We start from the raw sequence: 45813 nt of genomic DNA on the forward strand, positions 1-45813 counted from the left end.
CCTCCCCCCCCTCTCCCCCCCCCCCCCCTCCCCCCCCCCCCCCCCCCCCCCCCCCCCCCCCCCCCCCCCCCCCCCCCCCCCCCCCCCCCCCGCCCCTCTACCTGCTGTGCTGCGTGGTTACGCGCCGATGGCGTGCAGACCGCCGTCGACGTGGATGATCTCGCCCGTGGTCTTCGGGAACCAGTCCGAGAGCAGCGCGACGATGCCGCGGCCGGCCGGCTCCGGGTCCGCGAGGTCCCAGGCCAGCGGGGAGCGGGTGTCCCACACGGCGGCGAGGTCGCCGAAGCCCGGGATGGACTTCGCGGCCATGGAGCCGAGCGGACCCGCCGAGATCAGGTTGCAGCGGATGTCCTGCTTGCCGAGGTCGCGCGCCATGTAGCGGCTGGTGGCCTCAAGGGCGGCCTTGGCCGGGCCCATCCAGTCGTACTGCGGCCAGGCGAACTGCGCGTCGAAGGTGAGGCCGACGACGGAACCGCCCTCGGACATCAGCGGCAGCAGCGCCATCGTCAGCGACTTCAGGGAGAAGGCGGAGACGTGCATGGCGGTGGCCACGGACTCGAACGGCGTGTTCAGGAAGTTGCCGCCGAGCGCGTCCTGCGGCGCGAAGCCGATGGAGTGCACGATGCCGTCGAGGCGGTCGCCCAGGTGCTCGCGGACCTGGCCCTCCAGGCGGGCGAGGTGCTCGTCGTTCGAGACGTCGAGCTCCAGGACCTTGACCTTCTCCGGGTGGGGCAGCTTCTTGGCGATGCGCTCGGTCAGCGTCGGCCGCGGCCAGGCGGTGAGGATGATCTCCGCACCCTGCTCCTGGGCCAGCTTGGCGGCGTGGAAGGCGATGGAGGACTCCATCAGCACACCGGTGATGAGGATGCGCTTGCCCTCGAGAATTCCGCTCATGGTGATCAGTGACCCATGCCCAATCCGCCGTCAACCGGGATGACGGCTCCAGTGATGTACGACGCGTCGTCCGAGGCGAGGAACTTCACCGCGGCGGCGATCTCCTCCGGCTGCGCGTAGCGGCCGAGCGGCACCTGGGACACGATGCCCGCGCGCTGCTCGTCGGTGAGCACCGCGGTCATGTCGGTGTCGACGAAGCCGGGAGCGACGACGTTGAAGGTGATGTTGCGCGAGCCGAGCTCACGCGCGAGGGAGCGGGCGAAGCCGACGAGGCCGGCCTTGGAGGCGGCGTAGTTGGCCTGGCCCGCGGAGCCCAGCAGACCGACGACCGAGGAGATCAGGACGACGCGGCCCTTCTTGGCGCGCAGCATCCCGCGGTTGGCGCGCTTGACGACCCGGAAGGTGCCGGTGAGGTTGGTGTCGAGGACGGACGTGAAGTCCTCCTCCGTCATGCGCATGAGGAGCTGGTCCTTCGTCACGCCGGCGTTGGCCACGAGGACCTCGACCGGGCCGTGCTTCTCCTCGATCTCCTTGTAGGCCGTCTCCACCTGCTCCGCGTCGGTGATGTCGCACTTGACGGGGAGGCAGCCGAGCTCGACCAGGGCGGCCGGGGGCTCGCCGGAGCGGTACGTGATCGCGACCTTGTCGCCGGCCTCGGCGAACGCGCGGGCGATGGCGAGGCCGATGCCCCGGTTTCCTCCGGTGACGAGAACCGAGCGGCTCAACGGATCACCCTTTCGATAGCGGTCTGGTAGCCGAAAACCTATCGGTATCGCCTTCCACATGAGGAATCGACCTCCCACAGTGGCGTACGGGTGTCACTGTCGGATCCCTACAGCTCGGGGGCGGTACGAGCCGGGGTCGCACGCCAATGCGCGGACTCGGCGGCCCGTCCCGTGATTGACTTCCGGCAGTTTCAGACCGTTGTCTTCCGATCGCCGAGAGCGAGGCCGCTCGTGGTCCATCAGATCGACCCTTCGTTCGTCGCGCTGCCGTTGCGGGCGCTCGCCGACGCGGCGCTCGCCCGAGCGCGCGCGCTCGGTGCCGAGCACGCGGACTTCCGCCTGGAGCGGGTGCGCAGCGCCTCGTGGCGGCTGCGCGACGCCAAACCGTCCGGGTCCTCGGACACCACGGACCTCGGCTATGCGGTACGGGTGGTGCACGGCGGGGCCTGGGGCTTCGCGTCGGGCGTCGACCTGACGATGGACGGGGCCGCGCGGGTCGCCTCGCAGGCGGTCGCCATGGCCAAGCTGTCGGCGAAGGTGATCGCGGCGGCCGGCTCCGAGGAGCGCGTGGAGCTGGCGGACGAGCCGGTGCACTCCGAGCGCACCTGGGTCTCCTCGTACGAGATCGACCCCTTCTCCGTCCCCGCCGAGGAGAAGAGCGCCCTGCTCGCCGACTGGAGCGCGCGGCTGCTCGGGGCGGAGGGCGTGGCGCACGTGGACGCCTCGCTGCTCACCGTCCACGAGAACAAGTTCTACGCGGACACGGCCGGCACCGTGACCACCCAGCAGCGCGTCCGGCTGCACCCGCAGCTCACGGCGGTCGCCGTGGACGAGACGACCGGTGAGTTCGACTCGATGCGGACGATCGCGCCGCCGGTCGGGCGGGGCTGGGAGTACCTGACGGGGACCGGCTGGGACTGGGACAAGGAGCTCGACGAGATCCCGGGGCTGCTCGCCGAGAAGATGCGGGCGCCGAGCGTGGAGGCGGGCCGGTACGACCTGGTCGTGGACCCGTCGAACCTGTGGCTGACGATCCACGAGTCCATCGGGCACGCCACCGAGCTGGACCGGGCGCTCGGCTACGAGGCGGCCTACGCGGGCACCTCGTTCGCCACCTTCGACCAGCTGGGCAAGCTGGCGTACGGCTCCTCGATCATGAACGTGACGGGTGACCGGACCGCCGAGCACGGTCTCGCGACGGTCGGCTTCGACGACGAGGGCGTCGAGGCGCAGAGCTGGGACCTGGTGAAGGACGGCACGCTCGTCGGCTACCAGCTGGACCGGCGGATCGCGAAGCTCACGGGCCTCGGCCGGTCGAACGGCTGCGCCTTCGCCGACTCCCCCGCGCACGTCCCGGTGCAGCGGATGGCGAACGTGTCGCTCCAGCCGGACCCGGGCGGTCTGTCCACGGAGGACCTGATCGGGGGCGTGGAGCGCGGCATCTACGTGGTCGGCGACCGGTCCTGGTCGATCGACATGCAGCGCTACAACTTCCAGTTCACGGGCCAGCGCTTCTTCCGCATCGAGAACGGGCGCCTCGCCGGGCAGCTGCGGGACGTGGCGTACCAGGCGACGACCACGGACTTCTGGGGCTCGATGGAGCAGGTCGGCGGCCCGCAGACGTACGTCCTGGGTGGCGCCTTCAACTGCGGCAAGGCCCAGCCGGGCCAGGTCGCCGCCGTCTCCCACGGCTGCCCGTCCGCCCTCTTCCGGGGCGTCAACATCCTGAACACGACGCAGGAGGCCGGTCGGTGAACGCCCGCCACGACCTTTGCCGGGGGTCCGGGGGTCGCCCCCCGGGTAAGCACAGTCTCAACACCACGCAGGAGGCCGGTCGATGAGCCGCGTCAGCAAGCCGTACGAGATCGTCGAGCGGGCCCTTGAGCTGTCCCGTGCCGACGGGTGTGTCGTCATCGCCGACGAGGAGTCCTCGGCCAATCTGCGCTGGGCCGGGAACGCGCTCACCACGAACGGCGTGACCCGGGGCCGGACGCTCACCGTGATCGCGACCGTCGACGGCGCCCAGGGCACCGCCTCCGGTGTCGTCTCGCGGTCCGCCGTGACCGTCGAGGACCTGGAGCCCCTGGTCCGGGCCGCCGAGGCCGCCGCCCGGGCCGCCGGGCCCGCCGAGGACGCCCAGCCGCTGGTGGAGGGCGTGCCCGCCTCGCCCGACTTCACGGACGCCCCGGCGGAGACCTCCTCCGCGGTCTTCACCGACTTCGCCCCGGCGCTCGGCGAGGCCTTCGCACGCGCGCGTGCCGGCGACCGTGAGCTGTACGGCTTCGCCCACCACGAGCTGACCTCCACCTACGTGGGCACGTCGACGGGGCTGCGGCTGCGCCACGACCAGCCGAACGGGACCCTGGAGCTCAACGCCAAGTCCCCCGACCGCGCGCGCTCCGCCTGGGCCGGGCGCGCGACCCGGGACTTCAAGGACGTCGACCCGGCCGCGCTCGACGCCGAGCTCGCGACCCGGCTCGGCTGGGCGGAGCGGCGGATCGAGCTGCCCGCCGGGCGGTACGAGACGCTGCTGCCGCCGACCGCCGTGGCCGACCTGATGATCTACCAGCTGTGGTCCTCGGCGGCCCGGGACGCGGTGGAGGGCCGTACGGTCTTCTCCAAGCCCGGCGGCGGCACCCGGCTCGGCGAGACGCTCTCCCCGCTGCCGCTCACGCTGCGCAGCGACCCGAACGAGCCGGGCCTCGAGTCCTCGCCGTTCGTGATCGCGCACTCCTCCGGCGACGACTCCTCCGTCTTCGACAACGGTCTGCCGGTCGGGCCGGTCGACTGGGTGAAGGCCGGCAGCCTGGCGCATCTGATCACCACCCGGCACACGGCGGGGCTTACTCACTTGCCCGTGGCGCCGGGAGCGGGGAACCTGATCCTGGACGGCGGCGGCGAGCGTTCCCTGGAGGAGATGGTCGCCTCGACGGACCGCGGTCTGCTGCTGACCTGCCTCTGGTACATCCGCGAGGTCGACCCGGCGACGCTGCTGCTGACCGGGCTGACCCGGGACGGCGTCTACCTCGTCGAGAACGGCGAGGTGGTCGGCGAGGTGAACAACTTCCGGTTCAACGAGTCGCCGGTGGACCTGCTGTCGCGGGCCACGGAGGCGGGCCGTACGGAGAAGACGCTGCCGCGCGAGTGGAGCGACTGGTTCACCCGGGCGGCGATGCCGGCCCTGCGGGTGCCGGACTTCAACATGAGCTCGGTCAGCAAGGGGGTCTGACCCCCATAGACTGATCGCGACAACTTGTTCCCCTGAGCATCACGAGGAGACGGACGACGTGACGGACATCGTCGACGAGCTGAAGTGGCGCGGGCTGTTCGCCCAGTCCACCGATGAGGACGCACTGCGCAAGGCTCTCGCGGACGGTCCCGTCACGTTCTATTGCGGTTTCGACCCGACCGCGGCCAGTCTCCACGTCGGTCACCTGGTCCAGGTGCTCACCGTCCGCCGGCTCCAGCAGGCCGGTCACCGGCCGCTGGCGCTGGTCGGCGGGGCCACCGGGCAGATCGGTGACCCGCGGCCGACGGCCGAGCGCACCCTGAACGACCCCGAGACGGTCGCGAACTGGGTGAACCGGCTGCGCACGCAGATCGAGCCCTTCCTCTCCTTCGAGGGGGAGAACGCGGCGGTCATGGTGAACAACCTGGACTGGACCGCCGGGATGTCGGCGATCGAGTTCCTGCGCGACATCGGCAAGCACTTCCGGGTCAACAAGATGCTGACCAAGGACTCCGTCGCCCGGCGCCTGGAGTCCGAGCAGGGCATCAGTTACACCGAGTTCAGCTACCAGCTGCTCCAGGGCATGGACTTCCTGGAGCTGTACCGCCGCTACGGCTGCACGCTCCAGCAGGGCGGATCGGACCAGTGGGGCAACCTGGTGGCCGGCCTCGACCTGATCCACCGCCTGGAGCCGGGTGCGGAGGCGCACGCGCTCGCGACGCCGCTGATGGTCAAGGCGGACGGCACCAAGTTCGGCAAGACCGAGGGCGGGGCCGTCTGGCTGGACCCGGAGATGACGACGCCGTACGCGTTCTACCAGTTCTGGCTGAACGTGGACGACCGGGACATCTCGACGTACATGCGGATCCTGTCCTTCAAGTCCCGTGCGGAGCTGGAGGAGCTGGAGGAGCAGACCGCCGAGCGGCCGCAGGCGCGTGCCGCGCAGCGGGCGCTCGCGGAGGAGCTCACGACGCTGGTGCACGGCGCCGGGCAGTGCGCGGCCGTCATCAACGCCTCCAAGGCGCTGTTCGGGCAGGGCGACCTGGCCGAGCTGGACGGGCCGACGCTCGCCGCCGCGCTGTCGGAGCTGCCGCACGCGCGCGTGTCCGAGCTCGGCCAGGTCGTGGACCTGTTCGCCGAGGTCGGTCTCGTGGCGAGCAAGTCGGCGGCGCGGCGCACGGTGAAGGAGGGCGGTGCCTACGTGAACAACGTGAAGGTGGCCGCCGAGGACGCCGAGGTGTCGGCGGACGACCTGCTGCACGGCCGCTGGCTGGTGCTGCGGCGCGGCAAGAAGAACCTGGCGGCGATCGAGTTCGCCGCCCAGTAGGACAACGGCAAGAGGCCCGGTACGCGCGCGGTGCGCCGTACCGGGCCTCTTGCCGTGCTTCAGGTGCGCTGTCTGGTGCCCTTGACCGAGGTCCACAGCATGTCGCCGACGCCGACGACGGCGACGGCGCCGATCAGCTGGAGCAGGTGCCGGGTCCAGTCGATGCCCCTGGTGTCGTTGACTCCGATCCAGGTCGCGACCGCGTTGCCGAGCACGCTGCCGAGAATGCCGAACACGGTCGTCAGCCACAGCGGGATCTGCTGCTTCCCCGGCAGGATCGCCTTCGCGATCAGGCCGAGGACGAATCCCACGATGATCGCCCACAACCAACTCATCGTCGCCTCCTAGTGCGCATGTGCGCCCAGTCTCGGCCCATCGGCCATACGGCGCATGTCGGACAGCGCCGTACGTGCCCCGGTCTCGTCGGCCCGGGACGGCGGGCGTACGGTGGAGCGAGGTCCGGACCGGGGAGGGTCCGGCACGACCGGTGGGTGGTGAGCGGCGATGCCGAAGCATGGCGGGACCGAGGTCTTCCGGATCACGGGGGCCCGGCAGGGGCTCGCCGACGACGTCCGGGGACGACAGCGGCGCTATGTCATCTCGATGACGGTGCGGACGCTCTCCGTGATCGCCGCGGCGGTGCTGTGGAACGTCGAGCGGCACGTGGCCTTCGTGGCGCTGGGTCTGGGCATCCTGCTCCCCTACATCGCCGTGGTGGTCGCCAACGCGGGACGCGAGACGGCTCCGTCCCTTCCCTCCACCTTCGTCCCGCCCCCGGTGCGGCCGGCGCTCGACGCACCGAACCTCAAGAGAAGCTCAGATCAATCATGACGATCCGGTGCACCGCACCCCATGTGCCGTGACATACTGCGTACGCGCTCCGCATCCCCCGTCGGAGCGACGGACCGATGCCGGGCAGCTCCCCCCGTGGCTGCCCGGCATCGCTGTTGCTGGACAATGATCGGATGATCAATGGTCCAGTGAGTGAAGAGAAGCCGACCTGTTCCGCCAAGGGGTGCCGCGCCGACGCCGTCTGGGTCCTCGCGTGGAACAACCCCAAGCTGCACACGCCGGAGCGGCGCAAGACCTGGCTCGCGTGCGAGGAGCACCGCGAGCACCTCTCCCAGTTCCTGGGCGTACGGGGCTTCCTGAAGGACGTCGTCCCCCTCGCCGAGTGGGACTCAGCCGCCGATAGCTGACATCGGGCGGTCGGGCTGGAGGAAGCTCGGGTCGTCGAGGCCCGAGCCGGCCTTCTTGCCCCACATGGCCTTCTTCCAGATCTCCGCGACCGTCTCGTCCGGGGCGTCCGAGCGGAGCGCGGCCCGCAGGTCGGTCTCCTCGGTGGCGAAGAGGCAGGTGCGCACCTGGCCGTCGGCGGTGAGCCGGGTGCGGTCGCAGGCCCGGCAGAACGGGCGGGTGACCGAGGCGATGACGCCGACCGTGTGGGGTCCGCCGTCGACCTTCCAGCGCTCGGCGGGGGCGGAGCCGCGCTCCTCGGAGCCTTCCGGCGTCAGGGTGAAGCGGGTGCGCAGGGACTCCAGGATGTCCCCGGCGGTGATCATGCCGTCGCGCTTCCAGCCGTGCTGGGCGTCCAGGGGCATCTGCTCGATGAAGCGGAGCTCGTACCCCTCCTGGACCGCCCAGGCGAGCAGGTCGGGGGCCTCGTCGGCGTTGAGCCCGGGCATCAGGACGGCGTTGACCTTGACCGGGGTGAGGCCGGCCTCGCGGGCGGCGGCCATGCCGTCGAGGACGTCCTGGTGGCGGTCGCGGCGGGTGAGGGTCTTGAAGACGTCGGGCCGCAGGGTGTCGAGGGAGACGTTGACCCGGTCGAGGCCGGCCGCCTTGAGGGCGGCGGCGGTGCGCTTGAGTCCGATGCCGTTGGTGGTGAGGGACATCCGGGGGCGGGGCTCCAGGGCGGCGCAGCGCTCGACGATCCCGACGAGGCCGGGGCGGAGCAGCGGTTCGCCGCCGGTGAAGCGGACCTCGGTGACGCCGAGGTCGGTGACGGCGATGCGGATCAGCCGGACGATCTCGTCGTCGGTGAGGAGGTCCGGCTTGGCGAGCCACTGGAGGCCCTCTTCCGGCATGCAGTACGTGCAGCGCAGATTGCATCGGTCCGTGAGCGAGACGCGCAGGTCAGTGGCCACACGGCCGTAGGTGTCGATGAGCACTGTGGGCCCCCTCCCCGGATTCCGGATGCGTGATGGTGTCGAGCCTACGTGAGTGCTCGGACATCGAGCAGGGCCGATTGTCACGAGGACGGACGCGGCCGCGTCGTAGAACTCTACGACGCGGCCGTCCGGTGGTCACCAGCCGTATGCGGATCAGTGCGCTCCGACGCCGGTGAGGGACTTGACCTCCAGTTCGGCGTACTTGCCCTTGTCCGGCTCCTCCTTGGAGAGGATCGAGCCGAGCCAGCCGAGCAGGAAGCCGAGCGGGATGGAGACGAGGCCGGGGTTCTCCAGCGGGAACCAGTAGAAGTCGACCGTCTTGAACATCGACGTGGGCTTGCCGGAGACGACCGGCGAGAAGAGCACGAGGACGACGGCGGAGATCAGGCCGCCGTAGATCGACCACAGGGCGCCCCGGGTGGTGAAGCGCTTCCAGAAGAGCGAGTAGAGGATCGTCGGCAGGTTGGCCGAGGCGGCGACCGCGAAGGCGAGGGCGACCAGCCCGGCGACGTTGAGGTCGCGGGCGAGGGCGCCGAGGGCGATCGAGACGATGCCGATGAAGACGGTCGCCCAGCGGGCGGCCTTCACCTCCTCCTGCTCGGTGGCCTTCCCGCGCCGGATGACGTTGGCGTAGATGTCGTGCGCGAAGGACGAGGAGGAGGCCAGGGTCAGGCCGGCGACGACGGCGAGGATGGTCGCGAAGGCGACGGCGGAGATGACGGCGAGGAGGATCGAGCCGCCGGTGGAGTCCGCTCCGCCGCCGATCTCCAGGGCCGCGAGCGGGGCGGCGGTGTTGCCGGCCTTGTTGGAGGCGATGATGTCGCTGTTCTTGAGGAGGGCGGCGGCGCCGAAGCCGAGGACGATCGTCATCAGGTAGAAGGCGCCGATGATGCCGATGGCCCAGTTGACGGACTTACGGGCGGCCTTGGCGGTCGGCACCGTGTAGAAGCGGATCAGGATGTGCGGCAGGCCGGCCGTGCCGAGGACGAGCGCGATGCCGAGCGACAGGAAGTCCAGCTTGGAGGTGGCGGTGGCGCCGTACTTGAGGCCGGGCTCAAGGAAGGCGTCGCCCTTGCCGCTGTTGGTGGCGGCGGCGCCGAGCAGCTCCGAGATGTTGAAGTGGAACTTGAGGAGGATGAGGAAGGTGATCAGGAGGGTGCCCGCGATGAGCAGGACCGCCTTGACCATCTGCACCCAGGTGGTGCCCTTCATGCCGCCGATCGTCACGTACACGATCATCAGGAGACCGACCAGGGCGACGATCGCGATCTTGCCGCCGTCGCTGGTGATGCCGAGCAACAGCGAGACGAGGACGCCCGCGCCCGCCATCTGGGCGAGCAGGTAGAAGATCGAGACGACGATCGTCGAGGTGCCGGCGGCGGTGCGGACGGGCCGCTGGCGCATCCGGTAGGCGAGGACGTCGCCCATGGTGAACCGGCCGGAGTTGCGCAGGGGTTCGGCGACCAGGAGCAGGGCGACGAGCCAGGCGACGAGGAAGCCGATCGAGTACAGGAAGCCGTCGTAGCCGAAGAGGGCGATGGCTCCGGCGATGCCGAGGAAGGACGCGGCGGACATGTAGTCGCCGGAGATCGCGAGGCCGTTCTGGAAGCCGGTGAACTGGCGTCCGCCGGCGTAGAAGTCGGCGGCGCTGCGGGTCTGGCGGCCGGCCCAGACGGTGATGACGAGGGTGGCGACGACGAAGGCGCCGAACAGGGCGATGATCAGGGGCCGGTGCTCGGTGGTGGCGTTGCCCGCCGCGAGCAGGACGGGGGTGCTCATGCGTCGCCCTCCATACGGGTTCTGATGGCCTCGGCCTTGGGGTCGAGCCGGTTCGCCGCGTGCCGCGAGTAGAGCCAGGCGATGAGGAACGTGGTGAGGAACTGGCCGAGGCCGAGGACGAGGGCCACGTTGATGTTGCCGAAGAGCTTGGTCCCCATGAAGCCGCCCGCGTAGTTGGTGAGCAGCACGTACAGCAGGTACCAGGCGATGAAGGCCAGGGTGAGGGGGAAGGCGAAGGAGCGGTGCGTGCGGCGCAGTTCGCCGAACTCCGCGCCCTCCTGCACCTCGATGAACTGCTCCGTGGTGGGCGACGCGGGACCGTGGTCGGTCTCCGTGCCGTTCGTGGGTGGCGGCGGTGCTTCGGTAGCCACGGACTCTCCTCGTGACGCGGGGGCGGACGGCTGGGTCAAGGGGGCCTCACCAGGGGTGCGGGAAGCGGGGCTCCGAGTGGAGCTCCTCCCCTGCCCAACGGCACGGAGCCGGAAGCGAAGCGGTTCACGCGGCGATATTTCTTGAACAGATCTTCATGAAGTCTTCTCAACTCATTGAAGGTTCGGGAAGATCAGCGATAGCTTCACTCGTCATGCACCTGTCCACGCGCAAACCCGCGCGCGGACAGTACATACGGATGATGTGGAGAACCCATGGCTCATCTGGGATCGAGGCGCGGCCGAGCTCTCGCTCTGCCGGTCGGTCTCGCGCTCACGGCCTCGCTCGGCTTCCTTGCCCCCGGCGCCGCCTCCGCCGCGGAACTGAGCGACGCTCCGGCCACCGTGGCCGCTTTCAGCGGCCCGAAGCTCTCGTACGTCGTCAACGTCGAGGGTGGCCGCTGGACCGCCGGCTCGGTGCGGAAGGCGATCGCCGCCGCCGGTGGCGAGGTGGTCATCTCGTACGACCAGATAGGCGTGATAGTCGTCCACTCGCAGAACCCCGAGTTCGCGAAGACGATCCGTCAGGCGGACGGCGTGGTGTCGGCCGGCTCGACCCGCACCGCCCCGCTCTCCGCCCAGTCCGACGACTCCGTCGACGAGGGCGCGCAGACGCTGTCCCCGGCCGAGGCGAAGGCCGCCGCGGCCGCCGCCACGGACGGTCAGGACCCGCTGGAGCCCCTGCAGTGGGACATGCCGGCGATCAAGGCCGACAAGGCCCACGCGAAGACGCTCGGCAGCAGCAAGGTCACCGTCGGCATCATCGACACGGGTGTCGACGACACCCACCCGGACCTGGCGCCGAACTTCGACGCCGCCGCCTCCGCCAACTGCGTGTCCGGCAAGCCGGACACCACCCCTGGCTCGTGGCGCCCGAAGAAGGGCGAGAGCGACCACGGCACGCACGTCGCGGGCACCATCGGCGCCGCCAAGAACGGCATCGGCATCACCGGTGTCGCGCCGGGCGTGAAGCTCGCCGGCATCAAGGTGTCGACCCCCGACGGCTTCTTCTACACCGAGGCCGTGGTCTGCGGCTTCGTGTGGGCGGCCGAGCACGGCGTCGACGTCACGAACAACAGCTACTACACCGACCCGTGGATGTTCGCCTGCAAGAACGACGAGGACCAGAAGGCCCTCATCGAGGCGGTCACCCGGGCCACCCGCTACGCGGAGAAGAAGGGCACGGTCAACGTCGCCGCCGCCGGCAACTCCAAGTTCGACCTGGCGGCCGACACGATCACGGACACGACCAGCCCGAACGACACCACGGCGGTCACCCGTGACATCGACCCGACGGAGTGCTTCGACTACCCGTCGATGCTGCCGGGCGTCGTGACGGTCTCCGCGACCGGCGCCAAGAACCTCAAGGCGTCCTACTCCAACTACGGTCTCGGCGTGATCGACGTCGCCGCCCCCGGCGGTGACCGCACCGAGTACCAGACCCCGGACGCCCCGGCGGTCAACGGCCGCATCCTGTCGACCACGGTCGACGGCGGCTACAACTACAAGGCCGGTACGTCGATGGCGTCCCCGCACACCGCCGGTGTGCTCGCGCTGCTGAAGTCGACGCACCCGAACGCCAGCCCGGCGGCGCTGAAGGCGCTGCTGTACGCGCAGGCCGACGACCTCGCCTGCACCAACCCGTACGACATCGAGGGCGACGGCAAGATCGACGCCGTCTGCGAGGGCGGCAAGAACAAGAACGGCTTCTACGGAGCCGGTCTGATCGACGCGCTGGCCGCCGTGAAGTAAGCGGTACCCGTGCGTGAGGCCCTGGTGTGGTGCGCCACACCAGGGCCTTCGCCATGCCCATGGGGTGGCACTCAGTGCCACACTGCCGTCATGGACAACACAGTGCGTACAGGTACGGAGTTGCTGTGGTCGGCACTCGGCGGCGATCCCGCCCTCGTCGACCGCGTGGCGTACGGCGGGGTCTCCGGGCTGCTGCCCGCGCGGCTGCCCGTGATGGACCTGGCGCGTGCGACGGTCGCGGTCTGCTCGCTCGCCGCGGTGGAGCACGCGGGGCTGCCGGGGCCGGTGCGGGTGGACGACGGGGCCGTCGCCACCGCCTTCGTGAGCGAGCGTCATCTGCGGGTCGACGGGCGGGCCCCGGTGAACTTCGCGCCGCTGTCGCGGTTCTGGCGGGCGGCCGACGGGTGGGTCCGTACGCACGCCAACTATCCGCACCACAGGGCTGCGCTGCTCGCCGCGCTCGATGTCTCCGATTCCGTCGAGGCCGTCGCCGCGGCGATCGCCGAGCGGAAGGCCGTCGAGGTCGAGACGGCGGTGTACGCGGCCGGGGGCCTGGCCGTCGCCCTGCGCACGCCCGAGGAGTGGGCGGCCTGCGAGCAGGGCCGGGAGGTGGCGGCGCGGCCGCTGCTGACCCGGGAGCGGCTGGACGGGGCCGCGCCCCGGGCCGTGGGCGGGCGGCCGCTGCGGGTCCTCGACCTGACCCGGGTGATCGCCGGGCCCGTCGCGACGCGGACGCTCGCGCTGCTCGGCGCGGACGTCCTGCGGATCGACCCGCCCGGCAACCCCGAACTGCCCGACCAGCACGCGGACACGGGCGTCGGCAAGCGGACGGCCGCGCTCGACCTGGACCGGGCGTCGGACCGGCGCACCTTCGACGAACTCCTGGATTCCGCCGATGTGCTGGTCACCGGATTCCGGCCGGGGGCGCTCGACCGGTTCGACCTGGAGCGGCCCGGTCTGGTGACCGCCCGCCTCTCCGCCTGGGGCGACTACGGGCCCTGGGGCGAGCGGCGGGGCTTCGACTCCCTGGTGCAGGTGGCGACGGGGATCGCCGCGGTGGAGGGATCGGCGGAGGAGCCGGGCGCGCTGCCGGCGCAGGCCCTGGACCACGGCACGGGGTACCTGCTGGCGGCGGCGGTGCTGCGGTCGCTGACGGAGCAGCGGGCGGAGGGCGGCAGCCGTCTCGTACGGCTCGCGCTGGCGCAGACGGGGCACTGGCTGAGCGGCTCGCTGCCGCGGTACGCGCCGGAGCGGTACCTCGCGGAGTCGGAGGGGCCGTTGGGGCGCCTGCGGCACGCGTTGTCGCCGGTCGCGCACGGGGGCGGCCCGACGGACTGGTCGCGCCCGCCGGGCGTCGCCGGGGCGGACGCGCCGGAGTGGCTCGGGGCCTGACCGGGGTCGTACGGGACGGGCACCCGGCAAGGGTGCCCGTCCCGGTGCCGTTACGGCTTGACCAGGACCTTCAGGGCCGTGCGGTCGTCCATCGCCCGGTAGCCCGCCGGGACGCCGTTCAGGTCCACCGTCAGGTCGAAGACCGGGGACGGGTCGATCGCGCCGGACAGGACGTCCGGGAGGAGCTCCGGGATGTAGGCGCGGACCGGGGCGACGCCGCCGCGCAGCGCGATGTTGCGGTCGAACATGACGGAGAGGTCGAGGCCGGTGCCGCTGCCGTGCGGGACGCCGACGTAGCCGATGGAGCCGCCGTCGCGGGTGATGCCGACGGCCGTGCGCATCGACTGCTCGGTGCCGACCGCCTCGATCACGGCGTGCGCGCCCTGACCGCCGGTCAGCTCGCGCACGGCGGCCTCGGCGGCCTCGCCGCGCTCGGCGACGACGTCGGTGGCGCCGAAGGCGCGGGCGATGTCGGTACGGGCGGTGTGCCGGCCGAGCGCGATGATCCGCTCGGCGCCGAGCCGCTTGGCGGCGAGGACGCCGCAGAGGCCGACGGCCCCGTCGCCGACGACGGCGACCGTGGAGCCCTTCGTGACGCCCGCGCCGAGGGCCGCGTGGTGTCCGGTGCCCAGGACGTCGGAGAGGGCGAGCAGCGCGGTCAGGAGCCGGTCGTCGGAGGCGGCGTCCGCGGGGAGCTTGACGAGGGTGCCGTCGGCGAAGGGGACGCGGACGGCCTCGCCCTGGCCGCCGTCGGAGCCGACCGAGCCCCAGAAGCCGCCGCGCGGGCAGGAGGTCTGGAGGCCCTCGGCGCAGTACTCGCAGCTGCCGTCGGACCAGACGAAGGGGGCGACGACGAGGTCGCCGGCGGCGAAGCCGGTGACGTCGGAGCCGGCCGCCTCGACGATGCCGAGGAACTCGTGGCCGATGCGCTGGCCGGGCTGCCGGGCGGACTCGCCGCGGTAGGCCCACAGGTCGCTGCCGCAGATGCAGGCGCGCAGGACCCGCAGGACGACGTCGGTCGGCTCCTGGATCACCGGGTCGGGCACGTCCTCCACGCGCATGTCGAACGGGGCATGGATGGTGGTGGCGCGCATGGGGAGCGGTCCTTGCTGTCAGACGGTTGTACGACGTTCACCGTACATCGCGCGGAGCGCTCCCGCCGTCAGGAGGTACTGCGCCGCGACATAGGTCAGCATGACCCAGAAGTCGGGCGCCGGCAGCTGGGGCCACGCGGCGACGCCGGTGGCGATGAGGGTGTCGGACAGCAGGAACAGGGCGCCGCCGAGGCCGGCCAGGAGCCCGAGGGCGCTGGAGCGGTACGCCATCGCGGTCAGCAGCAGCGAGTAGCAGGCGACGGGGATCCGCAGGCCGGCGGGGAGGTCGGGCCACAGGAGCGTGACGGTGCCGGCGAGCGCGGCCGCGTACAGGACGCCGAGTGCCGGGGACGTACGCCCGCGTCCGAAGAGGACCAGGTAGCAGACGTGTCCGGCGGCGAAGGAGCCCATGCCGACGAGGAAGGCCCCGTCGGCGTCGGAGAGCAGGAGGACGTCGCCGCCCCAGCCGAGGAGGAGCGCGGCGGTGAGCAGCCGGGGGGCGCCGAGGGCGACGGCGTACGCGGCGAGCAGCGGCATCAGGAGCGGTTTGGCGATCTGGTGGCCGAGGTCGGCTCCGGCGAGCAGGGAGACCAGGTCGACGGCGGCCGCGAGTCCGAAGGCGGCGAGCAGCGCGCGGGAGGCGGTCGGGCGGGAGAGGGCGAGCGTGCTCACGCGGCGGCCTCCGTCGGGGCGGGCGGGTTCGTGACGCCGGTCGGGGCCGGCTGCCAGCCGGGGCCGCGGAAGACGCGTCCCGCGCGCTCGCGCCAGCCGTGCGCGGCGCGCAGGTCGCGGGCGATGGCGGCGTACTCGTGGGTGGCGACGCGCAGCGGGTTGTAGGTCCCGATGTTCTTGGTGAGGCCGTAGACGGGCCGCTCGGTCTCGGCGACCCAGGAGCCGAACATCCGGTCCCAGACGATGAGGATGCCGCCGAAGTTCCGGTCCAGGTAGCCGCCCTGGGAGGCGTGGTGGACGCGGTGGTGCGAGGGCGTGTTGAGGACGTACTCGAAGGGGCGGGGCAGCTTGTCGATGCGCTCGGTGTGGATCCAGAACTGGTAGACGAGGTTGACCGAGTAGCAGAAGGCGAGGGCCGCCGGGTGGACGCCGAGGGCGATCAGCGGCAGGTAGAACGGCCAGCCCGTCACACCGGTCCACGGCTGGCGCAGGGCGGTGGAGAGGTTGAACTTCCGGCTGCTGTGGTGGACGACGTGGCAGGCCCACAGGACGCGGATGACGTGGTGTCCCCGGTGCTGCCAGTAGTAGAGGAAGTCCTGGGCGAGCAGCATGAGCGGGATCGTCCACCAGAGGACGGGGACGCGGAGCGGGGTCAGCTCGTAGACGGCGGTGTAGATCGCGACGACCGGGATCTTCCACAGCGCGTCGAAGAAGAGGCTTCCCAGGCCCATGCCGATGCTGGTGGCGGCGTCCTTCGCCTCGTACCCGGCGGCGTCCTCGTCGGGGTGGACCCGGTGGACGACCATCTCCAGGACGGTGAGGAGGACGAACGCCGGTATGGACCAGAGCACGACATCGGGCAGGTTCGGCGGCATGCCGATGACGGTAGAGGCGGGGACCGGGCTCGGCTAGACGTGATTACTTACAAGTAAGTGAGACAGCTTGTCAGCAAGCTTTGGCACCTTCCGACAAGGCTCCGCTAGACCCCGGCCGCGCCGAGCAGCGAGCCCGCGCCGTAGGTCACCGCCATCGCGAGCGCGCCGCCCGCCACGTTGCGCAGGATCGCCTGGCCCGTGGGGGCGCTGCCGAGGCGGGCGCTCCACCAGCCGGTGAAGGCGAGGGCGGCGAGGACGGAGACGACCGTGACCCAGAGGCGGGCGGAGGCCGGCGGGAGGACGATCGCGAGGAGCGGGAGCAGGGCGCCGACGGTGAAGGCGAGGAAGCTGGCGGCGGCGGCGTGCCAGGGGTTGGTGAGGGCGTCGGGGTCGATGCCGAGCTCCACGCGCGCGTGGGCGCGCAGCGCGTCGCGGGCGGTGAGCTGTTCGGCGGCCTCGCGGGCCACATCCGAGGAGAGGCCGCGGGCGGCGAGCAGGCCGGTCAGTTCCGCCAGTTCCGCTTCCGGCTCTTCGCGCAGTTCGCGTTTCTCCTGGGCGAGCGCCGCCTTCTCCGAGTCGCGCTGGGTGGAGACGGAGACGTACTCCCCCGCCGCCATCGACATCGAACCGGCGAGCAGCCCCGCCAGGCCGGCCGTGAGCAGGGCCGCCTGGGACTCGGTGGCTCCGGCGACGCCGACGACGAGGCCGGCGGTGGAGACGACGCCGTCGTTGGCTCCGAGCACGGCCGCCCGGAGCCAGTTGAGACGGGAGCCGAGGCCGCCGCCGTGGGCCTCGTCGTGTGCGGGGGCTTCAGTCACTTCTGGAGGGTCGCACCCGGTGGGTCACCAGACCCGGACCGACCCGCCCTTCGCGAAGGCCGGGCTGGTGGCGCCCGCCGGGACCTCCTTCAGGGGCTCGGCGATCTCCTCGACGGCCGGGCCGTGGACGGCGGCGAGGCGGTCGAGGAGGGCGAGGTCGAAGCCGTAGACCCGGGCCGCGTTCCCGCCGACCATGGCGGCGACCTCCTCCCGGGGCAGTCCCGCGTAGGCGATGCGGAGGCCTTCCCGGGAGTACGGGGTGGTGCCCTCGTCGTGCGGGTAGTCGCTGCCCCACATGATCTTGTCGAGGCCGATCCGGTCGCGCAGCGGCACCTCGTGGGGGCGCATGAAGCTGGCGCCGACGAAGCAGTTGTCCCGCCAGACCTCGCCGGGGCCCTTGCCCATGGACGCGGCGAGGCCGGCGCCGAACTTGGACTCGGCGGTGGCGGCCTGCGTCGCGGCCGAGACCAGGCGCCGGTGGTAGTAGTCCAGCATGTCGAGCACGCCGGGGATCCAGCCCGAGCCCTGCTCGGTCAGGACCAGCTTGAGCCCCGGATGGCGCCGGAACGCGCCGCCGAAGATCAGGTGCCACAGGGCCCGGTGCGAGAACCAGGTGGTCTCCACCATGAACACCGCCCGGGCGGCCGGTTCGTCGCCCAGCGGCGGCGAGGCGGAGCCGCCGTGGTGGTTGACCGGGACGTCGAGCTCGGCGCAGACCGCCCAGATCGGGTCGTACGCCTCGGAGTACAGCTCCGGGACGGGCGAGCCCGGCGGGACGCCGGGCAGCAGGATGCCGCCGGTGAGACCGGCCTCGCGGGTGCGGCGGATCTCCGTGACCGCCGCGTCCACGTCGTTGAGGAGGATCTGCGCCACGCCCGCCCTGCGCCCCGGGGCGTCCGCGCAGAAGTCGGCCAGCCAGCGGTTGTGGGCCTGGAGCCCGGCCCAGCGCCGCTCGTACTCGGCGCGGGTGGGCGGCTGGGCCATCAGGGAGGCCTTGGGGAAGAACGGCGGGATGGTGTTCGGGAAGACGACCTCGGCGACGATCCCGTCGGCCTCCAGCTCGCGCAGCCTGCGCCGGGAGTTCCAGTTGCGGTCGGCGGTGTCGGCGAGGAGGTCCTCGTACGGGTTGACGTAGGTCGCCGCCCAGGCGTCGAAGTCGTCGTGGTGCTTCTTCTCCAGGTACGGCCTGTAGTCGAGGAGGTCGGCGCCGGCGTGGCAGTCGGCGGAGACGACGGTGTAGCGGTCGGTCACGGGTTCACCCCCAGGACCGGGAACTCGTGGTCGGTGAGCCAGTGCCGGCCGACCTCGCGCGAGCGGGCCCAGGAGGCTTCGACGGCGGTCTGGTCGGCGGGCTGGCCGAGGTCGGCGGGGGTGGGGCCGATCCGAAGGGATATCGGATCCAGTATTTGGATATCGAATCCAAAAACCTCCGCGGCGGCGAGACCGAGCATCCGCCGGGTCTCCGCGACCGGGATGTCGTGGAACGTCTTCCGCAGCCACGCGCGCGTGTCCGGCCAGGTGCCCTCCGGGTGCGGGAAGTCCGAGCCCCACAGGATGTTGTCGACGCCGATCTCGTACCGCTGCGCCAGCTCGCGCCGCTTGGTGTTGGTGGCGCAGACGAAGACCTGCCGGTCCAGGTACTCGCTCGGCGGCCGCTTCAGCTCGGCGAACGGGGACAGCTTCTTGCCGCCGTGCGCGCCCAGATAGAGCCGGTCCATGAACCAGAGCAGGTTCGGCAGCCACCAGCAGCCGGACTCGGCGACCCCGAACCGCAGGCCGGGGTGGCGCTCGAAGACGCCCGACCAGAGCAGGAACCACAGCGGCCTGGCCGGCCACCAGGTGACCTCGGAGACGTAGATCCCGAGGTGGTCGCCGTACTCCTCGCGCGGCGCCGCCCCGGAGTGGGTGACGACCGGCATGCCGGTCTCGGCGGCCGCCGCCCACACCGGGTCGTAACGCCGGTCGTGGTAGGGGGCCTTGTCCACCCACATGGAGGGGATCATGAGCGCGCCGAGCCCGGACTCCTTGGCGCGGTGGATCTCGGCGACGACCTCGCGGACGTCGGCGGTGACGGGGAGGAGGGCGACCCCGCAGTGCCGGGCCGGGTTCGCCGAGACGAACTCCGCGAGCCAGCGGTTGTGCGCCTTCGCGCCCGCCATGCCGAGCTCGGGGTCCTGGTCGCCGGAGAGTCCGAGGCCGACGCCGAAGGGCGCGGCGGTCTGGCTGTCGACGGCGTCCGCGTCGGGGAAGACGACCTCGGCGGCCACCCCGTCGCCATCGAGCTCCTTGATGCGCTGGGCGGGGTCCCAACCGCCGCGCAGGCCTTCCTCGTTGTCGCGGAACCACTTGTCGGCGAAGGCCTCGTTGCGCACCCCGAGCCGGGTCATGGCCTGGCGGCGGGCCTCGCGCCCCGCCAGGAAGTCGTCGAAGTCGCGGTGGAAGCGGGGGTCGAGATAGGGCCGGTACTCCTCGGTGGGCAGCCCGGCGTGACAGTCGGAGGAGATGATCAGATACGGGTCCTCATAGCTCATCGTGCAGCCCCCTCGGGCGTCAGTCGAGGATGAAGCTCTCCAGGTACGACGGGTTGGCGCGGTCGAGCATGGACCGTGAGCGCGCCGTGATCTGCCGGTCGCTGTGCTCGCTCTCCGGCAGCATCCAGAAGCGGTCGGCGCGGATGCCGTCGACGACGTGCTCGGCGACGTCCTCCACCGGCGTGAAGGCGATCTCGCGCCCGGCCGCCTTCATCGCGGCCTCGTACTGGTCGAGGCTGCGGTACGGGGTCCGGCGCGGCCGCTGCTTGGCGTACCGCTCGGGCCGGTTGCGGTGCGACTCCCACAGTCCGGTGCGGAGCATGTGCGGGCCGGGGAAGAGCACGGAGGCGCCCACGCGCGCGTGCTCGGCCCTCAGATGGGCGTAGAGCGACTCGGTCATGGTGACGACGGCCGCCTTGGTGACCGCGTACACGGAGGCGGTCGGGAGCGGGGCGATGCCGCCGTCGCCCGAGGAGGTGTTCACGACGTGGCCGGGTTCGCCGCCGGCGAGCATGCGCGGGACGAAGGCCTGGATGCCGTGGAAGACGCCCCAGACGTTGACGGAGAAGGCCCACTTCCAGTCGTTCGGCTCGTGCTCCCACATGCGGCCCTCGGCGCCCGAGCCGACGCCCGCGTTGTTGCAGAGGACGTGGACGGCGCCGAAGGTGTCGTACGCGGCGTCCGCGAAGGCCCGGACCTGGTCGGGGTCCGAGACGTCGACCGTCCGGGCGAGGACCTGCGCCCCGCTCGCCATCAGCTCGTCGGCGGCCTCCTCCAGGGCGCCGCGCTCGACGTCCCCGAGGACGACGGCGAGGCCCTCGGCGGCGAAGCGGCGGGCCATCGCGAACCCGATGCCGCTCGCCGCGCCCGTGACGACGGCGACCTGCCCCTCGCGCAGCTCCATCAGGCACGTCCTTCCGGGGGTCCGTCGAGGATCTGGAGCGGGTCGTCGTACCGCTGGTGGACGAAGGGCAGCAGGTCCCGGGCGGAGACGCGCTCGGCGACCGTGCCCTTCTGGTCGGTGGTCTTCTCGCCGATCGTGATCTCGACGAGCCGGCGCACGGGCAGGTCGGCGACCGGGTCGTACATCGACTCGCGCAGCACCACGTCCCCGGTGATCCGCTCCAGCCTCCGCACCTTCTCGTTGCGGACGCAGTGCACGAGGACGGGGTCGGCGTCGAAGCCGGTCCCCTCCACGCCGGGCAGGAACTTGAAGTAGAAGTCGGTCTTCTCGACGGGCTCCGGCAGCGGCAGCGGTCCGGCGACCGCCCCGCGCACCTCCACGAAGGCGATGCCGTGCCGGGCGAGCGCGGCGCGCACGACGAGCCCGTCGCGCTCGACCGTGACCTCGCCCAGCTTCTTCGGCTCGCCGAAGACCTCGCGCCCGCCGATCAGGGCCCGCTCGTGGGTCATCGGCATGACCAGCGGGTACCAGCCCTCGCGGTCGCCGTGGGCGGCGGCCACGGCCACCGAGCCGGCGCCGAGCGGATAGCCGGGCAGGTCGACCTTGCTGATGTTGGCGCGCACGAGGGGGCGCGCGGTGGGTTTCAGCGGGGGCGGCAGCACCGCCGCCACGACGTCCGGGTCGGTCTCCCAGACGGCGACCACGCCGGTGGACCAGATGTCGGGGAGTCTGGCGGACCGCTCGCGGGCCGCAGCCGCCTCCGCGTCGCTGCGCGCCCCGTACCGTACTCGTGCCATGACGTACCGCCCTTCGGGAACGTATCGGCCTGTAACACTGTTACACCGAGCACCGCGCAGGGTAAAGAGGGCCGCACGCAGAGGAGTTGGGGGATCCGATGGCACGCTCCGCGCTGACCCGCGACGAGGTCCTGGACACGGCGGCCGCCCTGGTGAGGGAGCACGGCCCGGACGCGCTCACGATGCGCCGGCTCGCCGCCGAGCTCGGCACCGCGGTCACCTCGATCTACTGGCACGTCGGCAACCGCGAGTCGCTCCTCGACGCGCTCGCCGCCCGCACCGTCGCCGACCTCGGCACGATCCGACCCCGGGGGGCGACCCCGGCCGAGCGGATGGTCTCGGTCGCCCGCGCGCTGCGCCGCGCCCTGCGCGAGCGCCCGCACCTGGTGGCGATGGTCCACGAACGGGGGCTGACCGAGCGCATGTTCCTGCCGGCCCAGCGGGCCCTGGTCCACGAGGCCCACGCGGCGGGGCTGCGCGGGGCGGAGGCCGCCCGGGCCGTCCGCGCGGTGCAGTTCCAGGTCGTCGGCTACGTCCTGGTGGAGCGCAACCGCGAGCGGGCCCCCGCCCAGTCCCCCGCGGAGGAGGAGCTGTGGCGGGTCGAGGACGCCGAGGCGGACGGGTCCCTCGCCCGCGCGCTTGCGGCGCCGATCGACACCGAGCGGCTCTTCACCGACTCCGTACGGGCCCTTGTGGACGGCCTGCTCACGCGGGCCTCAGGCGACACAGCGGGGACCTCGGGGTGACATAACGGACATTCAGAGCACCGGGGACGGGGCTGTCGGTCGGGGGCCGTATTCTCAGTGACCGTGCTTGACGACCGTACGACAGCAGCGATGTGGCCGGCCGCCTACCCGCAGGGGTACGCGGTCGTCGACGTGGAGACCACCGGACTCGCCCGTGACGACCGGATAGTGTCGGCTGCCGTCTACCGGCTGGACGCCCAGGGGAACGTCGAGGACCACTGGTACACCCTCGTCAATCCCGAGCGCGACCCAGGACCGGTCTGGATCCACGGACTGACCAGCGACGTCCTGGAGGGCGCACCGCTCTTCCCGGAGATCGCGGCGGAGTTCGCGGCGCGGCTCGACGGACGGGTGCTCGTCGCGCACAACGCGATGTTCGACTGGCAGATGATCGCCCGGGAGTACGCGCGCGCGGAGTCCGCGGCGCCGGTGCGCCAGCGGCTGTGCACGATCGCGCTCGCCAAGGAGCTGTCGCTGCCGCTGCCCAACCACAAGCTGGAGTCGCTCGCCGCGCACTTCGGCGTCGTGCAGCAGCGCGCGCACAACGCGCTCGACGACGCGCGGGTGCTCGCCGAGGCGTTCCGGCCGAGCCTGCACGCGGCGGCCGAGCGGAACGTACGGCTGCCGCTCCTGGAGTGCCGGCCGCTCACCGAGTGGGCCTCGGCGCCCGCGCAGCCGCGGATCGGCCAGCAGTCCTCGTACCGGGCGGGTGGCTGGCGCCCCTCGCGGAAGCGGCCGCCGTGCCCGCACCCCAACCCCGGGCGCTACGAGTCGGACAAACCACTCAAGCAGGGCATGCGGATCGCCTTCTCCGGCGACACCTCCATCGACCGCGAGCTCCTGGAGGACCGCACCGCCGAGGCCGGCCTGCACGTCGCCACCAGCGTCTCCCGGCTGACCAGCCTCCTGGTCACCAACGACCCGGACTCCGCCACCTCCAAGACCCTCAAGGCCCGGTCCTTCGGCACCCCGGTCGTCGACGAGGCCGCCTACACCCAGCTCCTGCGGGACGTGACCCCGGCAGACGGGTGACACCCCGGGCCCGGCGGGCGCGCCGCGCTGCGCGCGCCCGCCGGGCGCTCCACCCTGTGGCGCATGGCACGTTGTGAGGTCTGCGGAAACGATTACGGCATGTCCTTCGAGGTGCACGCGCAGGGCGCGGTGCACGTCTTCGACTGCTTCTCCTGCGCCATCCACCGCATGGCGCCCATCTGCGAGCACTGCCGGGTCCAGATCATCGGACAGGGCGTCGAGGTCGAGGGCAGCTGGTACTGCGGCGGCCACTGCGCCCGCGCCGAGGGGAGGGTGGGCATCGTCGACAGGGTGTGAGGAAACGTTCCCGGGCGGTCGGGCGAACCGAGCCGAACCCCCCGTGCGAGCACCCCGCGACCCGGGCTGTACGGTCGTGGGGTGTACCGCTTCCTGTTGTCCCGGCAGTGGGTGATCCTCACCCTCGTCGCCCTCGTCCTCATCCCCACGATGATCGAGCTGGGCTTCTGGCAGTTCCACCGGCACGAACACCGGGTCGCCCAGAACACCCTGATCGCGGACAACCTCAAGGCGAAGCCGCTCCCGGTCGAGCAGCTCACCGCCCCCGGTCACACCGTCCCGCGCGCCGACTACTGGCGCCAGGTCACCGCCACCGGCACCTTCGACACCGCCCACGAGGTCGTCGTCCGCCGCCGCACCTCCTCCGACGACCGGGTGGGCGTGCACGTCCTGACCCCGCTGGTCCTGCGCGACGGCCGGATCGTCCTGGTCAACCGGGGCTGGATCCCGGCCGCCGCCGACCAGCACTCCTTCCCGCCCGTGCCGCCCGCCCCCAAGGGCGAGGTCACCGTCACCGGCCGCCTCAAGGCCGACGAGACGACGGGCGCCAGCGGCATCAAGGACCTGAAGGGCCTGCCGGACCGCCAGGTCATGCTCATCAGCAGCCGGCAGCAGGCCGAGCTCATCGGCCGCGAGGTGCTCGGCGGCTACCTGGAGCAGAGCGCGCCCGAGCCGGCGGGCGGCACCCCCGAGCTGATCCCCGAGCCGGACCACGACTCGATCGGCCCCCACATGGCGTACGCCGTGCAGTGGTGGCTCTTCGCCGCCGGCGTGCCCGTCGGCTGGGTGATCCTAGTGCGCCGGGAGAAGCGCGACCGGGCGGCGCAGACCGCCTCCGACGTCCCCGGATCCGCCGAGCCGGACACGGCGGAGGCAGAGGCCGCTCCGGCCCGCTGATTGACCGCCGCCGCTTCCGGGAACAGCCCAAAGCGTGACGCAACGTATCGACGACTACGCCCTCATCGGCGATCTCCAGACCGCCGCGCTCATCGGCCGCGACGGGTCGGTCGACTGGCTGTGTCTGCCCCGCTTCGACTCCGCCGCCTGCTTCGCCGCCATCCTCGGCGACGAGAACAACGGCCACTGGACCATCGCGCCCAAGGGCGCCACCACCTGCACCGACCGCCACTACGCCGAGGACACCCTCGTCCTGGAGACCTACTGGAAGACCCGTACGGGCACCGTCAAGGTCATCGACTTCATGCCGCAGCGGGACAGGGCCCCCGACCTGATGCGGATCGTGGAGGGGGTCAGCGGCAGCGTCGAGATGACCTCCGTGCTGCGGCTCCGCTTCGACTACGGCTCGATCGTGCCCTGGGTGCGCAGGGACGACGGCCACCGGGTCGCGATCGCCGGCCCCGACTCGGTCTGGCTGCGCAGCGAGCCGCACGTGAAGACCTGGGGCCAGCAGTTCTCCACCCAGTCCGCCTTCAGCGTCGCCGCCGGCGAGAAGGTCGCCTTCGTCCTCACCTGGCACCCCTCGCACGAGCCGCGCCCGGAGCTCGTCGACCCCTTCGAGGCCCTGGACCAGTGCCTCGCGGACTGGCGTGAGTGGGCGTCCCGCTGCACCTACCAGGGCCCGTACCGGGCGGCCGTGGTGCGCTCCCTGATCACCCTCAAGGCGCTCACGTACGCCCCCACCGGCGGGATCATGGCCGCCCCCACCACCTCCCTGCCGGAGGAGCTCGGCGGCGTGCGGAACTGGGACTACCGCGCCTGCTGGCTGCGCGACTCCTCCCTCACCCTCGGCGCGCTGCTCGCCGCCGGATACGAGGAGGAGGCCTGCGCCTGGCGGGACTGGCTGCTGCGCTCGGTCGCGGGCGACCCCGCCGACCTGCAGATCATGTACGGACCCGCCGGGGAGCGCCGGCTGCCGGAGACCAGCCTGCCGTGGCTGCGCGGCTACGCCGACTCCTCACCGGTCCGCACCGGGAACGCCGCGGTGGACCAGTTCCAGCTCGACGTGTACGGCGAGGTCATGGACTCCCTCCACCGCGCGCGTGAGGCCGGGACCCCGGAAGAACGGCACGCCTGGAACATCCAGCTGAGCCTGCTCGGCTTCCTTGAGTCCACCTGGCGGGAGCCCGACGAGGGCCTGTGGGAGGTCCGCGGGCCGCGCCGCCACTTCACCCACTCGAAGGTCATGGCCTGGGTCGCCGCCGACCGCGCGGTGCGCACCCTGGAGGCCGACCCCTCGCTGCCGGGGAACGCGGACCGCTGGCGGGCGATGCGGGACGAGATCCACGCCCAGGTGTGCAAGCGGGCCTACGACCCCGAGCGGAACACCTTCACCCAGGCGTACGGCTCGTCCGAGCTGGACGCCGCGACCCTCCTCATCCCCCGGGTCGGCTTCCTGCCGCCGGACGACCCGCGGGTGGTGGGGACCGTGGACGCGGTACGGGCGGAGCTGTCGCACGGCGGCTTCCTGCGCCGCTACAGCCCCGACTCGACGGCCCTGGACGGACTCCCCGGGCAGGAGGGCACCTTCCTCGTCTGCTCGTTCTGGCTGGCGGACGCGCTGCGGCTGACCGGCCGCACCGAGGAGGCGCGCGAGCTCTTCGAGCGGCTCCTCGCCCTCACCAACGACGTGGGGCTCCTCGCGGAGGAGTACGACCCGGTGGCGCGCCGCCAGCTGGGGAACTTCCCGCAGGCGTTCAGCCATATCGGCCTCGTGGGGACCGCTCTCGACCTCGCCGCAGGGGACCCGGCAGGATAGGGGCCATGGATCTTGGACTGAAGGACCGTGTGTACGTGGTGACGGGTGCGACGCGGGGGCTCGGCCGGGCCTCTGCCGAGGCGCTGCTCGCCGAGGGCGCGAAGGTGCTGATCACCGGGCGCGAGGAGAAGACCGTCGCCGACGCGGTGGCCGAGCTGGGCGAGGGCGCGGCCGGCGTCGCCGCCGACAACACCGACCCGGGGACCCCGGCGCGGCTGATCGCCGAGGCGCGGGCCCGCTTCGGCGGCTTCGACGGCATCCTGATCAGCGTCGGCGGCCCGGCGCCCGGCTTCGCGGCGGACAACACCGACGAGGAGTGGGCGGCCGCCTTCGACACGGTCTTCCTCGGGGCGGTACGGCTGGCCCGCGCGTCCGCCGAGACGCTCGCCGAGGGCGGGGTCATCGGCTTCGTCCTGTCCGGTTCCGTCCACGAGCCGATCCCCGGCCTGACCATCTCCAACGGGCTGCGCCCCGGCCTGGCTGGCTTCGCCAAGTCCCTCGCCAACGACCTGGGCCCGCGCGGGATCCGGGTCGTCGGCCTGCTGCCGAGCCGCATCGACACCGACCGGGTCCGCTCCCTGGACGCGCTCTCCGGCGACGCGGAAGCCTCCCGCGCGGCGAACGAGCTCACGATCCCGCTGCGCCGCTACGGCACCCCGGCGGAGTTCGGCCGCACGGCGGCCTTCGTGCTCTCGCCGGCCGCCTCGTACCTGACGGGTCTGATGCTGCCGGTGGACGGCGGGGCACGCTCCGGGTTCTGACCCAGGGCTTGGGGCCTGTCCGGCGGATCAGGGTCGGATAGGCCGCGGCGTCTGGTGCATGGGGTCTCCCCATGATCCGCCGGACAGGCCCTAGGCGACCCGGCGGGCGCGGTGCTTCACCGCGCGCAGGCGCGCCTCGGTGGGCAGCGTGGGCAGGCCCGTCGACGTGCGGGCGTCGGCGAGCGCCCGGGTGCTGAGGGTGGTCAGGGCGTCGCCCGGGGAGGCGTACGGCTCCAGGAGAAGCGCGATCCTGGTCCGGGGGGCGCCGCGGCGGCCCGTGAGGGCGACCTTGGCGCGGGCGACGCCGTCCTGTGCGGCGGCGTCCGCCTCCAGGACGCTCTCCAGGGCCCGGCCGCGCAGCACCGCCGCCTCGCCGTCGCCGGTGTCGACGAGGACCTCGGCGAGCCGGGCCCGCCGGAACTGGACGAGCAGCCACCAGAGGGCGAGCAGGACGACGAGCCCGAGGACGGCGATGACCACCGGCCACCACCAGCTCTCGGCGCGCCAGTGCTGCCGTTCGGAGGTGGACAGCAGCACGTCGTCGGGGCCCGACCAGGGCCACCAGGACGGTACGGGCAGGTCGAGGGCGGCGGCGAGGACGGCGCCGCCGCCGACCACGAGGAGCAGCCCGGCGAGACCGAGCAGGGCGCGGTTGACGCGCCGCAGGACGACCGTCACTTGGCCTTCCCTTCCTTCCGGGGCGGCCTCGCCACCCGTACCGTCCGCGCGGGCGGGTGGGCGAGGCCGAGCTCGTCGACACCGGTGGCGAGCACCGTCTCCACGTCGGCGCGGACCTGGTCGAGGGCCCGGAAGTGGGAGACCGCCCGGACGGCGACCTTGGCGCGGCCGACGCGCACCCGGGCGGACTGGACCCCGGAGACCTCCATGACGCGGTCCCGCAGGGTGAGGGCTGCGGCCTTGCGGTCGAGTCCCGCCCGCACGTCGGTGTGCTCGCGGCGCATCGGGAGGATGCCGCGCAGCCCGGGGGTGGCGGCCAGGACCAGGAGCCAGAGGCCGAGCACGGCGGCGACGGCCGCGCCGGCGACGATCGCCCCGTCGTCGAGCGGCCGGGTCGCGAGCCCGTCGGCCAGCTTGCGCCGCCAGGCCATGGCGGGGCGGTCGGCGCGTACGGCCGCGACGTCGTAGAGCAGCAGCCCGGTGCCGCCGAGCACGACGGCCGCGAGGACGGCGGCGGGGATGCGCCGCACGGCCCAGAAACGGCGGACGCGGGCGGCGGGGACGGGGCCGGCTGCGGGATCGGGGGCGGGTTCAGGGCCGGGGTCCGGCTCGGAGCGCGGGGGTGCCGAGGGGTCCGGCTCGGAGCGCGGGTGGGCCGAGGGGTCCGGTTCCGGGGTCGTGGTCATGCGAGGCGGCCCCTCGGGGTGGTGTGGCGGGTGTGGGCGGAGTGGAGGCGCTCGACGTGGACGGTCACCTCGTGGACCTCCAGGCCGACGAGCTCCTCCACGCGCGTGCGTACCCGGCTCCGGACGGCCCCGCACTGGCGGCCGACGTCGGACGGGTAGTCGAGGTCGAGGCTCACCGAGACGTGGGCGATCTCCCGGTGGACGACGACGGAGGCGTGCGGCTTCGATCCTCCTTCCGGGACGGCGTCGAGCGCCTCCCTGGCCGCCTGCGCGGCGATCTTCGCGACGACGCGGTCGGCGACGGTGGTCGCCCCCCGGTCCCGCACCCCGTCCCGTACCGCGCCGTCCGCCAAATCCGTCACCACCCCCGGTCACCGCCGCCGGTCGCCGCGCTCGCGTCCCCGGAACAGATCGCCCGCCTCGAGGTCGCCGTCGAGGAAACGGCCCGCCACGAAGCCGATCGCCCCGAGGGCCGCGACCAGCAGGAACGCCCCGAAGCCGCCGAAGTATCCGGCGAAGCCGAGAGCCATGCCGGCCACCAGGCCGACCACTGCCATATTCATTACCGAGCCCCTTTCCCTGGCCCCCGGCCCGTGTCGCCGGGGCTGCGACGACTACTGGAGCCGGGGCTCCTCCTGCTCTTCCTCTTCCTCGGGCAGCTTGACGTCGCTGACCGCGATGTTGACCTCGACGACCTCGAGGCCGGTCATCCGCTCCACGGCGGCGATGACGTTCTCCCTGACGTCGCCGGCGACGTCGGCGATGGAGACGCCGTAGTCGACGACGATCTCCAGGTCGAGCGCGGTCTGCACCTCGCCGACCTCGGCCTTGACCCCTCGGGTGACGTTCGCCTTGGCGCCGCCTCCGCCGGGGACCCGGTCGCGGACGGCGCCGAAGGTCCGGGAGATGCCGCTGCCCATGGCGTGGACGCCGACGACGTCACGCGCGGCGAGACCGGCGATCTTCTCCACGACACCGTCGGCGATCGTCGTCCGCCCCCGGGTCGCCGCCGCGCCGCCGCCCCGCTTGGTCACGGAGGTACGGCGCGGCTCGTCCGCCGCGGGGCCTCCGGAGTGAGTGGTGTCCGTCATCAGAGTGAGCCCCTTCTGTCATGTTTCGGGGTTACTCGCCCACATTAAGGTCGCTTGCCCGAATCCGCTCCGGGGATGCGGCAGGCTGGGGGAATGACGACGGCTGAGGGTTGGACGGCGGCGGTACGGGAGCACCTCGCGCCGGGCAGGCTGCTGCCGCTGGGGGCGGCCGGGGACGGCGCGTGGATCGCCGAGCGCGCGGCACGCGGTCTCCTCGGCCCGGCCGCCGCGGCCGTACGGGGGGTGGTGCCAGGCCGGCTCCGGGTCGGGCCGGACGAGCAGGCGGAGCCCGGTGCCCTGCGGATCACCGCGGACTTCGGGGCGCTGGCGGGCCGTCCGCTGCCGGAACTGGCCGAGGAGCTGCGGGCGGCGCTGCTCGGGGCGGCGCGGGACGGTCTCGGGCTGCGGGTGACGGCGGTGGACCTGCGGGTGACGGAGCTGCTCGACGCGGAGCCGCCGACGGCCGGTCCGGCCGCTCCCCCGCCGGGGCGGCCCGCTCCGGCGACGGACGACCCGGTGGCCCTGGCGGTCCTGCGGGTCGAGGGCGTGGCGGGGGTGACGGACGTCTGGGGGCCGCCGGTGCGCCGGGGCCCGGACGAGGTGCGGGTGGAGCTCGCCGTGACGGCCGGGCACCGCCCGCTGGACGTGGCCCGCGCGGCCCGGAGCGCCGCGACCGCGGCCGCCGAGGGGGCGACCGCGGTCACGGTACTGGTGTCGGAACTGCGCTGATCGCGCGCGTCAGTCGCCGAGGCCCGCCAGGTCGCGCAGGCGGCGGGCCTGGGCGGCGCGTTCGGCGGTGCGCTGCTCCTCGTAGGAGCGGCCGGAGGCGCCCTGGAGCAGCGCCTTGGTCTCGTTGACCGCGTCGCGGGGCGCCGCGAGCAGGGCGGCGCTGAGGTCCCGTACCGCCGCGTCGAGCTCCTCGGCGGGTACGGACAGGTTGGCGAGACCGATGCGTTCGGCCTCCTCCGCGTGCACGAAGCGGCCGGTGGCGCAGATCTCGAGCGCGCGGGCGTAGCCGACGAGCGAGACGAGCGGGTGCGTCCCGGTCAGGTCCGGGACGAGGCCCAGGCTGGTCTCGCGCATGGCGAACTGCACGTCCTCGGCGACGACCCGCAGGTCGCAGGCGAGGGCGAGCTGGAAGCCCGCGCCGATGGCGTGGCCCTGGACGGCCGCGATCGACACGAGGTCGCTGCGGCGCCACCAGGTGAACGCCTCCTGGTACTCGGCGATGAGCGCGTCGAGGTCCGCATCGGCCCCGCGCGCCATCTCCAGGAAGGACGGCTCGCCGTCGAAGCCCTCGGGCGTGAACGCCTGCCGGTCGAGTCCGGCGGAGAAGGACTTGCCCTCGCCGCGCAGAACGACGACCCGCACGCTGCCGGGCAACGACCGGCCGGCTTCCGTCAACGCCCGCCACAGAGCGGGAGACTGGGCGTTGCGCTTCGCCGGATTGGTCAGGGTCACCGTGGCAACGGCGTCCTCGACGGTGAGCCGTACACCGTCCTTGTCGAATACGAGCTCAGAGTCGTCGAGCGTAGTCATGGGGCGCCTCCGGTTCCGGTGCAGCACTGCATTCGAGATGCTAAGTGACTGCACAGTAACCACCCGGCCGACCGCAGGGCCGACCGGGTGCCCACCGGGAGGTCCCGGTGGACAGATCGAGCCGCCCCGATGTCAGGCCGAGGCCGCCTTCTTGCCCCGTGTCGCTCCGCCGCGTCCACGCAGCGTGACTCCGGACTCGCTCAGCATCCGGTGGACGAATCCGTAGGAGCGGCCGGTTTCCTCGGCCAGCGCCCGGATGCTCGCACCGGAGTCGTACTTCTTCTTCAGGTCTGCCGCGAGCTTGTCGCGCGCGGCGCCGGTCACCCGGCTGCCCTTCTTCAGAGTCTCGGCCACCCGTGCCTCCTCATGGGAAGTGCGCTCTGGACTTCTCATGATCACCCCTCCCGTCCGTCCTGGCCACCCATTCGGCAAGGTCCGTCCCGTCGGGTTTGTGGACGAGTACGCCGCCATCACGAACGGAAGCCGATATTCCGCACGAGCGGAAAGGCGCCTCCACGCCGTGCGATGCGGGAAGTGCCAGGTCAGCGAGGCAGCGGGAACACACGTACGGCGCGGGTCTGCCGGAAGGATTCGGCAGAGCACCGCGCCGGGGTGTACCAGAGACCCTCACTCAGATGAAGGATCACCCATGAGCCGAATGATCCAGCCCGAGATGATCACCCAAGGCTCTCCGGAGGTCAGGCGAGGGCCACCAGGTCCGCGTAGTCCGCGCCGTACAGGTCCTCGACACCGTCCGGGAGCAGGATGATCCGCTCCGGGTCGAGCGCCTCCACGGCGCCCTCGTCGTGGGTGACGAGGACGACGGCGCCCTTGTACGTGCGCAGCGCGCCGAGGATCTCCTCGCGGCTGGCCGGGTCCAGGTTGTTGGTGGGCTCGTCGAGGAGCAGCACGTTCGCCGAGGAGACGACGAGGGTCGCGAGCGCGAGCCGGGTCTTCTCGCCGCCGGAGAGCACGCCGGCCGGCTTGTCGACGTCGTCGCCGGAGAAGAGGAAGGAGCCGAGCGTCTTGCGCACGTCGACCAGGTCGAGGTCGGGCGCGGCCGAGCGCATGTTCTCCAGGACGGTCCGCTCGGGGTCGAGCGTCTCGTGCTCCTGGGCGTAGTAGCCGAGCTTGAGGCCGTGGCCCGGGGTGACCTCGCCGGTGTCGGGCTGCTCGACGCCGCCGAGGAGGCGCAGCAGGGTCGTCTTGCCCGCGCCGTTGAGGCCGAGGATGACGACGCGCGAGCCCTTGTCGATCGCGAGGCTCACATCGGTGAAGATCTCCAGCGAGCCGTACGACTTGGAGAGGCCCTCGGCGGTCAGCGGGGTCCTGCCGCAGGGCGCCGGCTCGGGGAAGCGGAGCTTGGCGACCTTGTCGGAGGCGCGGACCGCCTCTAGGCCGGAGAGCAGGCGCTCGGCGCGCTTGGCCATGTTCTGCGCGGCGACGGTCTTGGTGGCCTTGGCGCGCATCTTGTCGGCCTGCGAGTTGAGCGCGGCGGCCTTCTTCTCGGCGTTCTGGCGCTCGCGCTTGCGGCGCTTCTCGTCGGCCTCGCGCTGCTGCTGGTAGAGCTTCCAGCCCATGTTGTAGACGTCGATCGTGGAGCGGTTGGCGTCCAGGTAGAAGACCTTGTTGACCACGGTCTCGACGAGGTCGACATCGTGGGAGATGACGATGAAGCCGCCGCGGTAGGTCTTCAGGTAGTCGCGCAGCCAGACGATGGAGTCGGCGTCGAGGTGGTTCGTGGGCTCGTCGAGGAGCAGGGTGTCGGCATCGGAGAAGAGGATCCGGGCGAGCTCGACGCGGCGGCGCTGACCGCCGGAGAGGGTGTGCAGCGGCTGGCCCATGACCCGGTCGGGCAGGTTGAGGGCGGCCGCGATGGTGGAGGCCTCGGCCTCGGCCGCGTACCCGCCCTTGGTCAGGAACTCGGTCTCCTGGCGCTCGTACTGCCGCATCGCCTTGTCGCGGGTGGCGCCGGAGCCGGTGGCGATGCGCTCCTCGTTCATCCGCATCTTCTTGAGGAGGACGTCGAGGCCGCGGGCGGAGAGGATGCGGTCGCGGGCGAGGACGTCGAGGTCACCGGTGCGCGGGTCCTGCGGGAGGTAGCCGACCTCGCCGGAGCGGGCGATGGCGCCGGCGGCGGGCTGGCCCTCGCCGGCGAGGCACTTGGTGAGCGTGGTCTTGCCCGCTCCGTTGCGGCCGACCAGGCCGATGCGGTCGCCCTTGGCGACACGGAAGGAAGCGGACTCGATGAGGACTCGGGCGCCGGCGCGCAGCTCGATGCCGGAAGCGGTGATCACGGACAGACTCCAGGGCGGTGGGAAACGGCGGAAGGACGACTGGTGGCGGGCTTCGGCGCCGCTAATGCACCCAAAGGAGAGTGGCCATGCGGCCAGTCTAACGGGCGTCTGCAACTGGTTTTCGGCCGCGCGAGGCATGACGGACGAAGCGGGATCCTTCTCACATTCCCGCTGATGCACCGGAAAAGGGGCGAACAGGTCTAGATCATTCGATACTCGGCGCAGGGCGGCGGCCACCGCCGCGACAGCGACGCGGAGGGTGGTGGACCGTGCAGTTCGACGACGACGCCGACCTGGACACCTCGGAGGTACGGGACGTCCGCGGCAGCCGCATCCCGGGCGGCAGGGCGACCGTCGGCGGCGGCGTCATCGGCCTCATCGCACTGGTCCTGGGCGTGCTCTTCGGGGTGGGTCCCGACCAGCTCGGGCTCTCCTCCGGCGGTGACGCGCCGGTCGCGAGCTCCTCGTCGGCGGCCCAGGTGAACCAGAGCTGCAAGAAGGGCTCGGACGCCAACACGCGCCAGGACTGCCGGATCGTCGCCGTCGTCAACAGCGTCCAGGACTACTGGCGGAGCGAGTACGCGCGCCGGGGCGGCACCTACGGGAACGCCGCCACCGTCATGTTCACCGACCGGGTCGGCACCGCGTGCGGCCCGGCGACCTCGGCGGTGGGGCCCTTCTACTGCCCCGGCGACCGGCAGGTCTTTCTGGACCTGGGCTTCTTCGACGAGCTGCGGACGAAGTTCGGCTCCACCGGCGGGCCCTTCGCCCAGGCGTACGTGGTGGCGCACGAGTACGGCCATCACGTCCAGAACCTGATGGGGACCCTGAGCCGCGCCCAGGACGGGCGGACCGGCGCGAACTCCAACGCCGTGCGGGTCGAGCTCCAGGCCGACTGCTACGCCGGGGTCTGGGCGCGGCACGCGACGACCACCCCCGACGAGAAGACGGGCCGGCCGCTGCTCACCCGGCTCACCGACGAGGACATCCGGGACGGCCTGGACGCGGCGGCGGCCGTGGGCGACGACCGGATCCAGGAGCGGTTCCAGGGCCGGGTGACGCCGGAGAACTGGACGCACGGCTCGGCGGCGCAGCGGCAGCAGTGGTTCCACGAGGGCTACCGGACCGGTGACATGGCCCGGTGCAACACCTTCCGCTGAGTTGTCGGTGGCGACTGCGAGACTGAGATCCAGGTCACATCGAGAGGAAGTGGTCGGGATGGCTGGGACCCCCGACATCTGTCCGGCGCTGCGGTACGAGGACGCGAAGGCCGCGATCAAGCAGCTCACGGAGGGCTTCGGTTTCACCGCGCAGGCCGTGTTCGAGGGCGAGGACGGCCGTGTGATGCACGCCGAGCTCTCCTGCGGGAACGGCATGGTGATGCTGGGCAGCAAGGGCAGCGGCAGCGCGTTCGACCGGCTGATGGCCGGGGGCGGGCCGGCCGCGGTGTACGTCCGCGTGGACGACGTCGACGAGCACCACGCCCGCGCGGTGGCGCGGGGCGTCGAGATCGTGATGCCCCCGACGGACCAGGAGTACGGCTCCCGGGACTACACGGCCCGGGACACCGAGGGCAACGTGTGGAGCTTCGGCACGTACGCGCCGGGGGCGGCGGGGTAGGACCGGGGGCCGGCCTGGCGGGGCCGGTACGGCCCGGCGGGCGGGCCGGGGCCGGGCCGGGGACGCCGCGCAGGCCCCGCGCGGGCGGGCCGGTGCCGCTGGGCCGGGTCCGGTCGGGGTCAGGCTCCGCCCGTGTGGACCTGGAAGGCTGCTCGGCGGACCGCCTTCGCCAGGGCCGGGTCCGGGTGGGCGGCGGCCAGGGCGACCAGGACCTGGACCGTGCGGGGGTGGCCGACGGCGCGGACCTCGTCGAGCAGCGCCGGGACGGTGCCCTGCACGGCGGAGTCGAGGTGCCGGACGAGCAGCTCGCTCTCGCCGTGGTCGGCGACGGCCGCCGCGGTGTCGACCCAGAGCCAGGTCGACTCCTCGCGGGTCAGCACCTCCTGGGCGTCGTCGGGGTCGGCCCCCTCGTACTCCGCCAGCCAGAGCAGCGCGTACGGGCGGAGCGAGGGCTCGGCGACGGTGGCCCGCACCTCGGCCTCGGCGGGTGCGCCGACGACGCGGAGCGCCTCGAAGGCGAGCCCGCGCAGCAGGGCGTCCTCGCCGCGGGCGACGGCGAGGAGTTCGGCGACGGCGCTGGAGAGCGTGCGGGCGGCGAGCCAGGCGCGGTACTCGTCGCGGGCGGGACCCGGGGTGAGCCGGGCGCAGCCGCGGAGCATGTCCTCGGCGGACTGCTCGATGTTGCCCGCGGGGCTCTGCGCGGCGACGCAGATCTGCTCCAGCTTGACCCAGACCGCCCAGTTGCCGAGCGGGGTCAGGGTGGCGTGGCGCTCCTCGGTGCCGGGGTCGAGGGTGAGCGCGCCGACGGCGGCCAGGCCCTCCAGGGCCCAGTCGAGGAGGGCGGGCAGACCATCGAGGGCGGGGGCGTCCGCCGTCTCGGGGGCCTGTTCGGTCTCGGGGAGCTCGCAGCGCTCCTCGCGGAGCTCCTCGACGCGCTGGCCGAGGAGGTCGAGGAGGGCCGGGACGAGGACCGGGCCCTGGGAGAGCTGGAGCAGCGAGAGCACCTGCGGGACGGCCTCGACGACCTCGGCGACGGCGCTCGGGGCGACCCCCTCGGGGGCCGGGTGCACCAGGGACCAGGCGTCGAAGAGGGCGACCCAGCCGCGCAGGACGGCGGAGTCGTCGCGGTCCCAGGCGCGCAGCCGCCAGCCGGGGCGGGCGGTGTCGCCGTGCAGTTCGACGAGTCCGGCGAGCCGGGCGCGGTCCCAGCCGGCCCGGATCTGGCCGGGTGTCAGGTCCAGTGCGGCCGCGGCCCGTTCCTGGGCGGGTCGGGCGCCGGGGCCGGTGCGCGGTGGCGCCTCGGCGCCGTGCTCGACGGCGGCCCAGCGGGCGATCCGTACGGCGTCGGCGAGGACGTGCCGGGCCTGGCGGGCGAGCTCCGCGCGGGGCGGAGTGCCCTCGGGCGGCCGCGGCGCCGGCCGGGTGCGCCGGGTCGTCACGGCCCGTCGGGCGGTGGCCAGCGCCCGCGGGCGGACGAGTCGGAGTCTGGAGTTGCGCGCCAATGGTTCATCGGGCTTTCGAGACGTCACGGGGGCAGTCTTCCCGCTGACGGCCCGAAAGCCCAATCGGAATCAGAAGTGCCGTCAGAGCAGCGGGGTGAGGAAGCGGCGGAGGGCCTCCTCGTAGGGGACCGGGTCGGCGTTCCACATGGCGGCGTGCGGGGCCTGCCGCACGGTCCGCAGGCTGACGGTGCCGGGCAGCCGGGCGGCGAGTTCGACGGAGGGTTCCCAGGGGGCGATGGTGTCGTCGGGGCCGTGGAAGAGGAGGGCGGGGACGCGCAGGGCGCCCGGCTCCGAGACGGTCCGCAGGAGGTCGCCGTGCGGGCCGGTCCTGCCCTGGGCGGCGCGGACGGCGAGCGGGAGCAGGGGTCCGGGGACGTGGTGGGCCGCCGCGAGGTTGCGGAGGGTGGCCTCCCAGTCGAGGACCGGGGAGTCGAGGACGAGGCCGCCGATCCGGTCGCGGACGCCCGATTCCGCGGCGGCGCGCAGGGCCATGGAGGCGCCGGTCCCCCAGCCGTGCAGGACGACCTGCCGGGCGCCGCGGCGGACGGCGTAGCGGATGGCGGCGTCGACGTCCCGCCACTCGGAGTCGCCGAGGTGGGCGAGGCCGTCCGGGGAGGGCGGCGCTCCTTCGTCGCCGCGGTAGGCGGGGACGAGGACGGGGATCTTGCGGCGGTTGTAGAAGGGGACGAGGTTCAGCGGGTGCTCGCGGGTGGTGCCGAGGCCGTGCAGGGCGATCACCCAGGTGGTGCGGGGGGCGGCCACGAGCCAGGCGGGCAGGGGGCCGAGCTCGCCGGGGATCTCGACGTCCTCGTGGGCGATCCCGAGGGCGCTGATCGGGGTGCCCCGGTGGAGCTGGGGGGTGAGCCGGACGCGGGCGCCGGACGCGACGACGCCGAGTTCGACGCGTTCGAGGCGGCGGACGACGGTGTCGGCGGAGTGCGGGACGCGGTCGAGGACGGGGCCCAGGACGGCGTGCAGGCCGGGTGCCTCCATCCCGTACGTGCCGGGGCGCAGGGAGGCGAGGCTGCGGGTGAGGGTGATCCGTTCGGGTCCCGTGGCGTGCACGGTGAGTCCCGGGTCTCCGGGCAGTGGTCGTCCGGACGGCGCCTTGAGGGCGACGTCGCTGGCGTACCGGCCGGCCGCGATCACGGCCGCGCCGACACCGATCAGTGTGGTGACGGCCGCTGCCGTCGCTGTAGCCGGGCGCACGCTCCCAGTGTCGGCAGGGCGGGGTGGGGCTGCCACCGGACGGACCCGGCCGGGCGGAAGCGGAGGGGTCGCCCCGGGGAGTGACGTGGGTCTCCTTCGCGGGGTCCCCCGTGCGGATGGTCGTGTCCAGGGAGCGGAACGGGATGTCGGGGGAGGAAGCGGGACAGGTCGCATGTGCCCCGGGAGAACTGGGATGTCCGTGGTTCCGGGGTGACCGCATCGTGGACACCGGGCGCCCCGGAGCGAGAAGCGGAACCTCTTGACACCGGTTAGGGACACCACGTCGCCCGACCCAGTTCATCTTCCGTTCACTCAGGTTGCCTACGTTCAACGAAACACTGACGTCGAACGATTGCCTGGGTAAATGGAACACATCACGCTGCTGCTCGCCATTGTGGTCGTGACAGCTCTCGTGTTCGATTTCACGAACGGTTTCCACGACACCGCGAACGCGATGGCCACGACCATCTCGACCGGTGCACTCAAGCCGAAGACGGCGGTGGTCATGTCCGCCGTGCTGAACCTCGTCGGCGCGTTCCTGTCCGTGGAGGTCGCCAAGACGATCTCCAAAGGACTGGTCAACGAGGACGGCATCCAGCCCGAGGTGATCCTCGCCGCGCTCGTCGGCGCGATCCTCTGGAATCTGGTGACCTGGCTGGTCGGACTGCCCTCCAGCTCCTCCCACGCCCTGATGGGCGGCCTCATCGGCGCGACCGTCGCCTCGATCGGCGTCAGCGGCGTCAACGGCGAGGTCGTCGTCAGCAAGGTCCTCATCCCGGCCGTCGCCGCGCCGATCGTCGCCGGCATCGCCGCGACGCTCGCCACGAAGCTGACGTACAAGATCGGCGCCAAGACCTCCGAGAAGGACACGGCCAAGGGCTACCGCGTCGGCCAGATCGCCTCCGCCGGTCTCGTCTCCCTCGCCCACGGCACCAACGACGCCCAGAAGACGATGGGCATCATCACCCTCGCCCTGGTCGCCGGCGGCACCCTCGCCCCCGGCTCCAACCCGCCCGTCTGGGTCATCGTCTCCGCCGGTACGGCGATCGCGCTCGGCACCGCCCTCGGCGGCTGGCGCATCATCCGCACCATGGGCAAGGGCCTCACCGACCTCCAGCCGCAGCAGGGCTTCGCCGCCCAGACCAGCGCGGCCACGGTCATCCTGGCCTCCTCCCACCTGGGCTTCTCCCTCTCCACCACGCACTCCGTCTCCGGCGCCGTGATGGGCGCGGGTCTCGGCCGCAAGGGCGGTGTCGTCCGCTGGTCGACCGCCACCCGCATGTTCGTCGCGTGGGGCCTGACCCTTCCGGCCGCCGGCCTGGTCGGCGCGGGCGCCGAGTACGTCGCCCGTCAGGGCGACTGGGGCGTCTACGTCGTCGCCGCCTTCCTCGCCGCCTCCTGCGCCGGCATCTGGCTGGTCTCCCGCCGCCAGCCGGTCGACCACACCAACGTCAACGAGGCCGACGCCGAGCCGGAGGGCGTCGTGACCACCGCGATCGCGGCCGTCACCCCGCCGCCGGCCGGTACCGTCGCCGCCGTCGCGGACGAGGACCTGAAGACCACCATCCCCGCGCCGGTCCCCACGGACCCGGCCGCTCCCCCGGCCCCCGCCGCCGCGGTCTAAGGAACTGGAACCAAGCATGAAGATCGACTGGGTAGCCCTCGGCTCCGTCTTCGGAGTCAGCCTCGTGGCGACCGTCGCCCTCGTGGGCCTCTTCACCCTCGGCGTCATCGGCCTCTCCAAGCAGGAGCAGGCCGCCGCCCAGGGAGGCTCCGCCGCCCAGGGAGGCTCCGCCGCCCTGGCCCGCACCGGCGCCTACGCCTGCTTCGCCCTGTGCCTGGCGGCCGTGGCGTACGGCATCTACCTGATCGTCGCCTGACGGTCTCCCCCGCGCCTCCGGCCGGGCGGTCCGCACCTCGTGTGCGGGCCGCCCGGCCGTCGTGTTTGTGGCGCTTCGCACAGTGACACGGTGCAGGTCAAGGGTGAGTTGACGGGTGTTCTCGGGCCGTGGTGGACTGCCGGGGCCATACGGCGGCAGGAGAGGAAGTCCGGTGCGAATCCGGCGCGGTCCCGCCACTGTGACCGGATCCGAAGGGTCCGGAAGTCAGGAACTCTCGCCGCCGGTTTCGTCGACCCAGGGCGCGGACCCTGAGTGAGGACAGTGCGCCATGCCCGGCCGCAGGCCGAGACCTTCCCGAGCCACCGGTGTGTTCGCGTACGGCGCGGCCCTCGGGCTCGCCGTCGACCGCCTCGTCGGCGACCCCCGCCGCGGACACCCCGTCGCCGCCTTCGGCCGGGCCGCCGGCCGGGTCGAGCGGACCCTGTGGCACGACCACCGCGGCTGGGGCGCCCTGCACACCGCCGTCTGCGCCGGTGCCACCGTCACGGCCGGCGCCCTCGCCGCCCGTACGGTACGCGGCAGCCGCGCCGGATCCGTCGCCCTGACCGCCGCCGCCGTGTGGGCCGTCGTCGGCGGTACGACCCTGGGGCGCGAGGCCCAGGCGATCGGCGGCGCCCTCGCCGCGGGCGACCTGGAGACGGCCAGGGAACGGCTGCCGCACCTGTGCGGGCGCGACCCGCAGTCCCTCGACGGTCCGGCGATGGCCCGCGCGGTCGTCGAGTCCGTCGCCGAGAACACCTCCGACGCGGTCGTGGGCGCCCTCTTCTGGGGAGCGGTCGCGGGCGTGCCGGGCCTGGTCGGCTTCCGCGCGGTGAACACCCTCGACGCGATGGTCGGCCACAAGTCCCCCCGCTACCGGCGGTACGGCTGGGCCTCGGCCCGCCTCGACGACGTGGCCGGCTGGCCCGGGGCCCGGCTGACCGCCCTGCTCGCGACCGCCGCCGGCGGCGACCCGCGCGGAGCCGTACGGGCCTGGCGGGCGGACGCCGGAAAGCACCCGAGCCCCAACGCGGGGCCCGTCGAGGCCTCCTTCGCGGGCGCCCTCGGCGTACGGCTCGGCGGGACCCTCTCGTACGCCGGGCGGGTCGAGCACCGGCCCGTCCTCAACGGGGAGGGGCGGCCCGTCGAGGTCGCCGACATCGACCGCGCGGTCCGGCTGTCCCGCCGGGTCACCGGACTGACCCTGGCCGTCTGCGTGGGCGGCCGCATGATCGCGAGCGCGCTGAAGCGGAGGAACGCATGAGGGGTGGGGGGCTGCTCGTCGCCGGGACCACGTCCGACGCGGGCAAGAGCGTCGTCACGGCCGGCATCTGCCGGTGGCTGGTCCGGCAGGGCGTCAAGGTCGCGCCGTTCAAGGGACAGAACATGTCCCTGAACTCCTTCGTCACGAGGGAGGGCGCCGAGATCGGCCGGGCGCAGGCCATGCAGGCGCAGGCCGCGCGGGTGGAGCCGACCGCGCTCATGAACCCGGTGCTGCTCAAGCCCGGCAGCGACCGCTCCAGCCAGGTCGTCCTCATGGGCAAGCCGGTCGGCGAGCTGAGCGCCCGCGGCTACCACGGAGGACGGCAGAAGGAACTCTTCGAGCCGGTCCTGGCGTGCCTGGAGGAGCTGCGGGGCACGTATGACGCCGTGATCTGCGAGGGGGCGGGCAGCCCGGCCGAGATCAACCTGCGGCGCACGGACATCGTGAACATGGGCATCGCGCGGGCCGCGAAGCTGCCCGTGGTCGTCGTAGGGGACATCGACCGGGGTGGGGTCTTCGCCCAGTTCTTCGGGACCACGGCGCTGCTCTCGCCCGAGGACCAGTCGCTCGTGGCGGGCTACCTGGTCAACAAGTTCCGCGGCGACGTGACCCTTCTGGAACCGGGCCTCGACATGCTGCACGGCCTCACCGGCCGCCGGACCTTCGGCGTCCTGCCGTACGCGCACGGGCTCGGCATCGACGAGGAGGACGGCATGGGGGTCCCCCCTGTTCGAGCGAAGCCGAGAACTTGGGGGAGGGTCTCCCTGCGGGGCACGGTCCGCGAGTCGGTCGTCGCGCCGCCGGTCGGCGCGGACGTGCTGCGGGTCGCGGTCTGCGCCGTCCCGCTGATGTCGAACTTCACCGACGTGGACGCGCTGGCGGCGGAGCCGGGCGTGATCGTGCGGTTCGTGGACCGACCGGAGGAGCTGGCCGACGCGGACCTCGTGGTCGTGCCGGGCACGCGCGGCACGGTCAAGGCCCTCGCCTGGCTGCGCGAGCGGGGACTCGCGGACGCCCTCGTCCGGCGCGCCGCCGAGGGCCGGCCGGTGCTCGGCATCTGCGGCGGCTTCCAGGTCCTGGGCGAGCGCATCGAGGACGAGGTCGAGTCGAAGGCCGGCGTCGTCGACGGGCTCGGGCTGCTGCCCGTACGCATCCGGTTCGGGGTCGAGAAGACCCTCGCCCGGCCCGTCGGCGAGGCGCTCGGCGAACGGGTCGAGGGGTACGAGATCCACCACGGTGTGGCGTCCGTGGACGGCGGGGAGCCGTTCCTGGACGGCTGCCGGGTCGGCTCCGTGTGGGGCACCCACTGGCACGGCTCGCTGGAGAGCGACGGCTTCCGCCGCGCGTTCCTGCGGGAGGTCGCGGCGGCGGCGGGACGCCGGTTCGTACCGGCGCCTGACACGTCGTTCGGCGCGCTGCGCGAGGAGCAGCTCGACCGGCTCGGTGACCTGATCGAGGAACACGCGGACACGGACGCGCTGCTGCGGCTGATCGAGCGGGGCGCTCCGGAGGGGCTGCCGTTCGTGCCGCCGGGTGCGCCGTGAGGACCCCAGGACCCGCAGACACCCGAAGCGAAGGAGCGATCACCCGATGAGTACCCGCTATCCGTTCACCGCCGTCGTCGGCATGGACGATCTGCGGCTCGCGCTGCTGCTCAACGCCGTCAGCCCGGCTGTGGGCGGGGTGCTCGTGCGGGGCGAGAAGGGCACCGCGAAGTCCACTGCCGTCCGCGCGCTCGCCGAGCTGCTGCCGGAGGTCCCGGTGGTCGCGGGCTGCCGGTTCAGCTGTGACCCCGCCTCCCCCGACCCGGGCTGCCCGGACGGGCCGCACGGCGACGCGCCCGGCACCTCCCGTCCCGCCCGGATGGTCGAGCTGCCCGTCGGAGCCTCCGAGGACCGGCTCGTCGGCGCGCTCGACATCGAGAAGGCGCTCGCCGACGGAGTGAAGGCCTTCGAGCCGGGGCTGCTCGCCGCCGCCCACCGGGGGATCCTCTACGTCGACGAGGTCAACCTGCTGAGCGATCACCTGATCGACCATCTGCTCGACGCCGCCGCCATGGGCGCCTCCCACGTCGAGCGCGAAGGCGTCTCCGTGCGGCACGCCGCCCGTTTCCTCCTCGTCGGGACCATGAACCCCGAGGAGGGCGAGCTACGCCCCCAGCTGCTCGACCGGTTCGGGCTCACCGTCGAGGTGGCCGCCTCGCGGGACCCGGAGCAGCGGGTCGAGGTCGTCCGGCGGCGGCTCGCGTTCGAGGACGACCCGGCCGCGTTCGCCGCCCGCTGGGCCGGCGAGGAGCTCGCCCTGCGCGAACGGATCGTCGCCGCCCGGGAGTTGCTGCCCCAGGTGACCCTCGGGGACGCGGTGCTGCTCCAGATCGCCGCGACCTGCGCCGCGTTCGAGGTGGACGGCATGCGCGCCGACATCGTGATGGCCCGGACCGCGACCGCGCTCGCCGCCTGGGCCGGGCGGACCGAGGTCACCTCGGAGGACGTGCGGCAGGCCGCGCTCCTGGCCCTCCCCCACCGGCGCCGGCGCTCGCCGTTCGACGCGCCCGGCCTCGACGAGGACAAGCTCGACGAGACCCTGGAGCAGTTCAAGGGGGACGAGCCGGACGACGATCCGGAGCCGGACGGGCCGGGGGACGGAGGTCCCGGTGGTGGCGGGGGCATTCCGCCGCAGGGCGAGGGGCCCGACGGTCCCGCGCCCGAGTCCGCCGAGGCCCCGGAGGACGTGCCCGCCCCGCACGAGGCCCCGGAGAACGCCCCCGCACCGCACGGGGCCCCGCAGGGCTCCGGTGCCGGTGAGCGTGCCGCTGTCCGGGCCGGTGAGCCCTTCCGTACGAAGGTGCTGAGCGTGCCCGGTCTCGGCGAGGGCGCCGCCGGGCGCCGCTCCCGGGCCCGCACCGAGCACGGCCGTACCACCGGATCGACCCGGCCCCGGGGCGCGCTGACCAAGCTGCACCTGGCCGCGACCGTCCAGGCCGCCGCCCCGCACCAGCGGGCGCGCGGCCGGTCCGGGCCCGGTCTCGTGATCCGCAGGGACGACCTGCGGCAGGCGACCCGCGAGGGCCGGGAGGGGAACCTGGTGCTGTTCGCCGTGGACGCCTCCGGCTCCATGGCGGCGCGGCAGCGGATGAGCGCCGTGAAGGGCGCCGTGCTCTCGCTGCTGCTCGACGCGTACCAGCGGCGCGACAAGGTCGGCCTGGTCACCTTCCGGGGCCGGGACGCCGAGGTCGCGCTGCCGCCGACCTCCTCCGTGGACGCGGCCGCCGCCCGCCTGGAGAAGCTGCCGACCGGAGGCCGTACGCCGCTGTCCGCCGGGCTGCTCAAGGCCCATGACGTGCTGCGCGTCGAACGGCTCCGCGACCCCTCGCGCCGCCCGCTGCTCGTCGTCGTGACCGACGGGCGGGCGACCGGCGGGCGGGCCGCCGGAGATCCGGTGGCGCTCGCCGCCCGGGCCGCGCGGCTGCACGCCGCCGACGGCACCGCGAGCGTGGTCGTGGACTGCGAGACCGGGCCGGTGCGGCTCGGGCTCGCGGGGAACCTGGCGCGCGAACTCGGCGGCACCGCCGTGACCTTGGACGAGCTGCGCGCCGACTCGATCGCCGGCCTCGTCAGAGACGTACAGGCAGCAGGACATTCAACGAGGAGGGCCGCTTAATGCCGCAGGGACAGCCGACCGTCGTGCCCGACGACGGTCTCACCACCCGTCAGCGCCGCAACCGGGCGCTGGTGATGGTGCACACCGGCGTCGGCAAGGGGAAGTCGACCGCCGCGTTCGGCATGGCGCTGCGCGCCTGGAACCAGGGCTGGCCGATCGGGGTGTTCCAGTTCGTCAAGTCCGCCAAGTGGAAGGTCGGCGAGGAGAACGCCCTCAAGGCGCTCGGCGAGACCGGCAAGGGCGGCACGGTCACCTGGAACAAGATGGGCGAGGGCTGGTCCTGGATCCAGCGCGAGGTCGCCGAGGGCGAGATCTCGCACGAGGAGAAGGCCCGGCAGGGCTGGGAGCAGGTCAAGCGGGACCTCGCCGCGGAGACGTACAAGTTCTACGTCCTCGACGAGTTCGCCTACCTCCTGCACTGGGGCTGGATCGACGTCAAGGAGGTCGTCGAGGTGCTCCGCGACCGTCCCGGACAGCAGCACGTCGTCATCACCGGCCGCAACGCGCCGCAGGAGCTCGTCGACTTCGCCGATCTCGTCACCGACATGTCCAAGGTCAAGCACCCGATGGACGCCGGTCAGAAGGGCCAGCGGGGCATCGAGTGGTAGCACGTCTCGTCATCGCCGCGCCGTCGTCCGGCGCGGGCAAGACCACGGTCGCGACCGGCCTGATGGCCGCGTTCGCCGGCCGTGGTCTGGCCGTCTCCCCGCACAAGGTCGGCCCCGACTACATCGACCCGGGCTACCACGCGCTCGCTACCGGCCGTCCGGGCCGCAACCTCGACGCGTACATGTGCGGTACGGGGCTGATCGCGCCGCTCTTCCTGCACGGGGCGCGCGGCTGCGACCTGGCCGTGGTCGAGGGGGTCATGGGCCTGTACGACGGCGCCGCCGACCAGGGCGAGCTGGCGTCCACCGCGCAGGTCGCGAAGCTGCTCAAGGCGCCGGTGGTCCTCGTCGTCGACGCGTCCTCGCAGTCGCGGTCGGTGGCGGCGCTCGTGCACGGGTTCGCGTCCTGGGACCCGGAGGTGCGGATCGGGGGCGTGATCCTGAACAAGGTCGCGACGGACCGGCATGAACACCTCCTGCGGGAGGCGCTCGGGGAGTCGGGCGTGCCGGTGCTCGGCGTGCTGCGTCGGGCCCCTGCCGTGGCCACGCCTTCGCGGCACCTCGGGCTCGTCCCGGTCGCCGAGCGGCAGGCCGCGGCGACGGAGGCGGTGGCCGCGCAGGCGGAGCAGGTGCTTGCCGGGTGCGACATGGAGGCGCTGCTGGCGTTGGCGCGGTCGGCGCCTTCGTTGGACGCCGAGCCGTGGGTGCCGGGGGTCGGGGAGCGGCTGCACGCCGGTGGTCCCGGGGGGGGGGGGGGGGGGGGGGGGGGGGGGGGGGGGGGGGGGAGGGGAGGGGGGGGGGGGGGGCGGGGGGGGGGGAGGGGGGGGGTGTTCACTTTA

47 protein-coding genes and 1 riboswitch are annotated in these 45813 nt (G+C 72.8%); of the genes, 23 read left to right on the top strand and 24 right to left on the bottom strand.

The features are described 5' to 3' along the window. Positions 1–117: 117 nt before the first annotated feature. Positions 118–894 carry an enoyl-ACP reductase FabI gene (gene fabI, locus ACZ7HT_RS34940; RefSeq protein ID WP_471173501.1) on the bottom strand — a complete coding sequence of 259 codons (777 nt, stop codon included), beginning with the start codon at positions 892–894 and terminating at the stop codon, positions 118–120. 5 nt (positions 895–899) lie between these two features. Then, positions 900–1619, bottom strand: a complete 720-nt coding sequence (fabG, locus tag ACZ7HT_RS34945) for a 3-oxoacyl-[acyl-carrier-protein] reductase (RefSeq protein ID WP_030691676.1) — start codon at positions 1617–1619, stop codon at positions 900–902. 231 nt (positions 1620–1850) lie between these two features. Here fabG and ACZ7HT_RS34950 point away from each other — a divergent pair, with 231 nt between their 5' ends. From ACZ7HT_RS34950 to tyrS, 3 genes are all read left to right on the top strand, one after another. Then, a complete protein-coding gene (locus tag ACZ7HT_RS34950) occupies positions 1851–3374 on the top strand; it encodes a TldD/PmbA family protein (RefSeq protein WP_471173502.1) in 1524 nt (507 codons plus the stop codon). An 82-nt stretch (positions 3375–3456) separates the two neighbouring features. Then, entirely contained in the window at positions 3457–4848 is a 1392-nt protein-coding gene (locus ACZ7HT_RS34955; RefSeq protein ID WP_471173505.1) for a metallopeptidase TldD-related protein, read from the top strand. Positions 4849–4906: 58 nt separating this feature from the next. After that, positions 4907–6175: a tyrosine--tRNA ligase gene (tyrS, locus tag ACZ7HT_RS34960; RefSeq protein WP_471173507.1), complete on the top strand. Its 1269-nt coding sequence runs from the start codon at positions 4907–4909 to the stop codon at positions 6173–6175. Between the two features lie 59 nt (positions 6176–6234). Here tyrS and ACZ7HT_RS34965 read toward each other — a convergent pair whose 3' ends face one another. Beyond that, positions 6235–6510 (bottom strand): GlsB/YeaQ/YmgE family stress response membrane protein, encoded by a 276-nt coding sequence (locus ACZ7HT_RS34965; protein ID WP_471173509.1) that lies wholly within the window; start codon positions 6508–6510, stop codon positions 6235–6237. 169 nt (positions 6511–6679) lie between these two features. On the opposite strand from ACZ7HT_RS34965, the gene ACZ7HT_RS34970 reads away from it, so the two are divergent. Both ACZ7HT_RS34970 and ACZ7HT_RS34975 read left to right on the top strand, forming a co-directional pair. Beyond that, positions 6680–7006 carry a DUF3099 domain-containing protein gene (locus tag ACZ7HT_RS34970; RefSeq protein WP_471173511.1) on the top strand — a complete coding sequence of 109 codons (327 nt, stop codon included), beginning with the start codon at positions 6680–6682 and terminating at the stop codon, positions 7004–7006. Between the two features lie 134 nt (positions 7007–7140). Then, positions 7141–7374 carry a hypothetical protein gene (locus ACZ7HT_RS34975; RefSeq protein ID WP_471173513.1) on the top strand — a complete coding sequence of 78 codons (234 nt, stop codon included), beginning with the start codon at positions 7141–7143 and terminating at the stop codon, positions 7372–7374. On the opposite strand, the gene moaA is transcribed toward ACZ7HT_RS34975, so the two are convergent. From moaA to ACZ7HT_RS34990, 3 genes are all read right to left on the bottom strand, one after another. Further along, positions 7357–8346 carry a GTP 3',8-cyclase MoaA gene (gene moaA / locus ACZ7HT_RS34980; RefSeq protein WP_471173515.1) on the bottom strand — a complete coding sequence of 330 codons (990 nt, stop codon included), beginning with the start codon at positions 8344–8346 and terminating at the stop codon, positions 7357–7359. The two genes, ACZ7HT_RS34975 and moaA, sit on opposite strands and share 18 nt — an antisense overlap. A gap of 153 nt (positions 8347–8499) precedes the next feature. Further along, on the bottom strand, positions 8500–10125 hold the full coding sequence (locus tag ACZ7HT_RS34985) for a solute symporter family protein (RefSeq protein ID WP_471173517.1): 1626 nt from the start codon (positions 10123–10125) through the stop codon (positions 8500–8502). Then, a complete protein-coding gene (locus ACZ7HT_RS34990; protein WP_471173518.1) occupies positions 10122–10496 on the bottom strand; it encodes a DUF485 domain-containing protein in 375 nt (124 codons plus the stop codon). Before ACZ7HT_RS34990 ends, ACZ7HT_RS34985 begins: the two co-directional genes overlap by 4 nt. Before the next feature lie 273 nt (positions 10497–10769). On the opposite strand from ACZ7HT_RS34990, the gene ACZ7HT_RS34995 reads away from it, so the two are divergent. Next, positions 10770–12305 (top strand): S8 family peptidase, encoded by a 1536-nt coding sequence (locus ACZ7HT_RS34995; protein ID WP_471173520.1) that lies wholly within the window; start codon positions 10770–10772, stop codon positions 12303–12305. A gap of 90 nt (positions 12306–12395) precedes the next feature. Further along, positions 12396–13697 carry a CoA transferase gene (locus ACZ7HT_RS35000; protein WP_471173522.1) on the top strand — a complete coding sequence of 434 codons (1302 nt, stop codon included), beginning with the start codon at positions 12396–12398 and terminating at the stop codon, positions 13695–13697. 50 nt (positions 13698–13747) lie between these two features. On the opposite strand, the gene ACZ7HT_RS35005 is transcribed toward ACZ7HT_RS35000, so the two are convergent. The 8 genes from ACZ7HT_RS35005 to ACZ7HT_RS35040 form a co-directional block, all read right to left on the bottom strand. Next, positions 13748–14791 carry a zinc-dependent alcohol dehydrogenase family protein gene (locus tag ACZ7HT_RS35005; RefSeq protein WP_471173523.1) on the bottom strand — a complete coding sequence of 348 codons (1044 nt, stop codon included), beginning with the start codon at positions 14789–14791 and terminating at the stop codon, positions 13748–13750. Positions 14792–14809: 18 nt separating this feature from the next. Next, positions 14810–15463: a lysoplasmalogenase gene (locus ACZ7HT_RS35010; RefSeq protein WP_471173525.1), complete on the bottom strand. Its 654-nt coding sequence runs from the start codon at positions 15461–15463 to the stop codon at positions 14810–14812. Beyond that, entirely contained in the window at positions 15460–16338 is an 879-nt protein-coding gene (locus ACZ7HT_RS35015; RefSeq protein ID WP_471173526.1) for a sterol desaturase family protein, read from the bottom strand. Before ACZ7HT_RS35015 ends, ACZ7HT_RS35010 begins: the two co-directional genes overlap by 4 nt. Before the next feature lie 104 nt (positions 16339–16442). Then, positions 16443–17156, bottom strand: a complete 714-nt coding sequence (locus ACZ7HT_RS35020; RefSeq protein ID WP_471173528.1) for a VIT1/CCC1 transporter family protein — start codon at positions 17154–17156, stop codon at positions 16443–16445. 24 nt (positions 17157–17180) lie between these two features. Continuing rightward, positions 17181–18407 carry an amidohydrolase family protein gene (locus ACZ7HT_RS35025; RefSeq protein ID WP_471173529.1) on the bottom strand — a complete coding sequence of 409 codons (1227 nt, stop codon included), beginning with the start codon at positions 18405–18407 and terminating at the stop codon, positions 17181–17183. Continuing rightward, positions 18404–19687: an amidohydrolase family protein gene (locus tag ACZ7HT_RS35030; protein WP_471173531.1), complete on the bottom strand. Its 1284-nt coding sequence runs from the start codon at positions 19685–19687 to the stop codon at positions 18404–18406. The genes ACZ7HT_RS35025 and ACZ7HT_RS35030 overlap by 4 nt, the downstream gene beginning before the upstream one ends. Positions 19688–19706: 19 nt before the next feature. After that, positions 19707–20591: an SDR family NAD(P)-dependent oxidoreductase gene (locus ACZ7HT_RS35035; RefSeq protein ID WP_471173532.1), complete on the bottom strand. Its 885-nt coding sequence runs from the start codon at positions 20589–20591 to the stop codon at positions 19707–19709. Continuing rightward, complete coding sequence (locus ACZ7HT_RS35040) at positions 20591–21388, bottom strand: acetoacetate decarboxylase family protein (protein WP_471173534.1); 798 nt, start codon at positions 21386–21388, stop codon at positions 20591–20593. The genes ACZ7HT_RS35035 and ACZ7HT_RS35040 overlap by 1 nt, the downstream gene beginning before the upstream one ends. Positions 21389–21486: 98 nt before the next feature. On the opposite strand from ACZ7HT_RS35040, the gene ACZ7HT_RS35045 reads away from it, so the two are divergent. The 6 genes from ACZ7HT_RS35045 (at position 21487) to ACZ7HT_RS35070 (ending at position 26940) form a co-directional block, all read left to right on the top strand. Further along, the gene (locus ACZ7HT_RS35045; protein ID WP_471173536.1) at positions 21487–22134 is read left to right on the top strand and encodes a TetR/AcrR family transcriptional regulator; all 648 of its coding nucleotides are present in this window, start codon (positions 21487–21489) and stop codon (positions 22132–22134) included. 57 nt (positions 22135–22191) lie between these two features. After that, positions 22192–23166, top strand: a complete 975-nt coding sequence (locus ACZ7HT_RS35050) for a DEDDh family exonuclease (protein WP_471173538.1) — start codon at positions 22192–22194, stop codon at positions 23164–23166. A 63-nt stretch (positions 23167–23229) separates the two neighbouring features. Next, complete coding sequence (locus ACZ7HT_RS35055; protein WP_471173540.1) at positions 23230–23463, top strand: hypothetical protein; 234 nt, start codon at positions 23230–23232, stop codon at positions 23461–23463. A gap of 81 nt (positions 23464–23544) precedes the next feature. Next, positions 23545–24360, top strand: coding sequence for an SURF1 family cytochrome oxidase biogenesis protein (locus tag ACZ7HT_RS35060; RefSeq protein WP_471173542.1), 816 nt, complete (start codon positions 23545–23547; stop codon positions 24358–24360). A 34-nt stretch (positions 24361–24394) separates the two neighbouring features. Continuing rightward, on the top strand, positions 24395–26179 hold the full coding sequence (locus ACZ7HT_RS35065) for a glycoside hydrolase family 15 protein (RefSeq protein WP_471173544.1): 1785 nt from the start codon (positions 24395–24397) through the stop codon (positions 26177–26179). A gap of 5 nt (positions 26180–26184) precedes the next feature. Next, positions 26185–26940 (top strand): SDR family oxidoreductase, encoded by a 756-nt coding sequence (locus tag ACZ7HT_RS35070; RefSeq protein WP_471173545.1) that lies wholly within the window; start codon positions 26185–26187, stop codon positions 26938–26940. A 90-nt stretch (positions 26941–27030) separates the two neighbouring features. Here the strand turns inward: ACZ7HT_RS35070 and amaP are convergent, their stop codons facing one another. From amaP to ACZ7HT_RS35095, 5 genes are read right to left on the bottom strand one after another with little or no spacing between them, the layout of a single operon-like run. Further along, positions 27031–27618 carry an alkaline shock response membrane anchor protein AmaP gene (amaP, locus tag ACZ7HT_RS35075; RefSeq protein WP_471173547.1) on the bottom strand — a complete coding sequence of 196 codons (588 nt, stop codon included), beginning with the start codon at positions 27616–27618 and terminating at the stop codon, positions 27031–27033. After that, positions 27615–28304 carry a DUF6286 domain-containing protein gene (locus tag ACZ7HT_RS35080; RefSeq protein ID WP_471173548.1) on the bottom strand — a complete coding sequence of 230 codons (690 nt, stop codon included), beginning with the start codon at positions 28302–28304 and terminating at the stop codon, positions 27615–27617. Before ACZ7HT_RS35080 ends, amaP begins: the two co-directional genes overlap by 4 nt. Beyond that, complete coding sequence (locus ACZ7HT_RS35085; RefSeq protein WP_471173549.1) at positions 28301–28666, bottom strand: Asp23/Gls24 family envelope stress response protein; 366 nt, start codon at positions 28664–28666, stop codon at positions 28301–28303. The genes ACZ7HT_RS35080 and ACZ7HT_RS35085 overlap by 4 nt, the downstream gene beginning before the upstream one ends. Before the next feature lie 9 nt (positions 28667–28675). Continuing rightward, complete coding sequence (locus ACZ7HT_RS35090; protein WP_471173551.1) at positions 28676–28867, bottom strand: hypothetical protein; 192 nt, start codon at positions 28865–28867, stop codon at positions 28676–28678. Positions 28868–28918: 51 nt separating this feature from the next. Then, entirely contained in the window at positions 28919–29395 is a 477-nt protein-coding gene (locus ACZ7HT_RS35095) for an Asp23/Gls24 family envelope stress response protein (RefSeq protein ID WP_471173552.1), read from the bottom strand. Positions 29396–29488: 93 nt separating this feature from the next. Here ACZ7HT_RS35095 and ACZ7HT_RS35100 point away from each other — a divergent pair, with 93 nt between their 5' ends. Further along, a complete protein-coding gene (locus tag ACZ7HT_RS35100; RefSeq protein WP_471173554.1) occupies positions 29489–30124 on the top strand; it encodes a hypothetical protein in 636 nt (211 codons plus the stop codon). 9 nt (positions 30125–30133) lie between these two features. Here ACZ7HT_RS35100 and ACZ7HT_RS35105 read toward each other — a convergent pair whose 3' ends face one another. The 3 genes from ACZ7HT_RS35105 to ACZ7HT_RS35115 all read right to left on the bottom strand — a co-directional run bounded on the left by ACZ7HT_RS35105 (position 30134) and on the right by ACZ7HT_RS35115 (position 33231). Next, on the bottom strand, positions 30134–30934 hold the full coding sequence (locus ACZ7HT_RS35105; RefSeq protein ID WP_471173556.1) for an enoyl-CoA hydratase/isomerase family protein: 801 nt from the start codon (positions 30932–30934) through the stop codon (positions 30134–30136). 132 nt (positions 30935–31066) lie between these two features. Continuing rightward, on the bottom strand, positions 31067–31288 hold the full coding sequence (locus tag ACZ7HT_RS35110) for a helix-turn-helix domain-containing protein (RefSeq protein WP_006123601.1): 222 nt from the start codon (positions 31286–31288) through the stop codon (positions 31067–31069). 344 nt (positions 31289–31632) lie between these two features. Beyond that, positions 31633–33231, bottom strand: coding sequence for an ABC-F family ATP-binding cassette domain-containing protein (locus ACZ7HT_RS35115; protein WP_471173558.1), 1599 nt, complete (start codon positions 33229–33231; stop codon positions 31633–31635). A 269-nt stretch (positions 33232–33500) separates the two neighbouring features. Here ACZ7HT_RS35115 and ypfJ point away from each other — a divergent pair, with 269 nt between their 5' ends. Both ypfJ and ACZ7HT_RS35125 read left to right on the top strand, forming a co-directional pair. Next, positions 33501–34391 carry a KPN_02809 family neutral zinc metallopeptidase gene (gene ypfJ, locus ACZ7HT_RS35120; protein WP_471173559.1) on the top strand — a complete coding sequence of 297 codons (891 nt, stop codon included), beginning with the start codon at positions 33501–33503 and terminating at the stop codon, positions 34389–34391. 58 nt (positions 34392–34449) lie between these two features. Further along, on the top strand, positions 34450–34851 hold the full coding sequence (locus tag ACZ7HT_RS35125; protein WP_471173561.1) for a VOC family protein: 402 nt from the start codon (positions 34450–34452) through the stop codon (positions 34849–34851). A 119-nt stretch (positions 34852–34970) separates the two neighbouring features. On the opposite strand, the gene ACZ7HT_RS35130 is transcribed toward ACZ7HT_RS35125, so the two are convergent. Both ACZ7HT_RS35130 and ACZ7HT_RS35135 read right to left on the bottom strand, forming a co-directional pair. Further along, entirely contained in the window at positions 34971–36380 is a 1410-nt protein-coding gene (locus tag ACZ7HT_RS35130) for a hypothetical protein (protein ID WP_471173564.1), read from the bottom strand. Between the two features lie 54 nt (positions 36381–36434). Then, positions 36435–37562 (bottom strand): alpha/beta hydrolase, encoded by a 1128-nt coding sequence (locus ACZ7HT_RS35135; protein WP_471173567.1) that lies wholly within the window; start codon positions 37560–37562, stop codon positions 36435–36437. A gap of 364 nt (positions 37563–37926) precedes the next feature. Here ACZ7HT_RS35135 and ACZ7HT_RS35140 point away from each other — a divergent pair, with 364 nt between their 5' ends. The 7 genes from ACZ7HT_RS35140 to ACZ7HT_RS35170 all read left to right on the top strand — a co-directional run. After that, positions 37927–39186, top strand: a complete 1260-nt coding sequence (locus ACZ7HT_RS35140; RefSeq protein WP_471173570.1) for an inorganic phosphate transporter — start codon at positions 37927–37929, stop codon at positions 39184–39186. Between the two features lie 16 nt (positions 39187–39202). After that, positions 39203–39442, top strand: a complete 240-nt coding sequence (locus tag ACZ7HT_RS35145) for a hypothetical protein (RefSeq protein ID WP_471173571.1) — start codon at positions 39203–39205, stop codon at positions 39440–39442. Positions 39443–39557: 115 nt separating this feature from the next. Next, positions 39558–39696: riboswitch (cobalamin riboswitch) on the top strand. 35 nt (positions 39697–39731) lie between these two features. Then, positions 39732–40706, top strand: a complete 975-nt coding sequence (locus tag ACZ7HT_RS35150) for a cobalamin biosynthesis protein (protein ID WP_471173573.1) — start codon at positions 39732–39734, stop codon at positions 40704–40706. After that, positions 40703–42250: a cobyric acid synthase gene (locus ACZ7HT_RS35155; protein WP_471173575.1), complete on the top strand. Its 1548-nt coding sequence runs from the start codon at positions 40703–40705 to the stop codon at positions 42248–42250. The genes ACZ7HT_RS35150 and ACZ7HT_RS35155 overlap by 4 nt, the downstream gene beginning before the upstream one ends. Positions 42251–42296: 46 nt before the next feature. Continuing rightward, complete coding sequence (locus ACZ7HT_RS35160) at positions 42297–44366, top strand: putative cobaltochelatase (protein ID WP_471173577.1); 2070 nt, start codon at positions 42297–42299, stop codon at positions 44364–44366. After that, a complete protein-coding gene (gene cobO, locus ACZ7HT_RS35165) occupies positions 44366–44974 on the top strand; it encodes a cob(I)yrinic acid a,c-diamide adenosyltransferase (protein ID WP_471173579.1) in 609 nt (202 codons plus the stop codon). The genes ACZ7HT_RS35160 and cobO overlap by 1 nt, the downstream gene beginning before the upstream one ends. Further along, positions 44968–45813, top strand: an 846-nt coding sequence (locus tag ACZ7HT_RS35170) for a cobyrinate a,c-diamide synthase (RefSeq protein ID WP_471173580.1), incomplete at its 3' end; no start/stop codon positions are given. The genes cobO and ACZ7HT_RS35170, both read left to right, overlap by 7 nt.

The organism is Streptomyces sp. NPDC037410 (genome assembly GCF_055602235.1).

Excerpts from the sequence above, each read along its gene's own strand:
- fabI (WP_471173501.1), bottom strand. The coding sequence starts at position 894 with ATGAGCGGAATTCTCGAGGGCAAGCGCATCCTCATCACCGGTGTGCTG.
- ACZ7HT_RS34955 (WP_471173505.1), top strand. The coding sequence starts at position 3,457 with ATGAGCCGCGTCAGCAAGCCGTACGAGATCGTCGAGCGGGCCCTTGAG.
- ACZ7HT_RS34965 (WP_471173509.1), bottom strand. The coding sequence starts at position 6,510 with ATGAGTTGGTTGTGGGCGATCATCGTGGGATTCGTCCTCGGCCTGATC.
- ACZ7HT_RS34970 (WP_471173511.1), top strand. The coding sequence starts at position 6,680 with ATGCCGAAGCATGGCGGGACCGAGGTCTTCCGGATCACGGGGGCCCGG.
- ACZ7HT_RS34975 (WP_471173513.1), top strand. The coding sequence starts at position 7,141 with ATGATCAATGGTCCAGTGAGTGAAGAGAAGCCGACCTGTTCCGCCAAG.
- ACZ7HT_RS34985 (WP_471173517.1), bottom strand. The coding sequence starts at position 10,125 with ATGAGCACCCCCGTCCTGCTCGCGGCGGGCAACGCCACCACCGAGCAC.
- ACZ7HT_RS34995 (WP_471173520.1), top strand. The coding sequence starts at position 10,770 with ATGGCTCATCTGGGATCGAGGCGCGGCCGAGCTCTCGCTCTGCCGGTC.
- ACZ7HT_RS35000 (WP_471173522.1), top strand. The coding sequence starts at position 12,396 with ATGGACAACACAGTGCGTACAGGTACGGAGTTGCTGTGGTCGGCACTC.
- ACZ7HT_RS35005 (WP_471173523.1), bottom strand. The coding sequence starts at position 14,791 with ATGCGCGCCACCACCATCCATGCCCCGTTCGACATGCGCGTGGAGGAC.
- ACZ7HT_RS35015 (WP_471173526.1), bottom strand. The coding sequence starts at position 16,338 with ATGCCGCCGAACCTGCCCGATGTCGTGCTCTGGTCCATACCGGCGTTC.
- ACZ7HT_RS35030 (WP_471173531.1), bottom strand. The coding sequence starts at position 19,687 with ATGAGCTATGAGGACCCGTATCTGATCATCTCCTCCGACTGTCACGCC.
- ACZ7HT_RS35035 (WP_471173532.1), bottom strand. The coding sequence starts at position 20,591 with ATGGAGCTGCGCGAGGGGCAGGTCGCCGTCGTCACGGGCGCGGCGAGC.
- ACZ7HT_RS35040 (WP_471173534.1), bottom strand. The coding sequence starts at position 21,388 with ATGGCACGAGTACGGTACGGGGCGCGCAGCGACGCGGAGGCGGCTGCG.
- ACZ7HT_RS35045 (WP_471173536.1), top strand. The coding sequence starts at position 21,487 with ATGGCACGCTCCGCGCTGACCCGCGACGAGGTCCTGGACACGGCGGCC.
- ACZ7HT_RS35055 (WP_471173540.1), top strand. The coding sequence starts at position 23,230 with ATGGCACGTTGTGAGGTCTGCGGAAACGATTACGGCATGTCCTTCGAG.
- ACZ7HT_RS35070 (WP_471173545.1), top strand. The coding sequence starts at position 26,185 with ATGGATCTTGGACTGAAGGACCGTGTGTACGTGGTGACGGGTGCGACG.
- ACZ7HT_RS35080 (WP_471173548.1), bottom strand. The coding sequence starts at position 28,304 with ATGACCACGACCCCGGAACCGGACCCCTCGGCCCACCCGCGCTCCGAG.
- ACZ7HT_RS35090 (WP_471173551.1), bottom strand. The coding sequence starts at position 28,867 with ATGAATATGGCAGTGGTCGGCCTGGTGGCCGGCATGGCTCTCGGCTTC.
- ACZ7HT_RS35095 (WP_471173552.1), bottom strand. The coding sequence starts at position 29,395 with ATGACGGACACCACTCACTCCGGAGGCCCCGCGGCGGACGAGCCGCGC.
- ACZ7HT_RS35100 (WP_471173554.1), top strand. The coding sequence starts at position 29,489 with ATGACGACGGCTGAGGGTTGGACGGCGGCGGTACGGGAGCACCTCGCG.
- ACZ7HT_RS35105 (WP_471173556.1), bottom strand. The coding sequence starts at position 30,934 with ATGACTACGCTCGACGACTCTGAGCTCGTATTCGACAAGGACGGTGTA.
- ACZ7HT_RS35125 (WP_471173561.1), top strand. The coding sequence starts at position 34,450 with ATGGCTGGGACCCCCGACATCTGTCCGGCGCTGCGGTACGAGGACGCG.
- ACZ7HT_RS35140 (WP_471173570.1), top strand. The coding sequence starts at position 37,927 with ATGGAACACATCACGCTGCTGCTCGCCATTGTGGTCGTGACAGCTCTC.
- ACZ7HT_RS35145 (WP_471173571.1), top strand. The coding sequence starts at position 39,203 with ATGAAGATCGACTGGGTAGCCCTCGGCTCCGTCTTCGGAGTCAGCCTC.
- ACZ7HT_RS35150 (WP_471173573.1), top strand. The coding sequence starts at position 39,732 with ATGCCCGGCCGCAGGCCGAGACCTTCCCGAGCCACCGGTGTGTTCGCG.
- ACZ7HT_RS35155 (WP_471173575.1), top strand. The coding sequence starts at position 40,703 with ATGAGGGGTGGGGGGCTGCTCGTCGCCGGGACCACGTCCGACGCGGGC.
- ACZ7HT_RS35160 (WP_471173577.1), top strand. The coding sequence starts at position 42,297 with ATGAGTACCCGCTATCCGTTCACCGCCGTCGTCGGCATGGACGATCTG.
- cobO (WP_471173579.1), top strand. The coding sequence starts at position 44,366 with ATGCCGCAGGGACAGCCGACCGTCGTGCCCGACGACGGTCTCACCACC.